58 protein-coding genes and 1 other annotated feature (1 of these 59 cut by a window edge) are annotated in these 56,362 nt (G+C 41.5%); of the genes, 9 read left to right on the top strand and 49 right to left on the bottom strand.

All coding sequences use genetic code 11. The features are described from left to right. The 5 genes from HMPREF2686_RS08690 to typA form a co-directional block, all read right to left on the bottom strand. Window positions 1-863, bottom strand: partial view of a cell division protein FtsQ/DivIB gene (locus tag HMPREF2686_RS08690; protein WP_070450322.1) — the 5' portion only. It extends 364 nt beyond the left edge of the window; only the first 863 of its 1,227 coding nucleotides appear in the window; its start codon is at window positions 861-863; its stop codon lies beyond the left edge, outside the window. Next, window positions 847-1,929, bottom strand: a complete 1,083-nt coding sequence (locus tag HMPREF2686_RS08685) for a UDP-N-acetylglucosamine--N-acetylmuramyl-(pentapeptide) pyrophosphoryl-undecaprenol N-acetylglucosamine transferase (RefSeq protein ID WP_070450319.1) — start codon at window positions 1,927-1,929, stop codon at window positions 847-849. Before HMPREF2686_RS08685 ends, HMPREF2686_RS08690 begins: the two co-directional genes overlap by 17 nt. A 1-nt stretch (window position 1,930) precedes the next feature. After that, window positions 1,931-3,280, bottom strand: coding sequence for a UDP-N-acetylmuramoyl-L-alanine--D-glutamate ligase (gene murD / locus HMPREF2686_RS08680; protein ID WP_070450316.1), 1,350 nt, complete (start codon window positions 3,278-3,280; stop codon window positions 1,931-1,933). A 90-nt stretch (window positions 3,281-3,370) separates the two neighbouring features. Beyond that, window positions 3,371-3,619: a DUF3165 family protein gene (locus HMPREF2686_RS08675; protein ID WP_049507003.1), complete on the bottom strand. Its 249-nt coding sequence runs from the start codon at window positions 3,617-3,619 to the stop codon at window positions 3,371-3,373. Between the two features lie 23 nt (window positions 3,620-3,642). Further along, entirely contained in the window at window positions 3,643-5,490 is a 1,848-nt protein-coding gene (gene typA, locus HMPREF2686_RS08670; RefSeq protein ID WP_049474409.1) for a translational GTPase TypA, read from the bottom strand. A gap of 178 nt (window positions 5,491-5,668) precedes the next feature. Between typA and HMPREF2686_RS08665 the strand changes: the two genes are divergently transcribed. After that, on the top strand, window positions 5,669-6,394 hold the full coding sequence (locus HMPREF2686_RS08665) for a 16S rRNA pseudouridine(516) synthase (RefSeq protein WP_049507005.1): 726 nt from the start codon (window positions 5,669-5,671) through the stop codon (window positions 6,392-6,394). Between the two features lie 43 nt (window positions 6,395-6,437). Here the strand turns inward: HMPREF2686_RS08665 and HMPREF2686_RS08660 are convergent, their stop codons facing one another. Next, entirely contained in the window at window positions 6,438-6,821 is a 384-nt protein-coding gene (locus HMPREF2686_RS08660; protein ID WP_049507007.1) for a rhodanese-like domain-containing protein, read from the bottom strand. Beyond that, entirely contained in the window at window positions 6,821-7,039 is a 219-nt protein-coding gene (locus HMPREF2686_RS08655) for a YqgQ family protein (protein WP_003017930.1), read from the bottom strand. The genes HMPREF2686_RS08660 and HMPREF2686_RS08655 overlap by 1 nt, the downstream gene beginning before the upstream one ends. 87 nt (window positions 7,040-7,126) lie before the next feature. Between HMPREF2686_RS08655 and HMPREF2686_RS08650 the strand changes: the two genes are divergently transcribed. After that, window positions 7,127-7,786, top strand: a complete 660-nt coding sequence (locus HMPREF2686_RS08650) for a prepilin peptidase (protein WP_070450311.1) — start codon at window positions 7,127-7,129, stop codon at window positions 7,784-7,786. A 7-nt stretch (window positions 7,787-7,793) separates the two neighbouring features. Here the strand turns inward: HMPREF2686_RS08650 and trpB are convergent, their stop codons facing one another. From trpB to asnA, 14 genes are all read right to left on the bottom strand, one after another. Next, entirely contained in the window at window positions 7,794-8,981 is a 1,188-nt protein-coding gene (gene trpB / locus HMPREF2686_RS08645; protein ID WP_061604234.1) for a tryptophan synthase subunit beta, read from the bottom strand. A 121-nt stretch (window positions 8,982-9,102) separates the two neighbouring features. Further along, window positions 9,103-9,343: a binding site (T-box leader), on the bottom strand. A gap of 62 nt (window positions 9,344-9,405) precedes the next feature. Next, window positions 9,406-9,933 (bottom strand): VanZ family protein, encoded by a 528-nt coding sequence (locus HMPREF2686_RS08640; RefSeq protein ID WP_070450308.1) that lies wholly within the window; start codon window positions 9,931-9,933, stop codon window positions 9,406-9,408. After that, entirely contained in the window at window positions 9,920-11,008 is a 1,089-nt protein-coding gene (gene rlmN / locus HMPREF2686_RS08635) for a dual-specificity RNA methyltransferase RlmN (protein WP_049483934.1), read from the bottom strand. Before rlmN ends, HMPREF2686_RS08640 begins: the two co-directional genes overlap by 14 nt. A gap of 6 nt (window positions 11,009-11,014) precedes the next feature. After that, entirely contained in the window at window positions 11,015-11,590 is a 576-nt protein-coding gene (locus HMPREF2686_RS08630) for a YutD family protein (protein ID WP_049474406.1), read from the bottom strand. A gap of 147 nt (window positions 11,591-11,737) precedes the next feature. After that, window positions 11,738-13,450, bottom strand: a complete 1,713-nt coding sequence (locus tag HMPREF2686_RS08625) for a cache domain-containing sensor histidine kinase (protein ID WP_049507015.1) — start codon at window positions 13,448-13,450, stop codon at window positions 11,738-11,740. Continuing rightward, the gene (locus HMPREF2686_RS08620) at window positions 13,447-14,181 is read right to left on the bottom strand and encodes a response regulator transcription factor (protein ID WP_070450305.1); all 735 of its coding nucleotides are present in this window, start codon (window positions 14,179-14,181) and stop codon (window positions 13,447-13,449) included. Before HMPREF2686_RS08620 ends, HMPREF2686_RS08625 begins: the two co-directional genes overlap by 4 nt. 58 nt (window positions 14,182-14,239) lie before the next feature. Beyond that, window positions 14,240-15,361 (bottom strand): peptide-methionine (R)-S-oxide reductase MsrB, encoded by a 1,122-nt coding sequence (msrB, locus tag HMPREF2686_RS08615; protein WP_049507017.1) that lies wholly within the window; start codon window positions 15,359-15,361, stop codon window positions 14,240-14,242. Between the two features lie 12 nt (window positions 15,362-15,373). Next, entirely contained in the window at window positions 15,374-15,934 is a 561-nt protein-coding gene (locus HMPREF2686_RS08610) for a redoxin family protein (RefSeq protein ID WP_049507019.1), read from the bottom strand. Between the two features lie 337 nt (window positions 15,935-16,271). Further along, window positions 16,272-16,592, bottom strand: coding sequence for a hypothetical protein (locus HMPREF2686_RS08605; RefSeq protein ID WP_049507021.1), 321 nt, complete (start codon window positions 16,590-16,592; stop codon window positions 16,272-16,274). 26 nt (window positions 16,593-16,618) lie between these two features. Beyond that, a complete protein-coding gene (gene ccdA2 / locus HMPREF2686_RS08600) occupies window positions 16,619-17,329 on the bottom strand; it encodes a thiol-disulfide oxidoreductase-associated membrane protein CcdA2 (protein ID WP_049507024.1) in 711 nt (236 codons plus the stop codon). A gap of 162 nt (window positions 17,330-17,491) precedes the next feature. Further along, on the bottom strand, window positions 17,492-18,574 hold the full coding sequence (locus tag HMPREF2686_RS08595) for a SepM family pheromone-processing serine protease (RefSeq protein WP_070450302.1): 1,083 nt from the start codon (window positions 18,572-18,574) through the stop codon (window positions 17,492-17,494). Beyond that, complete coding sequence (coaD, locus tag HMPREF2686_RS08590) at window positions 18,558-19,046, bottom strand: pantetheine-phosphate adenylyltransferase (RefSeq protein ID WP_031575884.1); 489 nt, start codon at window positions 19,044-19,046, stop codon at window positions 18,558-18,560. Before coaD ends, HMPREF2686_RS08595 begins: the two co-directional genes overlap by 17 nt. After that, a complete protein-coding gene (gene rsmD / locus HMPREF2686_RS08585; protein WP_031575882.1) occupies window positions 19,036-19,575 on the bottom strand; it encodes a 16S rRNA (guanine(966)-N(2))-methyltransferase RsmD in 540 nt (179 codons plus the stop codon). Before rsmD ends, coaD begins: the two co-directional genes overlap by 11 nt. A 247-nt stretch (window positions 19,576-19,822) precedes the next feature. Then, entirely contained in the window at window positions 19,823-20,815 is a 993-nt protein-coding gene (gene asnA, locus HMPREF2686_RS08580; protein ID WP_003005888.1) for an aspartate--ammonia ligase, read from the bottom strand. A 160-nt stretch (window positions 20,816-20,975) separates the two neighbouring features. Here asnA and HMPREF2686_RS08575 point away from each other — a divergent pair, with 160 nt between their 5' ends. From HMPREF2686_RS08575 to HMPREF2686_RS08560, 4 genes are read left to right on the top strand one after another with little or no spacing between them, the layout of a single operon-like run. After that, window positions 20,976-21,653 carry a helix-turn-helix domain-containing protein gene (locus tag HMPREF2686_RS08575; protein WP_024054965.1) on the top strand — a complete coding sequence of 226 codons (678 nt, stop codon included), beginning with the start codon at window positions 20,976-20,978 and terminating at the stop codon, window positions 21,651-21,653. A 2-nt stretch (window positions 21,654-21,655) separates the two neighbouring features. Continuing rightward, window positions 21,656-23,068: a Y-family DNA polymerase gene (locus HMPREF2686_RS08570; RefSeq protein WP_070450298.1), complete on the top strand. Its 1,413-nt coding sequence runs from the start codon at window positions 21,656-21,658 to the stop codon at window positions 23,066-23,068. Next, the gene (locus HMPREF2686_RS08565; protein ID WP_049483436.1) at window positions 23,065-23,436 is read left to right on the top strand and encodes a hypothetical protein; all 372 of its coding nucleotides are present in this window, start codon (window positions 23,065-23,067) and stop codon (window positions 23,434-23,436) included. Before HMPREF2686_RS08570 ends, HMPREF2686_RS08565 begins: the two co-directional genes overlap by 4 nt. Then, window positions 23,417-23,743, top strand: coding sequence for a DUF5960 family protein (locus HMPREF2686_RS08560; protein ID WP_003005875.1), 327 nt, complete (start codon window positions 23,417-23,419; stop codon window positions 23,741-23,743). The genes HMPREF2686_RS08565 and HMPREF2686_RS08560 overlap by 20 nt, the downstream gene beginning before the upstream one ends. A gap of 52 nt (window positions 23,744-23,795) precedes the next feature. Here the strand turns inward: HMPREF2686_RS08560 and HMPREF2686_RS08555 are convergent, their stop codons facing one another. The 16 genes from HMPREF2686_RS08555 to HMPREF2686_RS08480 all read right to left on the bottom strand — a co-directional run bounded on the left by HMPREF2686_RS08555 (window position 23,796) and on the right by HMPREF2686_RS08480 (window position 41,105). Next, window positions 23,796-24,512 carry a YebC/PmpR family DNA-binding transcriptional regulator gene (locus HMPREF2686_RS08555; protein WP_003005873.1) on the bottom strand — a complete coding sequence of 239 codons (717 nt, stop codon included), beginning with the start codon at window positions 24,510-24,512 and terminating at the stop codon, window positions 23,796-23,798. Window positions 24,513-24,611: 99 nt separating this feature from the next. Continuing rightward, a complete protein-coding gene (locus HMPREF2686_RS08550) occupies window positions 24,612-27,581 on the bottom strand; it encodes a type I restriction endonuclease subunit R (protein ID WP_070450295.1) in 2,970 nt (989 codons plus the stop codon). A 34-nt stretch (window positions 27,582-27,615) separates the two neighbouring features. Then, complete coding sequence (locus HMPREF2686_RS08545) at window positions 27,616-30,366, bottom strand: SIR2 family protein (RefSeq protein ID WP_070450575.1); 2,751 nt, start codon at window positions 30,364-30,366, stop codon at window positions 27,616-27,618. Between the two features lie 52 nt (window positions 30,367-30,418). Beyond that, window positions 30,419-31,672, bottom strand: coding sequence for a restriction endonuclease subunit S (locus HMPREF2686_RS08540; protein ID WP_070450292.1), 1,254 nt, complete (start codon window positions 31,670-31,672; stop codon window positions 30,419-30,421). Continuing rightward, window positions 31,665-33,773: a type I restriction-modification system subunit M gene (locus HMPREF2686_RS08535; RefSeq protein WP_070450289.1), complete on the bottom strand. Its 2,109-nt coding sequence runs from the start codon at window positions 33,771-33,773 to the stop codon at window positions 31,665-31,667. The genes HMPREF2686_RS08540 and HMPREF2686_RS08535 overlap by 8 nt, the downstream gene beginning before the upstream one ends. Before the next feature lie 120 nt (window positions 33,774-33,893). Beyond that, on the bottom strand, window positions 33,894-34,148 hold the full coding sequence (locus tag HMPREF2686_RS08530; RefSeq protein ID WP_070450287.1) for a Txe/YoeB family addiction module toxin: 255 nt from the start codon (window positions 34,146-34,148) through the stop codon (window positions 33,894-33,896). 3 nt (window positions 34,149-34,151) lie between these two features. Then, window positions 34,152-34,406: a type II toxin-antitoxin system Phd/YefM family antitoxin gene (locus HMPREF2686_RS08525; protein WP_003014291.1), complete on the bottom strand. Its 255-nt coding sequence runs from the start codon at window positions 34,404-34,406 to the stop codon at window positions 34,152-34,154. Between the two features lie 252 nt (window positions 34,407-34,658). Then, window positions 34,659-35,753, bottom strand: coding sequence for a nucleotidyltransferase (locus tag HMPREF2686_RS08520; protein ID WP_070450284.1), 1,095 nt, complete (start codon window positions 35,751-35,753; stop codon window positions 34,659-34,661). A 6-nt stretch (window positions 35,754-35,759) separates the two neighbouring features. Further along, the gene (locus HMPREF2686_RS08515) at window positions 35,760-36,500 is read right to left on the bottom strand and encodes a class I SAM-dependent DNA methyltransferase (RefSeq protein ID WP_315940701.1); all 741 of its coding nucleotides are present in this window, start codon (window positions 36,498-36,500) and stop codon (window positions 35,760-35,762) included. 322 nt (window positions 36,501-36,822) lie between these two features. Then, window positions 36,823-37,176 carry a ribosome silencing factor gene (gene rsfS, locus HMPREF2686_RS08510; RefSeq protein ID WP_003005865.1) on the bottom strand — a complete coding sequence of 118 codons (354 nt, stop codon included), beginning with the start codon at window positions 37,174-37,176 and terminating at the stop codon, window positions 36,823-36,825. A 14-nt stretch (window positions 37,177-37,190) separates the two neighbouring features. Continuing rightward, on the bottom strand, window positions 37,191-37,691 hold the full coding sequence (locus HMPREF2686_RS08505; RefSeq protein WP_070450278.1) for a cysteine hydrolase family protein: 501 nt from the start codon (window positions 37,689-37,691) through the stop codon (window positions 37,191-37,193). Next, entirely contained in the window at window positions 37,692-38,288 is a 597-nt protein-coding gene (gene yqeK, locus HMPREF2686_RS08500) for a bis(5'-nucleosyl)-tetraphosphatase (symmetrical) YqeK (RefSeq protein WP_070450275.1), read from the bottom strand. It lies immediately after the preceding gene. Next, entirely contained in the window at window positions 38,285-38,917 is a 633-nt protein-coding gene (locus HMPREF2686_RS08495) for a nicotinate-nucleotide adenylyltransferase (protein WP_070450271.1), read from the bottom strand. The genes yqeK and HMPREF2686_RS08495 overlap by 4 nt, the downstream gene beginning before the upstream one ends. Before the next feature lie 21 nt (window positions 38,918-38,938). Next, window positions 38,939-39,250, bottom strand: a complete 312-nt coding sequence (yhbY, locus tag HMPREF2686_RS08490) for a ribosome assembly RNA-binding protein YhbY (protein ID WP_003005853.1) — start codon at window positions 39,248-39,250, stop codon at window positions 38,939-38,941. A 218-nt stretch (window positions 39,251-39,468) separates the two neighbouring features. Beyond that, the gene (gene yqeH / locus HMPREF2686_RS08485) at window positions 39,469-40,575 is read right to left on the bottom strand and encodes a ribosome biogenesis GTPase YqeH (RefSeq protein ID WP_049506415.1); all 1,107 of its coding nucleotides are present in this window, start codon (window positions 40,573-40,575) and stop codon (window positions 39,469-39,471) included. 2 nt (window positions 40,576-40,577) lie between these two features. Continuing rightward, window positions 40,578-41,105, bottom strand: a complete 528-nt coding sequence (locus HMPREF2686_RS08480; protein ID WP_118095844.1) for a YqeG family HAD IIIA-type phosphatase — start codon at window positions 41,103-41,105, stop codon at window positions 40,578-40,580. Window positions 41,106-41,287: 182 nt separating this feature from the next. On the opposite strand from HMPREF2686_RS08480, the gene HMPREF2686_RS08475 reads away from it, so the two are divergent. Next, window positions 41,288-41,902: a TVP38/TMEM64 family protein gene (locus HMPREF2686_RS08475; RefSeq protein WP_023917388.1), complete on the top strand. Its 615-nt coding sequence runs from the start codon at window positions 41,288-41,290 to the stop codon at window positions 41,900-41,902. 68 nt (window positions 41,903-41,970) lie between these two features. Here the strand turns inward: HMPREF2686_RS08475 and HMPREF2686_RS08470 are convergent, their stop codons facing one another. The 12 genes from HMPREF2686_RS08470 to rlmD form a co-directional block, all read right to left on the bottom strand. After that, window positions 41,971-43,545, bottom strand: coding sequence for a hypothetical protein (locus HMPREF2686_RS08470; RefSeq protein ID WP_070450269.1), 1,575 nt, complete (start codon window positions 43,543-43,545; stop codon window positions 41,971-41,973). Between the two features lie 77 nt (window positions 43,546-43,622). Continuing rightward, entirely contained in the window at window positions 43,623-44,843 is a 1,221-nt protein-coding gene (locus tag HMPREF2686_RS08465; RefSeq protein ID WP_070450266.1) for a DNA cytosine methyltransferase, read from the bottom strand. Between the two features lie 120 nt (window positions 44,844-44,963). After that, a complete protein-coding gene (locus tag HMPREF2686_RS08460; protein ID WP_070450263.1) occupies window positions 44,964-46,403 on the bottom strand; it encodes a deoxyguanosinetriphosphate triphosphohydrolase family protein in 1,440 nt (479 codons plus the stop codon). Window positions 46,404-46,421: 18 nt separating this feature from the next. Further along, complete coding sequence (locus HMPREF2686_RS08455; RefSeq protein ID WP_070450260.1) at window positions 46,422-49,070, bottom strand: valine--tRNA ligase; 2,649 nt, start codon at window positions 49,068-49,070, stop codon at window positions 46,422-46,424. 27 nt (window positions 49,071-49,097) lie between these two features. After that, window positions 49,098-49,667, bottom strand: a complete 570-nt coding sequence (locus HMPREF2686_RS08450; RefSeq protein ID WP_070450257.1) for a GNAT family N-acetyltransferase — start codon at window positions 49,665-49,667, stop codon at window positions 49,098-49,100. Continuing rightward, window positions 49,654-50,232: a flavin reductase family protein gene (locus tag HMPREF2686_RS08445; protein ID WP_070450254.1), complete on the bottom strand. Its 579-nt coding sequence runs from the start codon at window positions 50,230-50,232 to the stop codon at window positions 49,654-49,656. The genes HMPREF2686_RS08450 and HMPREF2686_RS08445 overlap by 14 nt, the downstream gene beginning before the upstream one ends. Window positions 50,233-50,604: 372 nt before the next feature. Then, window positions 50,605-50,952, bottom strand: a complete 348-nt coding sequence (locus HMPREF2686_RS08440; RefSeq protein ID WP_003011968.1) for a helix-hairpin-helix domain-containing protein — start codon at window positions 50,950-50,952, stop codon at window positions 50,605-50,607. Between the two features lie 180 nt (window positions 50,953-51,132). Then, entirely contained in the window at window positions 51,133-51,387 is a 255-nt protein-coding gene (locus HMPREF2686_RS08435) for a DUF1912 family protein (RefSeq protein ID WP_013903179.1), read from the bottom strand. Between the two features lie 2 nt (window positions 51,388-51,389). After that, entirely contained in the window at window positions 51,390-52,736 is a 1,347-nt protein-coding gene (locus HMPREF2686_RS08430) for a DUF438 domain-containing protein (protein ID WP_070450252.1), read from the bottom strand. Continuing rightward, entirely contained in the window at window positions 52,733-52,969 is a 237-nt protein-coding gene (locus HMPREF2686_RS08425; RefSeq protein WP_003014300.1) for a DUF1858 domain-containing protein, read from the bottom strand. Before HMPREF2686_RS08425 ends, HMPREF2686_RS08430 begins: the two co-directional genes overlap by 4 nt. A gap of 13 nt (window positions 52,970-52,982) precedes the next feature. After that, window positions 52,983-53,426 carry a cytidine deaminase family protein gene (locus HMPREF2686_RS08420; RefSeq protein ID WP_021152718.1) on the bottom strand — a complete coding sequence of 148 codons (444 nt, stop codon included), beginning with the start codon at window positions 53,424-53,426 and terminating at the stop codon, window positions 52,983-52,985. 7 nt (window positions 53,427-53,433) lie between these two features. Continuing rightward, window positions 53,434-54,786, bottom strand: coding sequence for a 23S rRNA (uracil(1939)-C(5))-methyltransferase RlmD (gene rlmD / locus HMPREF2686_RS08415; protein WP_070450249.1), 1,353 nt, complete (start codon window positions 54,784-54,786; stop codon window positions 53,434-53,436). Window positions 54,787-54,823: 37 nt separating this feature from the next. Here rlmD and recX point away from each other — a divergent pair, with 37 nt between their 5' ends. Next, window positions 54,824-55,606 (top strand): recombination regulator RecX, encoded by a 783-nt coding sequence (recX, locus tag HMPREF2686_RS08410; protein ID WP_070450246.1) that lies wholly within the window; start codon window positions 54,824-54,826, stop codon window positions 55,604-55,606. A 95-nt stretch (window positions 55,607-55,701) separates the two neighbouring features. Next, a complete protein-coding gene (locus HMPREF2686_RS08405) occupies window positions 55,702-56,235 on the top strand; it encodes a nucleoside tri-diphosphate phosphatase (protein WP_003005798.1) in 534 nt (177 codons plus the stop codon). Window positions 56,236-56,362: the final 127 nt, after the last annotated feature.

The following is a 56,362-nucleotide window of genomic DNA, read 5'->3' as shown; positions in this document are numbered from 1 at the left end:
TTCATTTCTTGGACAAATTGTCTAACCAATTCTCGATCTGAGAATTTTAAGCTAATATAGGAGGACGGCAATTCCGAAGCTGGAGTTACTGTCTCAACGACTTCTCCATTTTCCAATACTGGATAGTGGTCTTCTCCGGTCACATAATAGGCAACCACTTTGTGTTCCACGATATTGACTTTAAAGGTCACCGGGAATTGATAATGCATGTGAACCTCTTTGATCCATGGACTAGCCGTTTTCATATTTTGTTCATAGACCGATTTATGAAGGAAGGTCGTCAGAGTATAATCTTCTTCTTTGATGCGACTTTTTTCATACAAAAGTTGCTGATCAACCGCTTTATTCCCTGAAAATTCAATCACTTTCTGTGTGGACAAGGGGCTTAAAAAGTAGATTGAGAGAAGGGCGACAATAGAGCTGATTCCGATAACCGGAAGGGCACGATAGATATGGCATTTTGCCACTGTCGGTTCCTTCTTTGGTTTTTTCGTCTTTAAGCCTTTAAAAAATGAAGGCTTTTTCTCTTGCTTCTCTGAAGGATCTAGCTCCTCTATAGCTGGATCATCCTTTTCTCCTTCTGAACTTTCTCCATCTGCTTCTGGATCCTCTTCGACCTCAGATTCATTTTCCTCTTCAGACTCTTCTATTTCTTCTTCAGATTCTTCCTCTGAGACGGAAGCTGTTTCTTTTTCTGAAAGGTCTTCGTCTGCTTTTGCTTCTTCGCTTTCAGTTTCCTCTGTTTCAGCTTCTTCCGCTTTTTCAAGCGCTTTTTTTTCTAAATATTCTTTGTTTCTTTTTTGCCAGGCTGACAATTCTGTAATTTTGTCATCCGTTGGCGTTTTTTTATTGTCGTCCGTCATCTTTTCCCTTACTGATATCTTTTTGAAGCAGGCCATAAAAATCGTCTAGTGAAAGGAGTTCTGTCGATTTTTCCATTGCTTGGTGGTAGACTTGGCTTTGCTTCAACATTTCTTGAATGGTTTCATTAAAGGTTTCGAGCGTCAATTGATCTTCCTGCAATTGCTCTGCATAACCTTTATCCACAAAATATTGGGCATTTTCAATCTGATCGCCACGGCTGGCTTCTTTTCCTAGCGGTACAATCAAATGGAGTTTGTTCATAGCTAAGAGCTCAAATAAGGTATTGGCTCCACCTCTAGTCACCACTAAATCAGCCTTCTGGAGCATGGGTAAATACTGATCGGTTACATAATCCACTCGATACAAGCCACCCTCAGCCTGATTCAATGTTGAATCACCCGTCAAATTGATGATATTGTAGTGCTGCAAGAGCTCTGCTTGATGCTCTGTCACAAATTCATTAAAGACACGCGCACCGGCTGATCCTCCGACAAAGAGAAGGGTCGGCAAGTCTTTTTGAAATCCTTGTGTTTTTTCTTCTAATTCTTCAGAAGTTGTCGGAATATGATCTGTGACCTTGGTTACCGCACCGATATGCGCACTCTTTGTTAAACCATGAGCTTGCTCAAAAGTCGTGTACATCTTGGTAGCGAATTTATAAGCAATTTTATTGGCCAATCCCATCGAGAGATCCGACTCATGGATATAGACAGGGACACGCGTGAGTCTAGCTGCGATCACCGGCGGCACAGAGACAAATCCCCCTTTTGAGAAGAGAACTTGTGGGCGCACACGAAGCAGGATTGCAATGGACTGGAGCGTTCCCCAAGCCACCTTGAACACATCCATCATATTTTGGAAAGAGAAATAACGGCGCAATTTCCCCGTTGCAATTGAATGGAAGCGTACGTCTAGGCCAGACTTTTTGATCTCTTGGTATTCGATTCCTTTTTTGTCCCCAATATAATGAACTTCCCATCCATCTTCGATAAATTTTGGAATCAAGAGGAGATTAAGGGTCACATGTCCCACGGTTCCCCCACCAGTAAACATTATTTTTTTCATCTTATTTCAACCCTTTTACTGTAGCAAGGAATTCATCCCCACGCACTTCAAAATTCGGATACATATCCCAGCTGGCATTAGCAGGACTTAGTAGCACAACATCTCCGGGGCTAGCCAAGTCGAAGGCTTTCTTTGTAGCATCCGCTACATCTGCCGCATCAACATAAGAGACGCCAGCTTTATCTGCTGCGCGTTTCACTCGAGGAGCTGATTCCCCTAGAATCACCATTTCCTTTAAACCAGTAATGTGAGGCACCAATTCATCAAATTCATTGCCACGATCGAGCCCCCCTGCAATCAAGATCACCTTGCTGTTATCAAAACCAGAAAGAGCTTTTTGTGTTGCTAGAATATTAGTCGATTTGCTATCATTGTAGAATTTGACACCTTGAATCTCATCCACATATTGAAGACGGTGTTTGACACCTCCAAAGGCTGACAAGGTTTCTTTAATGACCTCATTCTCCACACCACGGACTTTTGCAACTGCAATCGTTGCCAAGGCATTTTCTACATTGTGACTACCTGGAACGCCCAGTTCATCTGCACGCATAACAACTTCTCCCTTAAACTTGAGAAGTCCATCTTCCAAATAAGCCCCATCCACTTTTTCGACCGTTGAAAACGGAAGGACACTTGCCTTGGTTTTTGTCGCCAGTTCCTTGGCCAGGTCTTGGTTGAAGTTCAAGACAATGACATCTTTTTCTGTCATATTCTTTTGAAGATTCCATTTGGCAGCTACATAATTTTCAAAAGAACCATGATAGTCGATATGGGTCGGCATGAGGTTGGTAATCACTGCAATCTCTGGATGGAAGGCTTCAATTCCCATCAATTGGAAAGAAGACAATTCCATGACCAGAACATCCTTTTCTGTTGCTGTTTGTGCAACTTGACTAGCTGGAAAACCGATATTCCCAGACAATAAACCACCTTGGCCGGCAGCCGTCAAGACTTCCCCGATCATGGTTGTCGTCGTCGTTTTTCCGTTTGATCCTGTAATCCCAATAATTGGCGCATCCGAAATCAGATAGGCCAATTCCACTTCAGTGAGGACGGGAATGCCCTTTTCAAGCGCTTTTTCGACCATCGGATTCGTATAAGGGATTCCTGGATTTTTGACCATGACGGCAAAGTCTTCATCCAACAGTTCCAGAGGGTGACCTCCTGTCACAACTTTAATCCCTTCTTCCAGTAAACTTTGTGCTGCTGGATTTTCTTCAAAAGGTTTGCCATCATTGACGGTCACAATCGCTCCTAAGCGATCCAACAAACGGGCAGCTGACTCGCCTGACTTAGCCAAACCTAATACAAGAACCTTTTTATTTTCAAATTGTTTCACAAATTTCATGATTTCTTCGCTCCATTTTTATCACTCTCTATTTTACCTTTTTTTAGCAAAATTAAAAAGCCCAAAGGGCTTTAAAAATCACGTCACCGTTTATTTTTTCTGTTTGGTCGTCATTTTGGAAATATCTACCAAAGCCAGGTAGCCAACAAAGGCTAGAAAGGCACCGACAAAAAACTCGGACGGTAGTTGGAATATCTGAAAAATGGCGAGACAAGCAAGGACGATAAAAGAGACGATCAAGACCACCATTGTGACACTGTTTAAGGTACCACGAATACTTTTTGGGGTCATAAAAAGGTAAAAAAGGAGAATCAAAATCCCTAAGATAAAATAGACCATTTTGTTTCTCCTTTCTTTCCGTATTATTCAGCAGCTGCTGATTTTTTCTTTTTATTTGCTTTTTCGCGTTCTGCTTTGTTCAAGATTTGTTTCCGCAAACGGATAGATTCAGGTGTTACTTCCATGTACTCGTCGTCGTTCAAGAACTCAAGAGATTCTTCCAAGGTCAAGATACGAGGAGTCTTGATAACCGCTGTTTGGTCCTTAGTAGCGGAACGAACGTTGGTCATTTGTTTTGCTTTCGTAATGTTTACGGTCAAGTCGTTCTCACGAGAGTTTTCACCAATGATCATTCCTTCGTAAACTTCTGTACCTGGATTGACAAAGATCGTACCACGTTCTTCGATAGACATGATAGAGTAAGTGGTTGCTTTTCCGTTATCGATGGAAACAAGAGCACCACGGTGACGTCCACCGATTTCTCCTGGAATCACTGGCAAGTATTGGTCAAAGGTGTGGTTCATGATTCCGTAACCACGTGTCATTGACAAGAACTCTGTTGAGTATCCAATCAAACCACGCGCAGGAACAAGGAAGACCAAACGAGTTTGACCGTTACCTGTTGCAACCATATCCAACATTTCACCCTTACGCTCAGAAAGGCTTTGAATAACAGAACCTTGGTATTCTTCTGGTGTGTCGATTTGTACGCGCTCAAATGGTTCACATTGGACACCATCAATTTCCTTGATAATAACTTCTGGACGAGACACTTGCAATTCGTATCCTTCACGACGCATGGTTTCGATCAAGATAGACAAGTGCAATTCCCCACGTCCTGAAACTGTCCATTTATCAGGTGAATCAGTTGGGTCAACACGAAGAGAGACGTCTGTTTGCAATTCCGCTTGCAAACGTTCTTCGACTTTACGTGAGGTCACCCATTTCCCTTCGCGACCAGCAAATGGTGAGTTGTTGACCAAGAAGGTCATTTGAAGGGTTGGTTCATCGATGTGAAGGATTGGAAGAGCTTCAACTGCGTCTGTCGGTGTGATCGTTTCTCCAACGAAGATATCTTCCATACCAGAGATCGCGATCAAATCACCTGCTTTAGCTTCTTGAATTTCACGACGTTCCAAGCCAAAGAAACCAAAGAGTTTGGTAACACGGAAGTTCTTAGTCGTTCCATCCAATTTAGAAAGAGTTACTTGGTCCCCAACTTTTACAGTACCACGGAAGACACGTCCGATACCGATACGTCCAACGAAGTCGTTATAATCAAGCAGGGATACTTGGAATTGAAGAGGCTCATCTGAGTTATCAACTGGAGCTGGGATGTGATCAATGATAGTATCAAAGATCGGTGCCATTGTGTGCTCTTGATCAGCTGGATCGTCTGAAAGTGAAGATGTTCCGTTAATCGCTGATGCATAAACAACTGGGAATTCCAATTGGTCATCATCCGCACCCAATTCGATGAAGAGTTCAAGAACTTCGTCTACAACTTCTTCTGGACGAGCAGATGGTTTATCGATTTTGTTAACTACAACGATCGGAACAAGATCTTGTTCCAAGGCTTTTTTCAATACGAAACGAGTCTGAGGCATGGTTCCTTCGTAGGCATCAACGACCAATACAACCCCATCGACCATTTTCATGATCCGTTCCACTTCTCCACCGAAGTCCGCGTGTCCTGGTGTGTCCATGATATTGATTCGAGTTCCGTTATAAGCAACGGCTGTATTTTTAGCAAGGATCGTGATCCCACGTTCTTTTTCAAGATCGTTTGAGTCCATTGCACGTTCTTGCAATTCTTTGCGTTCATCCAAGGTGTGCGATTGTTTCAACAATTCGTCTACCAAGGTTGTTTTACCATGGTCAACGTGGGCAATGATCGCAACGTTACGAATATCTTCTCTTAATTTTGTCATGATTTCCTCTATAAAATTTTAAATAATATTTCTAACTGAACAATTATACCACAGTCCTATCTAAAAAACACAGTTCAGCTAGTTGTAAATGTTTTCATCTTCGTTTCTTTTCTCCGACTCGATTTCCTTTTCTTTTCATGATACACTGATGATAAGAATTTCAGAAAAAGAGGCTCCCATGAGATTAGATCAATTGATGGCAGACCATCAGTATGCTCGCAAAGACATCAAACAACTTCTGGCCCGAAGGCAAATCTTGGTCGATCACCTACCAGCTCAAAAGCTATCCCAAAACATCGACCCTGGACTCCAACAGATTCAAATAGGGGAACGAATCATTCAAGAACCGCGTCACCACTACTACATGCTCCATAAGCCAATCGGGGCCGTGACCGCTAAAAGAGACGCCCACCATCCAACGGTGATCGATCTAGTGGACCCTCAGCAAGAGTACCCCGACCTCTATCCTCTTGGTCGCCTCGATCGCGATACCAGTGGTTTGCTCCTCCTCACAGATAATGGTCCCTTAGGCTTTCAACTGCTCCATCCTCAATACCATGTGGAGAAGGTCTATGAGGTAGAAGTCAATGGTCCGCTTTATGCAGCCCACATCGAGCAATTTCAGAATGGGATTTCATTCACAGACGGCCCTATCTGTAAGCCTGCCTCCTTGACCATTCTAGAAAGTACCCCCAGCTACAGCAAGGCCCAGGTCCGAATCTCAGAAGGAAAATACCACCAAGTGAAAAAGATGTTTTTAGCCATTGGGGTCAAAGTAATATCCTTAAAACGCTTGTCTTTTGGTCCCTTCACCTTGGATCCTCAGTTAGCCCCTGGAGAAAGCCGACCTTTGAATGAGGTGGAGCTCACACGGGTCAAAGACTACCTTGAAAAAACGAGATAAAAGAGCTCTAACCACACACTTTGTGCAGTTAGAGCTCTTTTTATTAAGCGTCTTTTTTCACTTTCCCATTCCAAGAATCAAGACCATAAGACAAGACATAAATGTCTGTATAACCTTTTTTCTTAAGATAGAGAGCCGCATTGGTTACACGCGAACTACGGCTATTTTCATAGAGCAAAATTGGTTTATCTTTACGCAAGGCTGCAAGACTCAACTTCAACTGAGTAGAAGGAATGTTGCGTGCTCCTAAAATATGCTTGGCATGAAACTCAGCTGGCTCTCGCAAGTCAATCAACTGACCTTTACGAATCAGCTCTTCAAAAGTGGCATTATCCACAAATTTAGCAGCTTTACGGATGCGGAAATAATTAAACGCCATCCATCCAAATGCTCCTAAAATAGCCAACCAAACAATGATATTTCCCATCACTCTACCTCACTCTTTTTCAAAAATTCTAATTCTTGCTTGTGTTCTCTTCTTAAAACGGTATCGGCTTCTAAATAATCGAGCCGCTCCATTAGGCCTGCATCATAAAGACGTTGAAGCTCAATTTTCATCAATTCGATGTCATAGAGGCGCTTCCCCACGTAAATGATGATTCCAAAACGTTTTAAAAATTGTTGAACATCATACAGGTTTTTCATGTTCATTATTGTATCAAATTTAGAAAGGCTTTACAAGATTTTCAAGCAAATGATGACATTTTTCGATTTCTTTACGAATAAATAAGTATGATCAACTTTTATTTTTTTACCATCGGTACTTGCATCGCCTCTTTTTTGGGGCTAGTTGTCGATCGTTTCCCAAACCAATCCATTCTCGCTCCTCGTAGTCATTGTGATCAATGTCAGCACGTCCTTGGAGTTTGGGATCTCATCCCCATTATCTCGCAACTACTCCATCGTTTTCGCTGCCGCTATTGTCATCAGACCTATCCATTTTGGTACTGCCTTTTTGAGATCTGGAGTGGCCTACTCTTTTTAGCCTGCGCCAATGGTTTCCTTTCTCTGCCTCAGCTTCTAACACTACTGGGGGCTGCCGTTTTAGCCATTTATGACCTTCGCTTTATGGAATACCCCTTGGTCATCTGGTGCTGTCTCCATGCCCTGGTCCTCTTTTTATCCGGTAGTAATCTCCTCATGCTGGTCTTTTTACTCCTTGCGATAGGAGCTCACTTTTTCTTTATCGGAATGGGAGCAGGAGATTTTCTCTTACTCGCCACCTTCTCGCTAAGCTTTTCCTCCACCAAGATTCTCTTTCTCATCCAGATCGCATCCTTTCTAGGCATTCTCGTCTTTGCTCTCAAAAAAGAAAGAGACCGGATTCCCTTTGTTCCCTGTCTCTTTCTCAGTTATCACGCTTTACTGCTTTATACGATATTTTGCAGATAAGTTCTTCTTACTTTGCAACCTTCGCTTCTAGATAATCGGCGATGGCAGCCACATCCTTATCCCCACGTCCGGAAACATTGATGATGATGATCTTGTCTTTATCTAATTGTGGAGCACGTTTGACCGCTTCTGCAATCGCGTGTGAGCTTTCAATGGCTGGGAGGATTCCTTCTGTCTTACTGAGGAGAAGAAGAGCTTCTACTGCTTCATCATCTGTTGCAGCCACATATTCGACACGACCAGAATCTTTAAAGAAAGCATGCTCTGGACCAACCCCTGGGTAGTCCAAACCAGCAGAGATCGAGTACACTGGCGCTACTTTTCCATCTTCGCCAAAGACTGCATAGGTCTTCATCCCATCAACCACACCGATAGTCCCTTTGGTCATGGTCGCTGCGTGTTGATCGGTGTCCAAGCCATGTCCAGCTGCTTCTACCCCAATCAAGCCGACTTCCTCTTCTGCGACATATTCAGAAAAGGCACCGATGGCATTGGAGCCACCACCGACACAGGCAATCACATAGTCCGGCAAACGACCTTCTTTTTCCAAGATTTGACGTTTAGATTCTTCACTGATCACTTTTTGGAATTCATGCACAATAGTTGGGTATGGGTGAGGGCCAACAGCAGAACCCAAAACGTAAAAGGCATCTAGATCCGCCATCCATGCTCCAAAGGCAGCATCAACGGCGTCTTTCAAGGTCTTAGTCCCGGTTTCAACCGCATGAACGGTTGCCCCCATCATTTCCATGCGGAAGACATTCAAGCGTTGGCGTTCCACATCTTCTGCCCCCATGTAGACATCACAGGCCATACCGAACTTAGCTGCCGCAGCTGCTGTAGCTACACCGTGTTGACCGGCTCCTGTTTCAGCAATCACGCGCGTTTTGCCCATGCGTTTAGCCAAGAGGATTTGCCCCAAAACGTTATTCAATTTATGCGAACCTAGGTGATTCAAGTCTTCGCGCTTCAAATAAATTTTTGCCCCACCTAAATGCTCTGTCAAACTTTCCGCAAAGTAGAGCGGTGTTTCCCGACCAGAATAATCTTTCAAATAATGTTTGTATTCTGCGATAAATTCTGGATCATTTTTATACTGTTCAAAGGTTTCCTCTAATTGATTGAGCAAGTTTTGAATCGGTTCAGGTACGAAAGATCCACCAAATTGTCCGAAATAGCCTTTTGTTTCTGTCATGATTGTGTCCTCTTTTCTATATCTTCAATCCTGTTTATGATCTTTTTCTCTCGCGGGTCCTTTGAGCTGCAGTCTCACTGGGTTCCTTTGAGATACAAAAAACCTCACACAGAAAAATCTGTGTGAGGACGATTCGATACCGCGGTGCCACCTCAATTGTAGGAGGCTATTTTTTCTCCTACATCTCTGACCTGTCTAACAACAGGGTGCACGATAAGGTGTGCTCACCGAATTTTTATTGTTTCAAATTCATCATCATAAACGCATCAGCCCATTTCAAGATTCACCACTGCTTGTTCGCAATCACCACAAGCTCCCTGGAAGTGAGAAAAATCTCTACTTTTCTGATGTCTTGAAGTTATTATAGCTCCCGCTTCTGACTTTGTCAACAAAAATTTTAAAAAGCGGCTGAAATGTTCGGATTTTACATTTTCCCATTTTTTGCTAGCAATCGTGCTCTGCAATACTCAAAGCCTAAATAAGCTAGATAAGCCCCTAAGGTATTGGTCCACAAATCATCTAGCTCAAAGACACGATTGGCATCAAACAAGAGATCTAACAGAACTTGGCTACATTCAATCCACAAGCTCATCCCAAAGCCGAAGCACAAGACCCGTTTGCGGCTCCTCAACCAGGGCCATAGCCAGAGGAGTTGAAAGACTAGCGGGCTTAACAAAAAGATATTGGCTACGTTTTGGAGAATGACCTTAATGAGTTGGATGACACTGGTGATCTGACCAAGATTCATCACCGAATTAAGAGGAACCAGCAGGACGACGATGCGACCGAAATGTTGAATACCCGGTGTTTCCATACCCGGCTCTGGCTGTTGGGGCAAAAAACACATCAGACACAAAAGGATAAAATAGAAGAAGCTGCCACTCCGTAACAGCCTTCTTCCTCTTTTTGTTAGTTCTGTATGATCGATCAGCCCTTGTTTAAGGTTGCGCATGTTCAACAATCGCTTTCTCCCGATCCCGTTTCATGGTATTTGAACGCAATTGGCCACAGGCTGCATCAATATCTGTACCGTGCTCTTGACGCACTACACAGTTAACACCTTGTTTTTTCAAGGTATCATAGAAGGCTATGACCCGTTCTTTTGGACTCCGGCTATATTGGTCATGCTCACTGACAGGATTATAAGGAATCAAGTTGACATAAGACAATTTCTTGATATTCTTGAGCAATTCTGCCAACTCTAAGGCTTGCTCGACTCCATCATTGACTTCATTCAACATGATGTACTCAAAGGTCACCCGACGGTTCGTAGTCTCAATATAGTATTCAATCGCCGCAAACAATTTTTCAATTGGAAAGGCCCGGTTGATCTTCATGATGCTAGAGCGCAAGTCATTGTTTGGAGCATGAAGGGACACTGCCAAATTGACCTGCACACCTTCATTTGCAAAGTCACGAATTTTATGAGCCAAACCAGAAGTTGACACTGTAATATGGCGAGCACCAATCGCTAATCCCTTGTCATCGTTGACCGTCCGGATAAATTTCAAGACATTGTTATAGTTGTCAAATGGTTCTCCGATCCCCATGACAACGATATGGCTGACCCGTTCATCTTGGCCACGTTCGTCAAAGTATTTTTGGACCAACATGATTTGAGACACGATTTCACCATTGTTCAAATCGCGTTGTTTTTTGATCAAACCAGAAGCACAGAAGGTACAACCGATATTACATCCTACTTGAGTCGTTACACAGACAGATAATCCATAGTGCTGACGCATCAAGACGGTTTCAATCAACATGCCGTCTGGCAATTCAAAGAGGTACTTGACCGTCCCGTCTGCTGACTCTTGCACGATCCGTTGCTTAAGTGGGTTGACGACAAATTGATCATTTAACTTCGCAATCAAGTCCTTAGAAAGATTGGTCATTTCTTCGAAGGACTGGACGCGTTTGCGATAGAGCCATTCCCAGATTTGTGCTGCACGGAATTTCTTTTCCCCGTTTTCTTCCGCCCAATCAATCATATCTTGGCGTGTTAAACTATAAATGGATGGTTTCATTCTTTCTTACTCCTCTTTTTGTCGAATCACAAAATGACGTTTGTTGTCTGTCTTCGTTGTTTTTTTGGTCTCAGCAGACGGTCTTGTTTTTTTCGAGTTATTGGCTGACTGTCCCTTGTCGCGTTCTCGTTTTTGGAAACGATCTTTTTGTTTGCGATTGCGCGAACGCTTCTTCGGCTCTCTTTCTTCTGATTGAGCTTTTTTGACCGGTGATTTCTTATCAAAAGAAGCACGATGGGGCTCCTTATTTTCAAGGACAAAATAAGCACAACCATAGCTACAATATTCTAACAAATAATCGTCTAAGCGACTTAATTTATCCATCGTTGCAACATCGCGCTCTTCCTTATAAAAGCCACGCAAGCGCAACTGCTCATTGCTCCAATCACCAACAATGTAATCAAACTTGGTTAAAATCTCAGAAAATCGCTGACCAAAAACAGTCGCATCAAAAGCTTCCTTCTCATTTTTTAACAACTCAAAGGAGAGGTTTTCTGAAAGGATCTGGTCTCCTACCTGACGAAACACAGGTCCAGGAAATTTATTGTAATTATATAATTCAGGGTCAATCTCTTTTCGCATAGTGTTCCTTCATCAAAATCTATTTACTGTAACACTTTATTCTATCATAAATTTGATGACTTGCGTCAGATTTGACCAGAAAAGAGTTGAAATTCAACATTGAAAGTTTCCAAAAGGAAAAAGAGACAAAGAAGGCAATCTTTGTCTCTATACATGTTCATCAGATGATGAAAGGGGTAAAAATAGAGTGATTTTGGTATAGCTATTGGCCTTAGAATCAATCTCCATATGATAGGCTTCGCCAAATTGAAGATGCAATCGTTGGTCCACATTTTTCAAGCCAACACCTCCTAAACGAAGAAGGGTTTGGGCTGTTGATTCTGATCGATCAAAGCCTCGTCCATTGTCAAAAATCGATACGCAGGCATAGTCTCCACTGACTTCAGTCGTCACTCGAATGAGACCTGGCCGATCGATCTCTTTAATGCCATGGTAAATCGCATTTTCCACTAAGGGTTGAAGCACTAATTTGGGGAGCTGATAGTCGCCCAACCGTTCATCTTCTATAATTTCATAATTGAGCTTTTCACCATAACGTTGTTTTTGAATGAAAAGATACTGGCGGACATGGTCAATTTCATCTCTCAGTAGGATTTGTTCCTGGCCTTGGTTGAGAGCCAGTCGAAAATATTGAGCCAGAGACTTGGTAATGTCGACCACGCGCCGACTATCATTAAACTCCGCCATCCAGACAATCGTATCCAAGGTATTATAGAGGAAATGCGGATTAATCTGAGCCGAAAGTGCCCGCAACTCGTAACGCCGTGCGTTCTGCTCCTCTTCCTTAACCTGTTGCATGAGGTTATCGATTTGGTCCAACATGGCATTAAAAGTTTGAGCGAGGTCCACCAATTCTGGAGATCCTTTGGCTGCAGCTCTCACGTGAGCATCTCCTGCTCCAATCCTCAAAATGATAGCCTGAAGGTCTCGTAAGGGTTTGATCCACAAACGCAGAACAAAGCCGATCCCTATTAAACACATAATCAAAGCTAGTAATCCTAGACCAATGAAAGAGTATAGGAGCTGCGACTGAAGCATCTGAAGTCCTTCAAGTGAAGCCACTCCAATCAAGGTCCAATCACTATCTGGAATCGGAACCTGATAGATAAAATTTTGCCCACCTTTAGCATAGCCATCTTTCACAGCAATATAGGGCTGCATGGCCTGCATTTCTTGGCTGGAGGAATAGACCGCCTTTTTAGGATGGTAGACAAACTCATGCTTTTGATTAATGATAAAACTAAAGCCTTGTTTCCCTAGTTGAAGGTGATCCAAGTAAGCCTGAAGGCTATCGTAGCCAATATCCAAGCGTACTACTCCGAGATTTTGACCAGTCTGATCGACCACTTCTTGGGTAATAGAAACCACCCATTTTTCTTTTTCCGAGGTCAAGGATTCCTTTCGAGCTGGCGTCAAGACCGGCATGGCTCTTTCCTTAATCGCCTCTTGATACCAACTTTCATTCATCATATCTGAAGAAGTCTGCATGCTGATTTTGGAATCTGTCGCTACCAGACGTCCGTCCTTAGTCACCAGGACTGCTGAGACCAGGTCCGGATCCGTTTCAATCATCGTTCGCATCAGGTGTTGAACCGTTTCTTGATTCGCACTCTTGTCTTGTGCAAATTGGCGAACAGCCTGTTCCTTGCTAAGCACCGTCGTCGTCTGCTTTAATTTTTTTAGATAGGAGGTAATAAACTGACTGCTTTGATCGATACTATTTCTTGTCGTCCGCTCCGTTAGCTGGCGGATCGTCCCTGAACTCGTTTGATAGTAAAGGCTACCGATGAGACCAAAAAGTAGTAGAATGAAGAGAAAAAAGTAGAGGACCAGCTGGATCAGCAAGGGATATCGTTTCATTCATGCTCTCCTTTTTTGTACTGCCTTGGTGTCACCCCAACAACCTGCTTAAAGCGTTGAGAAAAATAGTTCATATCTTCAAAACCAACCTGATCGGCGATCTCATAAATCTTTAGATCTGTCGTGAGAAGCAAGAGTTGAGCCTTCTTCATTCGCTCCTGGATGAGGTAGTCTTGGAAGGGGAGTCCCAATTTTTTCTTGATCAATACACTTAGATAAGAGGGACTGAAACCAAGTTGATAGGCCAAATCTTTCAGGTTTAACTGGGAATCTGCTAAACGAGCATGAATGGCTTCTTCCAAGTCTGTCGAATAACTATGACTGACCAAATCTTCGACTTGCGCCTTTTTTCGCTCTTGATCGAGTTTTCCCTTCACCTTTGCTAACATCTCTTCAATATCATCTTTTGAAAAAGGCTTCAGCAAATAATCATCTGCACCTAACTTGATGGCTTTTCTCGCAAACTCAAAGTCATCATAACCTGTCAAAAAAATGATATGACAAGACGGAGACTGCTCTTTGACGAGATGGGCCAGATCCAAGCCATTCATTTGTGGCATATTGATATCGGTTAGAAGGATATCAGCTGGTTGATCTTGAAACTTCTCCCAGGCCTCACGGCCATTTTCTGCCTGGTTGATGACGGCCATTCCAAACTGTTCATAGTCGACTAAAGAAGTCAATCCCTGCCGGATAAGCTCTTCATCTTCCACAATCATGATCGCATACATGTCTTTCACCTACTTGTCTTTGCTATACTTATTATAGCAAATTATGGACTGAATTGTCTCAGACATAGTCCAATAAATAACCGTAGCCCTTTTCTTTCATTTCTGCTTTGGGAATGAAGGTAATAGACAAACTATTGATGCAATAGCGAAGGCCACCTTTTTCCTTGGGACCATCGGTAAAAACATGGCCTAGATGGGAATTTCCCACACGGCTCCGAACTTCTGTCCGAGTCATATTGAAACTCTTATCCTCCTTATAGATGGCCACATCAGGACTAATAGGCCGACTGAAACTTGGCCAACCACAACCAGAATCAAATTTATCCTTAGAGGAAAAGAGCGGCTCACCGGTCACGACATCTACATAAATACCGGCATCAAACTGATCCCAGTAACGATTGGAGAAGGCCCGTTCGGTATCATTTTTTTGTGTCACCGCATACTCTTCAGGAGATAACTTCTTTTTGATCTCCTCATCGCTTGGCTTGGAGTAGCGACTGGCATCAATAACAGGATAAGAAGCCTGATTGACATCGATATGGCAGTACCCATTCGGATGTTTCTTTAGATAATCCTGGTGGTAGTCCTCAGCCTTGATGAAATTAGTCAGCGGCTCTTTTTCCACTGCTAACGGTTTGTCGTATTTTTTTGCTTCTTCTTCAAAGACTTGGTTAATGGTTGGAAGGTCTTCTTGGGAGACATAATAGACACCTGTTCGGTATTGAGTCCCTTGATCATTTCCTTGTCGATTCTTCGACGTTGGGTCGATAATCCGGAAATAATGCAGGAGCAATTCTTTCAGAGATACCTTCTTGACATTGTATGTGATATGAACCGTTTCGGCATGACCTGTTTGAGGGACCAATTCATACTTGGTCGTTTCTCCCTTTCCATTGGCGTAGCCTGATACGGCATCAATCACACCTGGAACACGGGAGAAATATTCCTCTACACCCCAGAAGCAACCACCAGCTAGATAGATTTCTCGTTGGTCTTCTGGGTTGACTTTTTCTTCCTTCTTTTTGTTTGCTACTGGTGTCTGACTCATGGACGCTTTTTTGATCTGCTCAGTCGTCGCATCTGATGTATCCAAGGCCATGGATCCTTTGATAAGGAAAAAGATTCCAAAACAAAATAGCCCCACTAAAAGAATGGAAATGAGTTTCCATTTTGTTTCCATTTTATGTCCTCCTTACTTCATTTCTTTTAGAGTCTGGACGATGTCTTCCTTGCTCATATAACCGATATGGGTCTTAGCGAGAGTTCCATCGCTCGCAATAAAGAGAGCAGATGGATAAGAGCGAATCCCATACTCTTTGAGCAAGTCGCCCTTACTGTCCATCAAGACTGGGAAATCCTTGTAATCCAAAGACTGGTACCAGTTTTTGAAATCTGCTTCCGATTTTTCACCATTAAAGGTTGGAGCTACAACGGATAAGACCACATAATCCTTACCCTCCTCTGCCTTTGCTAAATCATTTGTGTCGCCTAATGTTGAAAGACAGATTGAGCACCAGGAAGCCCAAAATTTGAGGTAAACTTTCTTCCCTTTGTAATCGGATAATCGGTAGGTCTTGCCATCCACTCCTTGCAGGCTAACATCCTTCACTTTCTTGCCAGATGGTTGCCTATCCCCAGCCTTAGCTGTTTGTTGACTCATGTCTTTGGTGGAAGTGGCCATTCCTTGGTTAGAGCAAGCCCCCAAAAATCCAGTACACAAGAATCCTGCAGCTACTAAAGCTAATTTTTTCATCTTTATCACCTCTTCAAAATCGGAAGAAAATCATTCTCAGATGACTTAGAATGCAGACAAACTGTTTTTTAACATAAAACAAACCTAAGTAGTGCTATAAACATAAAATGAAAAAGCATATTAGGTACATTGAAATACACACTGAAACTTTCCGCCGTGAGAAAAGTGTTAGAAACATTAGTGTTTCTAACACCCGGGAGTTTTGGAACTTCAGGTCCAAAACTAAGTCATGGAACTTCTTCGAAGTTCGCTGACGTCCGTACTCACTTAAGGAAAGTTTCTAAGATGACGTTGTCTTCAATCTGAGTCATCCTCAGATGACCTCTCCCTTCTTTCATTAGTTGTCTGATTTCATATCAGATGATCCACTCTTTTCATCTTTCATTTCTGAATCGCTGGATTTCATCTCATCTTTTTTCATATCATCCTTCATTTCAGAACTGCTGTCAGACATCATAGATGAATCTTTCATGTCTTCTTTTTTCATTTTATCATCGGACATGGACGAATCCTTCATGTCATCCTTCTTCATATCGTCCTTCTTCATCATACTACTATCGTCCGTTTTTTTCATATCTGAATCCGATTTTTGTCCAGAACAAGCTGCTAAAGTGACAAGGCTAAGCGTAGCAATGGTAAGTGTAAGAATTTTTTTCATGATTTTTCTCCTTTAATCATTCAAGATTAGTGAAACAGGGATGCGAGGCTATTAAGATTTCCTAGCATCAGCAAGATGCCCATCAAGATGATGAGGGCACCACCAATTTTTTTCAAGGTTCCCATATGGGGCTTGAGTTTAGCAAAATGTTGTAGAACCCAGCTAGAAGCCAGAGCCAAGACTAAGAAGGGGAGCGCCAAACCTAATGTATAGACCAGCATCAGGAGAGCACCTTGTAAAGCACCATCTCCTCCGGAAGCAGCAATGGCTAGAACCGAACTCAAAACTGGTCCGACACAAGGGGTCCAACCAAAACTGAAGGTGACCCCTATCAGAAAAGCATTGAAGAATTCATTGCGCTCCCGATTCTTTTTGAGTTGGATGGTCTTTTGCTTTTGGAGTTGTCTCAGATTGATCACTTCCATTTGGTGAATCCCTAATAAGATCACAATCCCTCCTAGCAGATAGCGAAACCATGGAGCATAAAGCACCTGGCCAAGGGCCCCTGCACCGTATCCTAGAATCAGGAAAACAGTTGATAGGCCTGCAATAAAACAAAGAGTCTTCACCAAGCCGTACCAAGAAATATCTCTTCCAAAAATCCGAACAGTTTTCACACGTTCAGAATCCAATAGAATCCCTACATAGACTGGCATCAGTGGCAAAATACATGGGGAGAAAAAGGATAGAACTCCCGCTAAGAATACTGAAATGGAAAACAAATTGGTTTGAATCATTTCACTACCTCCCTTTCTTTCTGATACCAGTATAAAGAAAAAATCCCTCTAAAAATAGAGAGATTGATAAGCAAAAACTTGAATTTGATTAGAAGGTGAATCTTCCTATCTGCCAACTCTACCTCGTACTTTCAAGTACGAGACTGATCTAACAAGATACTTCTAATTCTTCTTCAAATAATTAATAGCGTCTTGAAGGGTTTTGACGGGGACAATTTTCATCTTCGAATGAATTTGTTTCGCTGCTTCTTTCGCTGTTTCATAGTTTGATTTGGCCTTGGGATTGGCTTTCTTTTCTTCTTTGGAAACTGGATTATTAGGGGCAAAGAAAATTTCTGCTCCTTCTTTATCGGCTGCGACGACTTTCTTGTCAATCCCACCGATATCGCCAACCGTTCCATCTTGGTTAATGGTTCCTGTCCCTGCAATATGGCGTCCCTGACGAAGATCTGGATCAGCCACTTGGGTGTAGATAGCTAGGCTAAACATCATACCGGCACTTGGTCCACCAATTCCTTGGGTCGCAAACTGGACAGGAACATCGCCTTTGGCTTCAGTCCGGTCGATCAGGCTAATCCCGATTCCGTTTTTCCCGTTGGACAATTTGATGATCTTTCCGTCTGCGGTCTTGGTTTGTCCATCCTCAATATAGGTCACCGAAACGGGGTCGCCAATTTTTTGAGAACCAACATAATCAATCAATTCTTTGGAACTCTTAAAGGTCTTCCCATTCACACCGGTGACGGTATCCGCAATGTTCAAGATTCCCTTAAAGGTCGAATCATCTGCCACCTGCATGACATAAACACCTAGAAAGTCCATCTGGGTTTCTTTTCCAGCTGTCTTTAACCCTTGGTAGATGGCCATATTTTGCGAGGTTTCCATATAGAATTGGTTAATCCGCGTAAATTCTTGGCTCGAACTACCGCCTGTCATATCCTTGGCAGAGTAGATATCTGTAAAAGGTGTCGCCCAAGCATAGATCAAATCAGCCGGAGTCGCTTCTTTCACTGCTACGGTTACAAAGTCATAAGACCCTGACTTGGTATCCGCTTTTCCATCGACTGTCATGACCGATCGAATATCTTCTGCCGTTCCTGGCATCTCAATATAATAGGGAAGGCGAATCACAAAAGCAGCTAGCAAGAGGAGCAAGAAAAGAACGCCTGCAATCGGCCATCGGTATTCTTTCAATCGTCCTTTTTTCTTTTTTGTAGGCAAGCTTGGTTTATTCGCTTGTGTCATCTTTGATTTCCTCCATTACACTCTTTGGTACATAAGGTGAGATATCCTGCTGAAAAGCCAGCAACTCTCGAATACGGGTTGAACTAATGGCCTGGTAAGGAGGCTGGGCATAGAGATAAACCGTCTCCAATTCAGGCGCCAACTGGTGATTAAAATAATCCATATTGGCTTCGTATACCAGATCCTGTGCATTGCGCAAGCCCCGGATCAAGGTGACCACGCCAAGATTGCGCGCCACTGTCACAGCCAACTCTTGAGTCGACGTCACAATTTCAACATTTTCCAAATGAGCCAAGGCCCCTTTCACCATGCGCACACGCTGCTCAATGGAAAAGAGTCCGACTTTTTCCGAATTATAAAAAATTCCGACATAGACACGGTCAAACAAGCGACTAGCTCGCTCGATCAATTGCACATGCCCAATGGTAATCGGATCAAACGATCCTGTAAACAATCCACTTCTATCTGACATATACTGTTACCTTACTAATTCCATAGATTTTTTCTTTCCAGATTCCCACTTGTCCGATTTCCTCAGGAAGTTCTACGTGTTTATCGGTTTCGCACACAATCATGATCTCCTCTGACAAGAGTTGACGCTCGCACAAGGTTTCGATATCGCGAACAATCTCTTCCTTAGCATAAGGAGGATCCAAGAAAACTAAGTCAAAGGTGCCCGTTAAAAGCCCTAAGGCCTGCTTAGCCTCCATTTTTAGCAGTTGAAACCGTTCCTTTTCCTTCGTCATGGCAATATTGGCTGCTACAATTTCCTGCGCTCTGCGGTCTCTTTCCACTAAAACGGCCTCTGACATGCCTCGAGAAACGGCTTCGATAGAGAGCCCACCGCTTCCAGCATAGAGATCCAGCACTCTTCCACCATCAAAGTAAGGACCAATCATATTGAACATGGCCCCTCTGACCTTATCAGAAGTAGGCCTGGTTGTTTTTCCTTCAAGTGTTTTGAGGGGACGTCCCCCATAGGTTCCAGATACTATTTTCATAGGGACCATTATACCAAAAAAAATCAGAAAATTGCGATTTGATATGGTCAAGCGACAATTAAATGAGGCTGGGACAAAAGTCCTAGCCTCTCAGTTATCTTTGAATTGTCGAGCAAGACGCAGTGGTTGAGTGGGCTCTACTACGCCGATTTCATCAGCTTTTACAGCCCTACTCAACTGTGCGGAGGGGGGGCGACGAAATCGAATTCTAACGAATTACCGATTTCTGTCCCACTCTCTTTCTTCCTTATAGGATATTTTCATATTCATCGCGGACAGATTGAGGCCAGACACTGGTTTGGACTTCACCGATATGTTTCTTACGAAGTAAGAACATAGCCAAACGAGATTGTCCAATCCCTCCACCAATCGTGAGTGGGAAGAGACCATTTAACAAAGCCTTGTGCCACTCTAATTGGAGACGATCCTCGTCCCCTGTGATCGCAACTTGGCGGCGAAGCGTATCTTCATCGACACGGATTCCCATTGAAGACAACTCAAAGGCTGAACCTAGAACGTCATTCCAGACGAGGATATCACCATTCAAGCCCTTGTAGCCATTTTCAGACTCTGTTGTCCAGTCATCGTAGTCAGGTGCACGGCCATCGTGTGGTTTGCCATCTGCAAGCTCTCCACCAATCCCGATCAAGAAAACGGCTCCGAATTCTTTGGCAATGGCATTTTCACGCTCTTTTGGAGTTAAATCTGGATAGCGTTCCACCAATTCTTCTGTGTGAACGAAGGTAATTTGTTTTGGAAGAACTGACTCAATATCATAGCGCGCTTCTACTGCTAGTTCTGTCAAACGAATGGCCTTGTAGATTTTTTCAACCGTTTCTTTAAGGTAGGCGATGTTGCGTTGACCATTGGGGATGACTTTTTCCCAGTCCCATTGGTCTACATAAACAGAGTGGATAGCGTCTAGCGAATCTTCATCTGGACGAAGAGCCTTCATATGGACAAAGAGACCTTCTCCTTCGCCAAAACCAAAACGTGCCAAGGTATGGCGTTTCCATTTTGCGAGTGAGTGCACGACTTCATAAGTCTCATCAGGAATTTGAAGGACCTTGACAGATACTGGATGTTCAATCCCAGAAAGGTTATCCTGCATCCCGTCTCCGACCTTGCTCAAAATTGGCCCTTGGACTTCAATGATGTCCAATTTATCTTTTAAATACTGCGTAAACGTCGTTTTAACAAACGAAATTTCTTTTTGTTGGTGGATAAAACTTTTTTTCATATAATTCCTCGTTGTTAGAAGTTGTAAAACTGATTATACTCCTTTTTCATTCAAAATCCAAGTCTTTTCATTCGTTTTCAACTGAATTTTTCTCTTGCAAAAAGGATTCATTTTTGATAAACTATATGTAACTTTTAAAACGTTACATAGGAGAAGTGACATGTTTGATGCAAAAAAACTAAAAGAAAGACGCCTGGAAAAAGGCTTAACCCAAGCAGATGTCTACGAGGAGCTCAAGATTTCTCGCAAGACTTACTCCAGTTGGGAGAATGGCTTAGCGGAGCCACACGAAAAAAATCTCAGGAGGTTGGCCAAGCGCCTCTCCGTTAAAGAGGACTACTTTATTAACAAAGAGTCTGCACTCTACACCTACCCTTTATTAACCCCACCTCATCAAAAGAAAGTCGACCAGTTGGCCAGCCAGTTATTGGAACAGCAGCAAAAAGTTGTTTCCTTGACTGCTTATAAGGTTCTTTCGATTGAGTTGGCAGCCGGTTTAGGACACACTTTTTATGACAACGAAACGGACTATGAAACTGTCTATTTTGACCAAGAGATCCAGCATGACTTTGCTTCTTGGGTATCTGGAGATTCGATGGAACCTCTCTATCCCAATGGCTCTGTTGCCCTCATGAAGCAGACTGGCTTTGACTATGATGGTGCTGTCTACGCCCTCATCTGGAATGGAAAAACCTACATCAAGAAAGTCTATCGGGAAGCGGAAGGTTTGCGCTTAGAATCCATCAACCCTGATTACGACGATTTATTTGCTCCCTATGAAGACGAGCCCAAAATCGTCGGCATTGTGGTCGGTCATTTTCTTCCACTCGAGGTTTAAATATGCTATTTGATTATTCACGTGAGCCTCATTCTGATATTGCTTTTGTGGATATGAAAAGTTTTTATGCCAGTTGTGAATGTGTCCGTCTGGGGCTCAATCCCTTGACGACTTCTCTTTGCGTCATGAGTCGGAGCGACAATTCAGCTGGCCTGATTTTGGCGAGCTCTCCCGTTTTCAAACAAGTCTTCGGCAAGAAAAATGTTAGCCGTAGCTACGACCTACCTTTTGACCTCAAAACCAGAAAATTTAATAGCTACGCCGCCAAAAAACAAGGATTGCCCACAGATCCAGCCTTTATTGCATCCATTGAATCCTGGGCCAAGAGGACCCTGATTGTCCCCCCACGGATGAATGCCTATATTCAAGTCAATATGGAGATTCAAAAAGTCTTTCAAGAATTTGCGGCACCAGATGATATTTTCCCTTACTCGATTGACGAAGGCTTTATCGATCTGACCTCTTCCTTAAATTATTTTATTCCAGATCCCTCCCTCTCTCGAAAGGAAAAACTGGATCTCCTTTCTGCCAGAATCCAAAAAAGGATCTGGCAGGAAACTGGAATCTACTCTACCATCGGCCTCAGCAACGCCAATCCCCTTCTTGCCAAGCTAGCCTTGGACAATGAAGCCAAGCATTGCCGAAATATGCGCTCCAATTGGTCTTATGAAGATGTAGAAAGTAAGGTCTGGAAACTGCCCCAGCTTACTGATTTTTGGGGCATTGGACGTCGGACTGAAAAGCGATTGCAAAAAATCGGGATCACGTCGATTGCTGAACTGGCCCAGGCTCACCCAGATCTCTTAAAGAAAGAATTCGGAATCATGGGCCTTCAACTGTGGTTTCATTCTCATGGCATTGATGAAAGCAATGTCCACAAGCCTTATCGTCCGAAATCACGAGGCATTGGCAACTCTCAAATCTTGCCCTATGACTACCATCTACAAACCGACATTGAACTGGTATTTCGGGAGATGGCTGAACAGGTGGCTATTCGCTTGCGACGGAAAAAAAAGAAGACCCAGCTGGTCTCCATTCATGCCTCCTACTCCAAAATCGAGGGGCTTCCGTCCATTCACTGCCAGCAAAAGATTGAGCCTACCCAATCCACCAAGGTTTTATCCGATACGGTTCTGCGGCTCTTTCGCTCCAAGTACGAAGGAGGAGCCATTCGGCAGATTGGTGTTTTTTATGGAGAACTTGTCGAGGAGTCTCTTCAACTCTTTTCTCTTTTTGATGATCCAGTAGCCTTGGAAAAAGATGAGAAACTCCAGCAGACCATTGACCGCATTCGGGACCAATTTGGCTTCACCTCTCTTCAGAAAGGCTCCTCATTACTAGAAAACTCACGCGCCATTGCACGCAGTAAACTAACAGGCGGACATTCTGCAGGAGGCTTAGATGGATTAACATGATCGACCGTTCTTATCTTCCTTATCAATCCGCCCGCGAATTTCAAGATCGTGGCATGGCTAAATGGGCCGGCTTCTTTTTATCCGAGCACACAACTGCCCTGCATACAAAAGAAATTGACCGCAGTCAGCTCACAATTCTTCCACTTGCTGAACAGATCCAGCTCCTGGAGCAGGCCTTTCAACAACAAACGACGATCTCGATCACGATTCTAGAGGGCAACCATTTTTCGACTCACACAGGTTCGATTCACACCTTATCTACTTCTGAGCTTCTTCTCAAAAGCGATGGCCACTACCACCGTCTCCTCGTAGACTCTATCATTTTTATTGAATCTGAGGAAACACCCTATGAAACCTATTCAGACTAAACACGAATTACAATTTGATTATTTTTCGGAGAATTACCACCAATTTGAGATGGACTTTTACAAGTGGGCCGCTACTTCTACGCCGCTCGTCTTTTTAGAAGACGATATTCTCCACTCTATGGCAGCAGGCCAGCGAAACTACTTTCGTCTTCACCACACCAAAAGTCGGGATCATCGAGACCATTATTTCTATTTTAAAGTTTCCACACTCTCCCAATCACCCCTGACCCGTATTTACGCTTATACAGGACATCACTTACAAAAGATAGATCCTCATCAGACAGAGAAAAAGGATAGCTTGATCTGAGAAGCTATCCTTTTTCTTAATTTATGGGATTCACTACAGTCCTTACGAGTGATTAGAATCCATCTACGTTTGTGTAGATTTTTTGTACGTCCTCGTCGTCTTCAAGAACGCTGTAAAGTTTTTCAAATGTTTCCAAATCTTCACCTGACAACTCAACTTCTGATTGAGGAATCATTTCCAATTCTGTTACTTGGAATTCTTCGACACCTGATTCACGCAAAGCAACGATCGCTTTGTGAAGATCAGTTGGTGCAGTGTAAACAGTGATTGTTCCTTCTTCTGCTTCTACATCGTCTACATCCACATCTGCTTCAAGCAAAAGCTCAAAGATCGCATCGGCATCATCACCAGCAAAGACGATGACACCTTTGTTGTCAAAGAGGTAAGATACAGAACCTGAAGCTCCCATGTTCCCACCGTTTTTACCAAAAGCAGCACGGACATTGGCAGCTGTACGGTTAACGTTTGACGTCAAAGTATCAACGATCAACATCGAACCATTTGGTCCAAATCCTTCGTAACGTCCTTCTGTAAAGGTTTCGTCAGTGTTTCCTTTTGCCTTATCGATCGCTTTATCAATTACGTGTTTTGGCACTTGCGCTTGTTTCGCACGGTCAATAACGAATCTCAAAGCAGTATTTAGTTCTGGATCTGGTTCACCCTTTTTAGCAGCTACATAGATCTCCACACCAAATTTAGCATACACTTTTGAGTTGGCACCATCTTTGGCAGTTTTCTTGGCAACAATATTGGCCCATTTACGTCCCATGAGGATTCTCCTTAAATTTTTTCAAATTATTTTCAATCTTTAACATTATATCACAAATCATCGAAGTTAGACTAGATTTTTCTATTTTTAGTGAGGATACTATTCGGCTTTCAAATGTCGATAAACATCATCGATGAAAATATTGGCAATCCGTTTTTTAAAGGCTTCATTGTTGAGAAGTGCTCCATACAAATCTTGACTTTGAGAATACCCTTCTGTTAATGCATTGTCTATTTCCTCTTCAAAAGCAAACTTAAAATCTTCACGAGAGTTCACATGTGCTGATTGTTTAAGCCTTGGATTCTTCTTCAATAACTCTCGAATAGAAACTGCACCGCTCATTCCAACTTCAGGTTCAATATTCAAATCAAACTGTTCATTTATTTCTTCCAAGATTTCAGATAAGCGCTTTTCTTGGTCTTCTGTCACTGATGTTAAACTTGGTTTAGGTAAGTTCACTTCATACTTTTGATCTAATTCAGAAACTCCCACAAATGAACCCGTCTTTTTATGTTTCATATAATCAACGACTATCTTATCGGCAATCGTAAAGTCATCACTACCAATCCGAACATCAATCATCTTCACTAAGCGTTGAAGATAATTGTATCTCTCGTGTAAAACTTCATTCTGATAAGCAGTTGCTTGAATCAAGAAGGTATACATGCGTAAGAAACCTCGAATCACCTTACGAATAGATAACTGTTCTTTATCAGTGTAGCGTCTGACTCTCTCATAGCCTTGATTCAGAAGAGCCACCATCTTTTGTTTATCTCGACTAGAGCGTTTCTCTTGATACAAATATTGATTGAACTCATGTACAATCTCTGTATCTAAAATGCCATATTCGTCTAATTTCCGATCCAAATCTAAGACATCCCGAGGCGAAACTGTTTCTGATAAAATCGTTGTTCGATAATAAGGAGCAAAAGAAGATTGAATGTCTTCATAAGTGTTTTTAAAATCAAGAATAAAGGTTTTCTTATTGTAACCTCTGAAAATTCGATTCAGACGGGACAATGTCTGAACAGCTGCAACACTCCGTAATTTCTTATCGACATACATGGCCACCAACTTGGGTTGATCAAATCCTGTTTGGTATTTGTTGGCCACAATCAAGACCTGATAGTCAGCTGTATTAAACTGATCTTTTAGGGCATCTTCTTTACAGTGATTCATCTGTGATTCAGAGTACTCCTTACCACGATAATTTACCTTACCTGAAAAAGCAATCAAGGTACCAATACTAGTAATACTATGTTCTTCAAAATATTTCTGAAAGGCTAGTTGGTACTTCACCGCAGCTTCACGTCCAGATGTCACAATCATTGCCTTCCCATGTCCACCTAACTCAGCCATAATATCATGGCTGATAAAATGATCCATAATGATCTCAACTTTTTGATTGATATTTTCATCAGACAATTCAATAAACTTAGCAATCTTACGTTTGGCAATTGTGGTTTTCAGTTCAGGATCTTCTTCTACAGCTTTATTTAACTTGCAGTATCTCTTATAAGTCGTATAGTTGTTCAGGACATCCAAGATAAAGCCTTCATTGATTGCTTGTTTCATACTGTAGACATCAAAAGGAGCTTTCGAGCCATCTGACTGTGTTGTACCAAACAACTGTAGGGTGGTTGCCTTAGGAGTAGCTGTAAAGGCAATGATTGAAACGTTATCTTGCTTACCTGTACGCGCAATCTCCTGCTCAATCGCATCCGCAACGGTTACTTCCTGAACCTCATCGATGGTTCTACCTTCTGTATCCGTTTCAGTCAATACCTGACTAACTGAACTCATATAAGAGCCCGTCGTCGAACTATGAGCTTCATCAATCAAAATAGCAAACTTCTTGTTGGCAGTATTGCCTACAGACATCCAATCCGACTGGTTAATCTGGGCGAACTTATGGATTGTTGTTGCAATGATCTTTGTGTTCCCTGCAATGGCATCAGCTAAATCACTTGATGTTTCACGATCACCCATCACTTTCACGACACCGTTCTTATGATTAATCTGTCTAACAGCGTCTTGTAACTGACGGTCTACTACAATACGGTCTGTGACAATTAAAACTGTATCAACGATATTTCTATTTTGATCATCATGAAGAGACACTAAACTGTGGGCAAGCCAAGCAATAGTATTTGTTTTCCCTGAACCAGCTGAGTGTTGAATCAAATAATTATTATCCGTATGGTTGGTCTTCATGTCTTCTAGAAGGCGACTAACGGCTCTACGTTGATGATATCTTGGGAAGATAAGAGTTTTCTTTTTAGAGTTAGTCTTATCGACTTCATAAAAGATGAAACTCTCAACCAGTTGGAGAATACTATCCTTGGTCAGGACATCTAACCATAAATACTCTGTATCCACTCCGTCTGGATTATGGGAGTTTCCACTTCCTGTTTCAATCCCTTCTCCTTTTCCCATATTAAAGGGTAGGAAGTAGGTTTCTTGACCTTTTAACTGGGTAGTCATGTAGACTTCCAAGGTATCTACGGCAAAGGAAGCCATAACTCCCTGCTCAAAACGAAAGAGGCGATTCTTGGGATTGCGACCCTTGAGTTGCTTGATAGCATCCTGGACCGATTGCCCATTTGGATTGAACTTAAGCTCAATGGCAAAAAGGGCCAAGCCATTAATAAAGATTACAAGATCGATGCGATCATCCTCTTCATAAACCACTTCTTCAATCACTGACAAGCGATTGGCTTGGTATTGCTGAAGGGCCTTTTCATTAAAACTAGTTGCAGGTTTGCGATAGAGAAGGCGCAACTGCTTGTTTTCAATAAAGACACCCTCTTTTAAGGCGAACAAAAAACCACCCTTGACGATTTCTGTATTGATGAGATTGATGATTGTTTCCTTAGTCAGTTTTTTAAGGATATAATCCATGGTCTCTTCCTGAGTCTCCATCAGAAAATCCCATAGGAGCTCCACATCCATGGCTAATCGAGGGTCGTACTGAGCCGCATCCCGCTGGATATAACCATTTTTTTCTTTCAAGTCTTTGATAATCCACTGCTGGAAATCATAGCGCTCCTTTAAGCCCAAATTTGCCATAGTTTCTCACTTTCTAATATTTCGTTTGTTCAGTTTATTTCTTAAACGTAATTTTTTCTTCATTGAGAGTTCTTATTATGTACTCATCAATCAATTTTTTATCTTCTTCATTTTTTGAAAAATGAGTTTTAATATTAATTGGAGTTCTGTGCTCTAATAAACGATGAATTACCTCATCACTCCTATCATCGTACCAAGTCCAGTCTACTTCAGGGTAGAGTCCTCGAATATTTTCTTTGATATCTTTTAAAATGTCAGACTTCGAAAAATATCCTTCTCTACTTAGATTGTATAAACTACCTACTGACTGTTTTCTTGGATCTGGTATTGTTATTATGCCGTCCTCATGACCCTCATTAATTCTTTTTATCAAGTGTTGGTAGATTTTATTTTGTAGCTTAGGAAAACCATACACTTTAGAAATCATCAGTTCAATTACTTTGTAATAAAAGATATTTTCTGAATCCTCATAAGCACTTAGAATTTCTAGAACATCATTTTTAGTATCTTCTTCAAGATTATTAAATAAATAACATAACAAATCAGAATACTCCATAATATTTTTAACATCATCATTTTGATATTTAATTTTTAAAATATCTATATTGAGCTTTTCAAGCATTATCTTCGCAGTTTCTTCTTCAGTTGAGCAGTATTTTAATAACTGAGAATATAATGGATACGCTGAATGATATAAAGAAAAATCATTTTCCAAAATTATATTTAAATGTTTATTAACAATCTCAACCATCTTAGATTTCAACATATCATTGTTAATTGCATCTATATTATCAAGGACAACTTTAATGAGTCCCTTAATTTCTTTATTTAAACTAAAATATAGTGTTTGAGAGTCTAAAACATTTATTATTCTTGATACATCTATATCATCAACCAGAGGTAAAAAATTTAGCAGATTTCTAAGTTCATGGAGATGAGAATCTACATGAGATTTAACCTTTTCTTGCAGATAAGTTATTCTGTTAAATAAAAACTCTTCTGCTTCTTCAGTAACTTTAATTTTACTAAATGAGTAATTGCTAAAATATAAATTTACTACTTTAAAATCTATACTAGGAAGAATCAATTGAACATCGTCCAAATCAAGCTCCCTAATCATTGATGCTGTCCCATCAGAAATGGACTTCACATGCTTTACAAATGAATTATCATAACTGAGTAACAACATTTCTAAGTATCTATTAATGATTGATTTAAACATTTTATAATGTTCAACACATAAACAGTTTAGTTTTATAAAGTTATAAAGATTTTTTACTTCAAATTCAGCATTATAGAGATGATTATTAAAAGACTGTCCACCCTTCAGATAGTTTTCGTGTTCTTCACGAATTTTATCGAATAATTCATTAATCGTTTCTAATTTTCTGTAAAAAAAATTGAGGTTTAGTATTGAATCTCTAAAAAATTCGATAATTTTTTTCTCATCACCTGTAACCGAGTTAATAATTCGTTCCGTTAGTTCATTTAGTTCCCCACTATATAATGGTTCAGCATAATTAGGTGCTTCTTCAAAAAGATTTATGGGGATGCGTTGAAAATTAAATTCACACACAAGGAAATTAAAATAGTCTTTCTGACGAAATGCTGTATTCGCTAGTTCCCTAAACTTTGCTTTTGCTAGAGAATACTGCTTTTCTTCATATAACTTGAACGCCTCCATTAAAAATCCATTTGCTTTGAATTCTCTAGTTTCTTCAAAGTCAATATCCAAAAAATGGTTGAAAAGAGATTTATTATAAACCATTTTTTGTAGTTCTACATGATTCTTAATTTCAAATCTTAAACTATCATTTCCAAACCAACTATAACTATCGCCCCTGTTTAAAGCCCTTCTCTTTAATGTAGAGTATGTTGAAAAATCTCTCGAATCGATGAAACTGAGTCTATCCAAGAAAGCAAGTTGTCCCCATAAACCATCAACATTGTCTAATGTTCTATTTTCATCGAATGATAAATCCTCTAAAAATTTCTTTGTATTTAAAAATTTTTTATTTTGTCCCTCTGATACTTCCTCTACATCATCCGAACATCTATCATTAGAAAAAACGATAACTCCTTGTTTTTTGTACAAATCTCTTTCAAAAGTCGATGGTTTTTCAGGAATATAAAGATAAGCGAATTTAGCATCCGACTGAAAAGCATTCTGAACCAGACGAAATATAGCTTTAAAAGTAGAATCTTTTAAAGAGTACCCCACAAATAATAATGTATGGTTCATGATTAATGTCTGTATTAAATTTGAAATCATTGGAAAGTTCGAAGAATAGTCTAAGTAGTCTTCTTCTTTCAATACAATATTATTTTTAGTAAGATCTCCATGCATTTTAATTAAATATCTTCTGGGACTTGTGTATGGAATATCTTTATCCTCAGCGACTACGTTGTACTTTAGCAAGCCACTTCCAAATTGATCTTCCAGTAGGGAATCATAGTTTGTCGTAATTATATGTTCTGGAGCTATCTTTTCTATTAATTTGTGTAACTCATTTGGTTTACTTATCCCTTTACTAGAGAAAACTTCTTCTATCTTTTCTGTATATCGATTTTTCCCAAACGTATCATAATAATACTGAGCAACTCTTTGATAATCATCTGAATTGCCATCTGGTAAATCTAATTCTTCCCTGAATGATTGAATCAACTCTCCCCAAGTCGGCAAATTTGAATTAGCTGATATTCCTGCACCAACAAATAAGATCAAAGAATTTTCCTTAATAGATTTCTTTATTTGAGATACATACAAACTATAATTTTCTTCCATTTTTTGCAACCGTCCTATCATTCACTTTTTCATCCAAATACAAGTTGTACGTCTACACCCTCTTCTTCCCTGTCACATAATCATAAATAAGAGTTTGTCGTTGTTTGTTAATATTATCAATTTGCTGATTCTTGATTTGAATTAACTTGTCAATTTGAACAGTTTTCTTATCTAGAAAATCAGCAATATTTTTTTGTACTAAAAAAGGTACATTTACAAATAGAAGTTCCCCCAACATCTGAATTGTTAATTGTGAAACCGCCGTTTGATTTTTCTCAATTATAGCTGAATTTATCCAATACGTTACAAATCTACAATCCACCTGACTTTTTGGAACACAAACCAATAAGCGAACAACAGGATAAAAATTAATATTTCTATACACTGCTTTTCCAACATCTCCCCTACCAGTCACAGTGACACAATTCTTTTTAAATCGATATTTATTAGTGTACCCCAACACACCTTCATTTTCGAGAGAGTTAGACAGAACGGGATAAGGATGACTTTCTGAGTATTCCTCAACTGTATTTCTTTCATCTATATCCCCTCCAGCATATATATCAAAATAATATTTTAAGCGACTCACTCCCCACCCTTGAGGCACCTGTCCGATCCAGTCGATACCTGAGTCTTTCATAGGGACTGTTTTATCCAGTCCTTTTGTGACGGTTTCATAAATCAAGCTGGCGCGGTAGTCTTTAAGTTTTTGAATTTGCTCCTCCAGCAATGCTTTAGCTTTATCTAACTGGGCGGTTTTCTTGTCTAGAACCTCTACAATTTTTTGCTGCTCCGATACAGGAGGTAAGATAACTTTTATTCTTTCTATAACTCCCATTCCTATATTTTGTTGAGTTCCAAAAGACCAATTAAATTCTACTTGGGATTTAAACAGAGTGGATAACAAATAAAAATAAATGTATTTTTGAATAGCTAATGTTTTATTACATCTAATTAAAGCTAACGGAGACCAAATATCAAAAATCTCATCCGTATTGACTATACCAACATTTCCCGTTGTTGCTCCGGATTTTACGATAAAAATGTCATCTTTTTTAGGTGAAATTTTTTTCTTAAAACGATCATGATCTTTTAATGAAATATATCCACGCTTAAAATTAAAATCTAAAACGCCATCTTTTACAGCTTCTGCAGATAAAAATGGGATTCCTGTTTCATATAATACTGGTGTTTCATGCGGTCCATCAGTAACAGGTGTCTCTACTATATGCTTTATCGGCCTTACTCTCCACTCTTCTGGTATCTGTCCGATCCAGTCGATACCACTCTCTTTCATCTTAGTCATGTTTGAGTTCCTCCAAGAGAGTCTGTAGTTCTGCTTCTAAGTCATAGAACTCTGCCAAGAGCTTCTCGGAACTTTCTGGTGCTTGGTAGTGATAGAAATAGCGGGTAAAAGGAATCTCAGCTCCATAGCCCTTTTCCTCATCAAACCAGTAGTGGGCGTCAGGTACATGTGGGTAGACCTCCCGCGCAAAGTAGTCTTCCACATTCTCTGTCAGCTTGACGATTTCGCTATCCTTGGTTGTCTTGTCGTAGACAATCCCATCAGCAATCTCATTTGGCTTGTCTTTCTTATTGGTTCGGATGACTTCTGCCGTCTTGTCCATTTCACTCATAGCTAGGGCTAGCGCATTGATATTAGCAGGCGTGACCTTGATATCCCCCAATAAGTCCTTAATGACTTGGACAAAGCCTTCAAAGTTTGGATAACTGTCATCTGTAATTCCCTTACCAAGAGCATCCAAGATAGCTTCTTGCTTGGCCTTCCCAGCTTCAAAGTCTTGTAATTTCTTCTCATTTTTGGCTGAGCGTGGTTCCATCTCCAGTAATTCTTGATACTGGTATTCGTCAAATAGTTTAGCTAGGAAAGGAGCACTTTTGGCCTTCTCAATGGTTTCTTCGTTTATCTTGCCACGACGTTGTAGAGGCTGCATGACAGTATATTCTCGGTAAAGAAATTCTTCCTTATCAAAAATCTTCACATGGTCATTTTCTGTAAAATCATCATACCATTGGAGGATCTGGCGGATATTATCTTGAGACAATTCACGACGTTTTTGTCCGAGAGATTTACGCAGAGGAACAAACTCCTCTGTCGCATCGATAAATTGGACTTTGTTTTGACGCTCAGGAGATTTGTTTTTATTGTATATCCAGATATAAATCCCAATCCCTGTATTGTAGAAAAACTGTCCTGGTAGGGCAATAATAGCTTCTAGTAAATCATTCTCAAGAATGTAACGACGGATTTGACTTTCTCCAGATGAAGTACCACCAGAAAAGAGAGGAGAACCATTTGAAATAATAGCTGCTCGTCCGTTTTCTTCTAGTTTAGCTAAACCATGAAGATGGAAAAGCAGTTGGGCATCGCCAGTTCCCGGGGTCGCAACAAAACGTCCTTGTCGACCTTCTGTACTCTCAAAGAGGTTATGGTCTCTTTTAACTGCGTCTTCTACGCCATCATCTGCATCTTTCCCGCCCCAGGATTGACCAAAGGGAGGATTGGCAATGACAAAACTCATCTTCGTATCCGGGAATGGATCTGGATCTTTTAGGGTATCCGCCTTCACAAAATAATCTGAATCTTCTTGACGAATCAACATATCCGCTTGACCAATCCCGAAAGTCTCAGGTAAAACTTCCTGACCAAAAAGACGGACAGTCGCTCCTGTATCTAGTTGACGGATATAACTTTTGGCTGTAGCTAACATACCACCTGTCCCCGCTGCCATATCTAAGATTTTCAACTCTTTTTTATCAACAAATAATTCTTCATTGGCTTCGATTAAGAGCAGATTGACCATTAGAGCAATGACTTCACGAGGTGTATAGTGAGATCCAGCTTCCTCATTTTCAGAAAAACGACGGATAATATCCTCAAACATATAGCCCATCACCATAGAGTCCACAGAACTTGGCGATAGGTCAATCTGAGAGAACTTTTTGATGACAGTAAAAAGACGCCCAGACTTTGCAAGCGTGTGGACCTGTTCTTTAAACTTCAGATTTTCAATAATATCCTTTACACGACAAGAGTAACCATCTAGATAGGCAATAAAATTTTCTTCGATCGCATTGGGATCATTTTGGAGGTTTTCAAGCGTAAAAGGACTGGTATTATAGTATTTATAGCCAGACTTGTTCTCAAGAACTTTCTCTGGTGTATTGGGATTTGACTGATAAAGGGCCACTACTTCGTCTTTCGTTGGTAATAAGGCAGCTTCTAGACGAGTTAAGACAAACATCGGAATGATGACGTCTCGATACTTATCTGCACGATAAGCCCCACGTAATGTGTTGGCAATCGACCAAACTGCATTAACCACATTTGAAATCTGAACATCGTTCGATTGAAATAATGGTAGTTTTTCTTTAAAATTAGACATTTGCTTCCCCTGTTTTTATATTAACATTCGCTTTTATTATACCATAAAAGCCCACTTATAAAGCGGGCTCAAATAATATTTTAAGTAAAACGATTATACAAGATCTTTAAGCACAAAGACTTAATAATGATCTTTAAAAGAGAGGAAAGCAACACCAGACTCATCTATCATATAAATCAGACGATTCTCTGCATCAATCCGTCTTGACCATGCTCCTTGAAAGTCATATTTCAAGGGTTCAGGCTTACCAATCCCAGTAAATGGATCCCTTTGGATCTCTTTGATAAGGCTATTGATTCGCTTCAGTGTTTTTTTGTCCTGACTTTGCCAGTAACAATAATCCTTCCAGGCATCTTCTGTAAACTTGAGTAACATCTGTTACCCCTCAATCTCATGGAGTTGAACCTGACCAGCTCGGACTTCTGCCATGCCCCGCAAGACCTTATCTGACAATTCCTTGTTCTGAGCTAGTCTCAGGGTTTCTTGTAGGCTGTCCCACTCGCTCTTAGAGATGACCACAATATCTTCATCTGGATTCTTATTTACGACCGTCAAAGGCTCAAACTCATCATTCACCTTCTTCATATAATCCTTCAAATGATTGCGGAATGTTGAATAAACGACTGCTTCCATGACCATACCTCATTCTACCTCTTTTCTATTATTATACATGAAAAAGAAAAACTTGTCAGGAACTTGTACAAGTTTTCCCCTCTCCACTTAATTATTCGTAAAAAAGCTTCTAAATTTGGTAAAAAAAAATCTACTGTCTAAAAGGAATTTTTAGACAGTAGATAAACATTGTTTCCGTGCATCATAAACTTCTTACCTTATGTGACAAAAACACCTTTATTTTTGGGGAAAAGGAGATTTCCGTGAGACATTTTATTCTTCCACCCTCACTGGCACCCGACCCCAGATCTGATCTCGCAATTTGGGATGGCCTAGCTGATACACCTGATCCGCTTGTTGGGTCAAAGCATCCCAAGGTTCCTTACCGATTCGAGTCACGATTTCTACTGATTTTTTCAAGCCTTTGAGGTGGGCTTGTCCCTTTGCGGAAAATCCTAAGACATGAATGGCATCAGGAAGAGCTTGATCTATCGCCCCTACCAAGATGTAGGTCAAGATGCGGCGCACGCGCGCCTTGGTATAGCGCTTAGTTGCGACTTTCTCCACCAGGTCTTCCACAGAACTAGCACCTCGAACCGCATCCTTTATCCGATTGGCCAGTTCTTCATTAACCTGAAATATCTGTGTCAGATCTGTATGGGTTAGGATTTGATAACGGAGCAGTTGGTCATAATTCCCCCAAGATACCTGTGGAGCCGACTGAAAGAGTTGGCTATTAGGCATAAATTTAGCGACAAAGTCCTGATCTTCCTTGTGTAGGCGTAGACTAGTCGCAGAAGCATAGGCCGCCTCTTTTTCTTCTGAATGGTAGCCTGCACCTTGCCGTTGGATAGCCTTGAGCGCAATCCCCTTCCCAGCACAGGCCTTGGCATAAGCCAAGCCCAGGATATGATTGGGAGTATCTCCTGTGAACTCCACTCCAGCAAAGGTTTCCCACATTTTTTGGGTCTTTTGTGGATAGGATAAATCTTCTGGAAGACTTCGCAGGAAAGTTTCCATTTCCGCCTCTTTCTCCGCATAAACTGTAGCAATCGCTTGGTAATCTATGACTTCTTCTGTCCCAAAGGTCAATTGGTCGATTCCCAGACGGGACAAGATTTCTACCGCTCCCTTGGCAAAATGATCAGCCGACTGAACAGCCACGAGAAAGGGGAGCTCGACCACCAGATCCGCCCCACTTTCCAAAGCCATCTGCGCGCGAATCCACTTGTCTACAATGGCAGGCTCGCCACGTTGAACAAAATTCCCAGACATAGCGACGATTTTCACCCCTTCTGCCTGTTCCAGCAAGTACTTGTGACCATTGTGAAAGGGATTAAATTCTGCAATAATACCTGTAACTGTCATGCTGTCCTACTTCTGTGCTACAAAAAACCAACGTTTGCTGGTCTTTGTCGGCTCCTTATCTTCAAAGTCTGCGTACAATTTGAAAGATTTAAAGCCAGCCTGCTCCAATAAGATGTCATAGGTTAAAACTTCATAAGTGCGTTCCTCATGGACTTCATCGTGCCGACTAAAGCTGCCATCCTCTTCTTGGACAAAGAAGGTCAGCTCATGGACGATCGAGTGAGGTGCCGCATCCTCATAGGTATCCCAGAGCATGGCAAAGTCTTCTGCATTTTCGTGGTAAGAATAGCCTGGAAAAACCTCATCCGTCTGGTAGGTCGAATGGACATCAAAGATAAAGACCCCGTCCTCATTGAGGGCATTGTAGACTTCTTTGAAGACATCCCCTACTTCTACCTCGTCCTGCATATAACAGATAGAATCGGAATAGCAGGTTACAAAGTCATAAGTGCCTGCTTGTGACAGGTCCAGCATATTGCCCTCGATAAAATCAATTTTCTGCTTGGCTGAAGCAGCTCTTTTTTCAGCAATTTTCAGCATGTCCGCACTCAGGTCTAATCCTGTCACATCAAAACCAGCTTGGGAAAAGCGAACAGACTGAATCCCTGTCCCACAAGCCAATTCCAGTAATTTTTTCTTATTTTTTGTCTTTGGGAGATGGCGGAGGGAAAAATCCGTCCACAAATCATACAGACTGTCATCCATGACCGCATCGTAGACCGCCGCAAACGTTTCATAAGTCGCCATATTCATGATACCAAGTCCGTCCGTAATCCGATAGAAAATTAGGAGCACGACGATGGAGCTAAACTCCAAGGAGTGCTATCTATTTTCCGAGGAGTACAGGACGGGTTCAAATCCTTTCTAAGATACAAAGAGCGTTAAAAGCAAAGAGAAAATAGGAAACTTTCTGCCGTATCCTCAGATACAAAGGAAGTTACTCTTTTTCTCACAGCTTTTAGCTCGTGTTCAATTATCGAACTAACTAAACACGAGGCCCCATCCTTTCTTTCCATAGAATTTCAATTTAACCAACAAAACTCAGTTGCTACCAACTGAGTTTACCTGCTTATGCTAGGGCTGCTGAAAGATCGACAGCACTTGCTTCATGCCATAGCTTTTCTAGGTTATAGTGGGCACGCATTTCTTCTGAGAAGACATGGACCACCACACTACCTAAGTCAAGAAGGACCCAACCTCCAGCTGAATCACCTTCGACGTGGCTGGCATTGCCACCAGCTTCAACGACCTTCTCGCGAATATTTTCAGCGATAGCTTCCAACTGGCGGCTGTTCATAGAACTTGCGATGACAAAGTAGTCTGTCACGCTGGTCAAGCTTTGAACATCCAAAGCCACAATGTCTTCTGCACGCTTTTCATCGGCTGCTTTGACAACTAGTTCAAGTAGTTCTTTTTCTTTCATGTAATCCTCTTTCCTTAAAAAATTGATTTGTAATCTAAGACATCCGCAAAACGTTCTGCCCAAATATTTTCATAAAATTCATTAAGCGTTTCTGCCGGAATATCCTCTCCATCAAAGGTTGTGACAGCTCCTTCTGGAATGACCAGCTTATAACCGTATTCAAACCCCACTTTGACGGATGTATCGACACAATATTCTGTCTGCATACCACACAGGACCAGTTGTTCAATCCCTTGTTGATCCAAGTATTCTTTTAATCCTGTCTCTTTAAATATGCTATTGTATCGCTTCTGAAATACCTTCTCATCTGCCTGCCTCTTCAACAGGGGCGATAATTGCCAATCTTCCGAAGTTAAAGCCTCTGACGTTTCAATATGCTGTATATAGATGATTTCAATCTGCTGTTTTCTAGCCTGATCTTGTAAATAAGCAATCTTCTCTAACAGCTTTTCTGTCTCAAAACCTGTCTCCACGAGGATATTTTGTACATCAATAATGATAAAAGCTGTTTTCACTCACTGCTCCTCTTTCAAATACTTCACAAAGGCGTTATAGGTTTCAAGGGTTTGGGGATAAATGGGCAATCCTTGGTGGGCCAAGTGTTCGACTGTGCGAGCCGTCTCATAGGCCACCGCACGATCCAAGGAGACTTGGGCGATTTCACGAGCTTGCTCTACCCCTGGAAAGGCCCGGTTGTGTTCAATATAATCTGCCACATAGACAATCTTGTCTAAGGTTGACATCTGTCCACTCCCCACGGTGTGAATCTCAATACTGCGAAGAATGGCTGGATCTGTCAGTCCGAGGTCTTCTTGAATCTTGTAAATCCCGACCATCCCATGCCAGACATTGTTACCCCAGTTTTTTAATGCTGGATCCAGCTCATAGCGATCGATCAAGTCCAGAAATTCCTGATCTGATAATTTCTTGGCGTAGTCATGTAACAAACCTGCTAGTCCAGCCTGCTCTTCATCTGCTCCATAGCGTTTGGCCAAGTCACGCGCAGCCTTCTCAACCCCTAAACAGTGGGTTAGCCGCTTTTCTGGCAGGATTTGACGCATTTTTTCAAGCAAGACCTCACGAGAAAAGCCTAGATAGTTTTCATAGGTCATTGATACAATCCTTCTTTCTTGATGTAATCCAAGACTGGTTTTGGCAACATAAAATTCGGCGTCCGGCTTTTGGCCACAAAATCACGCACCATACTAGAGGAGATGTCCATGAGAGGAACATCCACCCAGATCACCGGATAAGAAGTCCCCGCCTTATAGCGTGGTCGCTGGACCCCGACAAATTGCACAATCTCCACCAATTCATCGATGCGGTGCCATTTTGGTAAATAATCCACCATATCTGCACCAATGATGAAGTAATAATCTGTGTCTGGATCCCGTTCATTGAGCAAGAGCATGGTGTCGTAGGTATAGGAAATCCCTTTCCGCTCGAGTTCGATCGTCTCGATCTCCAGACCTTCAATGCCTTCAATGGCTAATTCCAGCATCTTAAGGCGATGGTGCTCTGCAATCGTCCCCTTGGCATCGACATGCGGTGGCTCATACTCAGGCATCAAGAGCACCTTATCTAACCCTAATTGTTGGCGCACTTGATCCGCAACGACCAAATGGGCATTGTGGACCGGATTGAAATTTCCACCCAAAATACCAACTTGTTTGCGTTTCTTGTCTTTGATCTCTGGCTCTAACTCTACCTTGGTAAAGGGAGTCAATAGTTCAATTGCCATAGGTTTGCTCTCCTCGATGTCTTAAATTTCTTTTACCTTCGCTGAAATTTTACGATTTTCTTTTTTGCTCGATTGTTTGAACAAGATGAGAATCCGACCAATCTTTTGGACCGTTTCCACACCGATTTCTTCTTCCAAGATTTCTGCTACTTCATGGATATTCTCATCCGTATTTTGAAGAAGAGTTACCTTGATCAGTTCGCGCGCATCTAGCGCTTGGCGCACACTAGTTTTGATTTGGTCATTGAGCCCATTTTTCCCAATTTGGATAATGGGTTTGAGGCTGTGGGCTTGGCTATTGAGGAAAGCCCGTTGTTTAGATGTTAATGTCATGTTTTTTCATTGTTTCTTTTTTGATACTTTTCTGATGTGGTGGCGGTCGTCAGCGACCTCCTAGCGGAGTTCCATGACTTAAATTTGAGCCTAAAGTCTCAAATTTTCCGCGCCTAAGTAGTAAAATATCTACTTAGGCTTTCACCACAGCGAAAAGTATCCTTTCTAGGCTCGTTGCACTCGCCCAGTCTATAAAGAAACTATTTCCTTTCAAATTTTTAAATAATAGCTTTGCGGGTAACGACGGCGACGCCTTCTGGTGCCCAGACGGCTACTTTGGCTTCGCCATTGACGCGGATCCATCCGAGTCCTGAGATGACCAGGTCTGTCTTGTCCTTGATGGTAAACTCATGGGAAATCAAAGGCGGGAATTCTTCTTTTTCCTTGCTATTAGGAGGAGTTAGTAAGCCACCGACATGCTTGTTATAAAAGGCAGTCGCTCCTTCGAGCTTGGTTCTGTGAAGCTTGAGTTCGTTGTCAAAGAAGGCAGTGAAACCTTGCTTTTCTCCCTTGATAAAGTCAAAACGTCCCAAGCCACCTAAGAAAAGGGTTTGCTCTGGATTAAGCTGATAAGTCTTGGGTTTGATTTCCTTTTTAGGGCTGACATACTTAAGATTTTTTGCTGTCAAGTAATGAGCCATCTGGTGGCGATGGATAATCCCTGGTGTATCATAGATGTAGGATCCATCGTCCAGTGGGATTTCGATCTTGTCCAGTGTCGTCCCTGGGAAGCGAGAGGTCGTGATGATATCCTTGTCTCCAGTGATTTCTTGGATGATTGCATTGATGAGGGTCGATTTCCCAACGTTGGTCACACCCACCACATAGACATCACGTCCCTTGCGGTACTGCTCAATCTTTTCCATCAAGTCCTTGATAGCACTCTTGTTTTGGGCAGAGGTGAGGACCACATCGACAGGACGCATGCCTTCTTCGTGGGCTCGCTCCATCAACCAATGGGTCACCTTGCTATCCTTGACAGACTTAGGCAAGATGTCTTTTTTGTTTCCGACCAAGAGGACATCATTTCCTGCTACAAAGCGTGGTAGGCCAGGGATAACTGACCCATTAAAGTCAAAAATATCCACTACATTGACCACGAGAGCATCACTATCGCCTACCTCGTGTAGCAATTTTAGAAAATCATCATCTGTCAGATGCACATCTGTGATTTCATTATAGTGACGGAGACGGAAACAGCGTTGGCAATAGACTTCGCCTGTTTCCAAGCCCTTTTCAAGAGCTGATTGGGGAGTATAGCCTAGCCCCTCTTTGTTTTCTGTCTGAATGGGCGCTCCACAGCCAATACAGAATAATTCTTCCATTCTTAAATTCCTTTTTTGTATACAATCGGACCATATTTTTCGGCCATTTGCTTCATGACACGGCGTTCACGCGCCCGGTTGATCTGGGTCTTGATCGAGTCATGCTCAACCAAAGGCTTGACCAAAATCGAACGAATGCCTGCACGATGGGCAGCTCGGATATCCGTCATCAGTTGATCCCCGACCATGACCACTTCATTTTTCTCATAGTGGAAACGTTTGAGGGCACGATCAATCCCAAAGGTAAAGGGCTTAAGCGACCAAGCTTCATAGTCAATATCAAATTTCTCAACAGCGCGCTTGACCCGTTTGGGACTATTATTAGACACCACGATAACCCGAATCCCTCCATCACGAAGGTCATGCAACCACTGGCGCATCTCAGGAGTTCCATCCGGATTATTCCAAGCAATCAAGGTATTATCCAAATCCACAAGGACCGCCTTAATACCTTGTTTTTTTAAGTCTGTAACGGTGAGATCATAGGCTGCTTCCACCGCAAAATCTGGTTTGTAATTTTCGATTGACACGTTTTTCTCCATTTTTTATACTCCTTTCATTGTAGCATAAAAAGGCCCATTTTGCACCCGCTTCACGACTAAAACAGCGACAGGCTCCAATCAGGTCGCTTTCACTACTCAAAAAATAGACAAAATCCTTACAAAGTTCCAAAAACATGGTATAGTAGAAGAAAAAGAACTCGGAATTTTTTATGAAACAAACAAGCTTAAAAGAGGTCTCTCCTCTTCTCCAGCGCATCATTAATTGGTCGTCTATCATTGGTGCTCTTGGGACCTTGGCCTTTTGTATCTGGGCCTACTTTTCTGGTATCCTTCAATCCAAAGAAACCTTGTCAGCTTTTATTTTGCAAGCCGGAATCTTTGGACCACCTCTCTTTATCTTTCTTCAGATCCTTCAAACAGTGGTCCCTATTATTCCTGGCGCCCTGACATCTGTCGCTGGTGTCTTTATCTATGGCCACATCATTGGGACCATCTACAATTACATCGGCATCGTGATTGGCTGTGCCATTATTTTCCACCTAGCCAGAATGTACGGGCCTAAGTTCGTCCAATCCATGGTCAGTCAGAAGACATATGACAAGTACATTGGCTGGCTCAATGAAGGCAAGCGGTTCGATCGCTTCTTTATCTTCATGATGATCTGGCCGGTTAGTCCCGCTGACTTCATCTGTATGCTGGCAGGTCTGACGAAGATGACCTTCAAACGCTACATGACCATCATCATCCTCTGCAAACCTATCACCCTCGTCATCTACACTTACGGTCTCACCTATATCATCGATTATTTCTGGAAAATGGTCTAAAGCATAACACCACCTCCTAAAGACTAGGAGGTGGTGTTTTTGTAGTTCTATGAATAGTCTGTTATTCTCTATTTCGCAACCCAACCAATCGCATCTGCAGGAGGATTATCCACATCGATCCAGATGAAGTCAATACCAATTTCACCGTTTTTGAATTTGGAAAGACGGATACCATTGATTTCTAGTTGGGACAGTTTCTTACCCGTTAAGATCTCTCTATCTTTTAGCTGAAAGACCCCACGAAGAATCCAATTGCCAAGAATTTCTTGCTTATCAGTTGATTGAATGGCCTTTCCAGCTTCTTGGTTGATATAGGCCGTAATCACATCACCTGATGATAAAAATCGTAGCTTAAAGGTCCGTTCTTCTTTTGGGAGCACAAGTTTACTTGTACCTGGCTCAAACCTTCCAATATCTTTACCAAAAAAGTCTGGACGCTCCTCATGAAAATGTTTGGAGTCTGGAAGAGGAATATACACTTCACTGACTGGACGATACACCAGCTGTTCAATTTCTTTGATTAGTTTTTCATTCCCCGTCTCGTGTACAAAGCGAATCAAGTCCTCGCGAATAGATTTCATCTGGGCTTTTTCTTCCTTGGTAGACCATTTTTTCAAGAGGATTTCTTCTAAAGAATAGGTCACAAAAGCTAGTTTTTCTGGAGCGAGACTGTCTTTAAATTTGTCCTGAATCTTTAAAATCCGTGGCAAGCGATCCTTCTTAGCCAACTTTGAACCACCATTAAAAGCATTAAAGCCAGAATTTTCTTCTACATTTCCATGCTTATCTGTTATCACCCACGACACCGTCTCAAGAATCTCCGAATCACTTTTTTCTGAGGTCAATAAGTGAAGGTGTTCAAATAGATAAAAGGGATCTTCAACATAATTCACATCCCAAGTATCAACCACAATCTCCTTATTTCTAAAAGTCATATGGAGCTGACTATCTGCGGCCGTATATTTGTAATCATGATGGCCATCTGTAAAACGGAAATTAGTCGGATTGTTCTTGGTTGTTGATCCTAAAATTTTGAGATGGTCCAAATCAACGGGCAAATAAGTCGTCTCTCCTACATGGATCTGAGGTTTGTGACCCTTCGAGGTCGGCATCAAGACATGATAGACGGCTTCTACATGACCAGCATCAGAATGAAATCCTTTTATGAGTGCTTTAGATGATTCAATCCGTTGATTTCGCAAGGTCGCAATCTCACGGGCTAGTTTTTCATAACGGGCATCATTTTCTTTATCAGCTGTTTCCTTGTCCGGTGAAATAGCAGCATGAAACCGAATTTCGCTCAATAACTCATTCCAAGACTGTGAATCTTTCTTGAACTGAGCAATCTTTTGATCCCCTGAGTCCAAACCAAAGGATTTAATCCCAACCAAATATTTATGTTGCTCATCAACGACCAGCGAAGCATCATAAGAGGTGTTGGCAATATCTTCACCAACAGCATGAAAAGCTTTTTGGAAAACAGTCTCTTGGAATTTTGAATTGACTATCGGAGCAACATAGCTTTCTCGATCCTCAGAATCTTCGGCTTCTGCCTTTTGAGAAAAAGCTTCACTCAGACTAGCAAAATTGGTTATGAGCGTCTTATATTTCTCTTTTTGTTCTTGTTTTAAGTGTTCCCACATCTATTCATCCTCACTTCTTATTTAAGTATATCAAAAGAAGACTAGATTTTCACTAGTCCTCTTACTTATATAATTCGTTAAATAATGCTGTAAAACTCCAAATTGCCACGTTTTTTTACCAATCTGAAATAATCTTCATCTGATAAAATAGCAAGACCATCCTCATAGGACGCAATCTTCTTCTCTGCCTCCTCATAAGTGGAGACAAAATCTTTCACATAAGACTGGCCTTCAAACTGTCCATTCATCTTGGTATAGATAATCGCGAATTTTCCTGAACGATCCAATTGTGACAGCCCATTACTCTCATTAAGGGCAAAAGCAATCCGCTCTGCAATGCGTTTAATCACAGGGACGACCACACTATTTCCAGCTTGTTTATAGAGTTGGCCATTGGAAACACCCTCAGGCAATTTAAAAGTCTTTGGATACCCTTGTACATTGAAGGTTTCCTTCGGTGTTAACTTACGAATCTCCCCACTGTCAGTCAAAATAAGAGGGACATTGTGCCCGCCTGTTCCCATATTAGCCGTTAAGGTTGGAACAACGCCATTTTTATTCTCACGAACGTATTGACGACGCCACTGGTAGACCGTATCTTGACTGGTCACGTTGGCCTTAAGGTCAGCGTAGAAATTTTGCTTGCCTTCTCGATAATAGTAGGCTTCATCTGGCTTGGCACCAAAATCAATAACATCAGCCAAAGTCGTTGTCAGCTTGATTTCCTCTGGGAATTCAAACAAATCGTAGGCTTCTTTTGTATCAAAACCAACAATGTAGATCCGTTCACGGTTTTGTGGGATATTTCCATAGTCTTTCCCGTTGAGAACCTTCCACTTGATGAAGTAGTTGTTCTCGGTCAAGGCTTCACGAATAACCTTGAAGGTATTCCCGTGGTCATGACCGACCATGTTCTTGACGTTTTCGATGAAGATAGCGCGAGGTTTACGCCCTTCAATCATACGAAGCAACTCAAAGAAAAGATCGCCACGATCATCATCAAAGCCCTTGCGGTAGCCCGCAATACTAAAAGCTTGACAAGGAAATCCTCCCATAATCACATCCACGCGCTCAGCTGGAATTTCTTCCGGCTGCACCGCATGAATATCACGACTATCCAAATGCGTATTTGGATAATTTAAACGATAAGTCTGACGCGCATACTTATCAAATTCATTGGCATACACCACTCTGAACTCGTTGGTCTGTTCAAATCCCAACTCAATTCCCCCAACACCTGAGAAGAAAGCTGCAATGTTGTACTTCTCAGGTCGGTTCGAACTTACAGAATTTGTCATGTAGTAACCTGCTTTCTAAGGTAGTAATTCTGATACTCAATCATAAAATCACATACAATTTACTAATCAAGAACAATAAATATGTTTATGAAAATAAGTAAACTGAGTTGCTATTTGTATCTATTTTCTTTTCTTTATGTAAGGGAAAAAGGAGTCTTTTAATCCAGAGAATATACTACTATGTTCTTGTTTAGAACCCTTAAATATTTCTCTATCATATTTTACATTAAAGGGGTCTTCGCCAAAATGTTTTATATAGACTTCTACTGCATATGTGTCCATCATTCCAGATATATAGTCTAAAACTTTTCTAGTTTTTTCTTTTTTACTAGTATGATTATCCCATCTATATTCGACTGGCATTAACATTCCATCTTTGTTATACTCCTCATTCATAAATAATTCAAAAAGTTTCGTTAAAACCTTTGTTCCAACTGTTTCATAAAGCATGATATTATCTGAACCAGTGACACAATCAAATATAGTTTTTTTCAGTGCTTCTGCCAAAGATTTATAATTTTTAAACCCGAGTTCCTCCTTGTTCTTTGTTCCAGTTTTTCTTTGAAAGTCTTCCTCTACTGTGATAACATTGATATCTTCGATAAGTTTATTCACTATGGTTGAAATTAATTCTCTTCGAAAATAAAAATCATAGTCCTCAGTTTGACAAATCTCTGAAGTTCTTTTTTTTGCGAATTGTTTTGCGTCTTCAATCCAATTATAGAACTTTTCTTTTACTTCATCTTCAAGAGTATCATTATTCTCTAATCTAAAATAAAATTCATCAATTGTAAAATAATTGCTAGCTAATGCATCTTCTAAATCATGAGCACAGTATGCAATTTCGTCTGCAAGATCAACTATTTGGACATCAATTGTTCTAAACGGTAAGTTAGCATTTTTTAAAACTTTTTCAAACTTATTAGATAATTCATCGTAATCATCTTTATATAAAAATTTTTTCTTATCCTTATCATATGCAACAAAGTACTTGATGATTGCTGCTAAAGTACGATAAGTCAAATTAAGACCATTATATTGAGGAGATTTCTTCTCAATTTTTCTTAGAACACGAATGCCTTGTGCATTTCCCTCGAATCCAACATCCGGAGCAAGCTTATTCAAAACTCTTTCCCCATGATGACCAAAAGGAGGATTCCCAACATCGTGAATCAAGGAACCCGTTTCAACCACTACGCTCATTTTTGAGAAATTTTTCTCTATATTTTTCTCATATTGAATATATTCTTTTGTGTTGGTGTTCGCAGATTTAGTTTTAATTTCTTTCTTAACTTTTACCTTGAGTTCATCAACAATTCCACGAGCTATCTGTGCAACTTCAAAACTATGGGTTAGTCGATTTCTATGAAAAGCTTTACTATTTACTTCGAATAATTGCATCTTCCCTTGTTGACGTCTAAATGAAGTTGAGTAGATAACTCTTGCATAATCTCTTTTAAATTCATCACGATCTCGATTTGAAACTTCAATATGCTCTCGAACTTCTAAATCTGTAACTTTTTCCCAATGATCCTCTAGGAATGTAATTAATTCTGTCATAATATCACCTTTGATTTTCTACACCAACTTCTTCATCTCATCAATACGTGCGACGGTCGCGTCGTATTTGGCTTGGTAGTCGGCTTGTTTGTCGCGTTCTTTTTGGACGACTTCTGGTTTGGCATTGGCTACAAAGCGTTCGTTAGAGAGCTTCTTACCAACCATGTCGAGTTCTTTTTGCCATTTGGCTAATTCTTTTTCAAGACGAGCCAATTCTTCTTCGACATTGAGAAGATCAGCGAGTGGCAAGTAGATTTCTGCACCTGTGATGATGCTTGACATAACCAAATCAGGCACTGCTACATCTGCTGCAATTTCCAGGTGTTCTGGGTTTGTGAAGCGTTTGATGTAGTTGACATTGTCATTGAAGAAGGCATCAAGCTTGCTGTCGCTTGTCTTGATCAAGATAGTGATTGGCTTACTTGGCGCTACGTTCACTTCTGCACGTGAGTTACGAACGGAGCGAATCACATCTTTAAGAGCTTCTACACCAGCTGCTGCTTCTTCATTTTCAAACTCTGGACGAACCACTGGGTATTCCGCAGTCACGATCGTTCCTTCAGAGATTTGGCCGTAGATTTCCTCAGTCACGAATGGCATGATTGGGTGAAGGAGACGCAAGATTTGATCCAAGGTGTAAAGAAGAACTGAACGAGTGATGACTTTTTCGTCCTCATTGTCGCTATAAAGCACTTCTTTAGTCAACTCAACATACCAGTCCGCAAACTCATCCCAGATGAAGTTGTAGAGGATGTGACCAGCCACACCGAATTCAAACTTATCAAAGTTTTCAGTGACTTTTCCGATCGTTTCGTTGAGGTTGTGGAGAATCCAGCGGTCTGTCACGTTACCTGCTTGACCAGCAGCCACTTTAGCTACATTTTCACGCGCCACATCCAGGGTCAAACCTTCATTGTTCATGAGGATGTAGCGAGAGATATTCCAGATCTTGTTAATGAAGTTCCATGACGCATCCATTTTCTCGTAAGAGAAACGCACGTCTTGCCCTGGAGCAGAACCATTTGAAAGGAACCAACGAAGGGCATCGGCACCATATTTCTCAATAACATCCATTGGGTCAATCCCGTTACCGAGAGATTTAGACATCTTGCGTCCTTGCTCGTCACGAATGAGACCGTGGATAAGGACATTTTGGAATGGCTGACGACCAGTGAATTCCAATGATTGGAAGATCATACGAGACACCCAGAAGAAGATGATATCGTAACCTGTTACCAAGGTTGAAGTTGGGAAGTAACGTTTGAAGTCTTCTGAGTCTACATCAGGCCAGCCCATAGTTGAGAATGGCCAAAGGGCTGAACTAAACCAAGTATCCAAGACATCTTCGTCTTGTTTCCATCCGTCACCTTCTGGCGCTTCTTCGCCAACGTACATTTCACCCTCAGCATTGTACCAAGCAGGGATTTGGTGACCCCACCAGAGCTGACGAGAAATTACCCAGTCATGGACATTTTCCATCCATTGAAGGAAGGTATCGTTGAAACGAGGTGGGTAGAATTCTACCTTATCGTCTGTGTCTTGGTTGGCAATGGCATTTTTAGCCAATTGATCCATCTTCACAAACCATTGTGTAGACAAGCGTGGCTCAACCATCACCCCTGTACGCTCTGAGTGACCAACTGAGTGGGTCATCTTCTCAATCTTAACAAGGGCACCAATTTCTTCCAATTTCTTAACAACAGCCTTACGAGCTTCAAAGCGGTCCATACCGTTGAATTCACCAGCCAACTCATTCATGGTACCATCATCGTTCATAACGTTCACTTGCGGAAGATTATGTCGTTGACCAACCAAGAAGTCATTAGGGTCATGAGCAGGTGTGATCTTCACCACACCAGTACCAAACTCAGGGTCTGCGTGTTCGTCCCCAACGATTGGGATTGGCTTGTTCAAGATTGGCAAGATAACATTTTGACCAATCAAATCTTTATAACGGTCATCATTTGGGTTAACCGCTACAGCAGTATCCCCAAACATCGTTTCAGGACGAGTTGTTGCTACTTCAAGGGCACGTGAACCGTCTTCCAACATGTAGTTCATGTGGTAGAAGGCACCTTCGACATCCTTGTGAATCACCTCGATATCAGAAAGGGCTGTACGGGCTTTTGGATCCCAGTTGATGATAAATTCACCACGGTAGATCCAGCCCTTCTTGTAGAGCTCTACAAAGACTTTACGAACCGCTTTTGAAAGACCTTCATCAAGAGTGAAACGCTCACGAGAGTAGTCTACAGAGAGCCCCATCTTGCCCCATTGTTGCTTGATAGTAGTGGCATACTCGTCTTTCCATTCCCAAACCTTATCGAGGAATTTCTCACGACCGAGGTCATAACGAGAGATGCCGTCTTCAGCCAAACGTGCTTCAACCTTGGCTTGAGTAGCAATCCCTGCGTGGTCCATACCTGGAAGCCAAAGTGTATCGAAACCTTGCATCCGTTTTTGACGGATGATGATATCTTGAAGAGTTGTATCCCAAGCATGACCAAGGTGAAGTTTACCAGTTACGTTTGGTGGTGGAATAACGATTGAGTAAGGCTTCGCCTTTTTATCGCCAGAAGGCTTGAAAACATCTTCGTCAAGCCATTTTTGGTAACGACCAGCCTCAACCTCGGCTGGATTGTATTTAGGTGAAAGTTCTTTAGACATGTGTGTGTCCTTTCTAGTTATTTCTTTTTAATGTTGATTTTGAGCTTCCCACTCACTCTTTAGCAAGCCGTATCTCAAATCATCACAGCGATTGCCTTGGGCATCTTTACGGTCTCTTATGCGTGCTTCAAGGGTGAAACCAAGCTTCTCAGCAACTCGTTGACTTTGGACATTGTAGCTAAAGCAAGACAATTCTACCTTATGAAGCCCTAGTTCTTTAAAAGCCAGGTCAATCAAGGTACGCGCTGCTTCGGGTACATAACCCCGGCCCCAATAGTCTGGGTGCAAGGTATAGCCAATCTCCAGCACATCGTCTTCGTGGCGATGGTTGAAGTCAACAGAGCCAATGATTCTATCGGTTCCTTTGACCACAATGCCGTAACCAGCTGGAAGATTTTCTTTTTGATTGCGATCGGGAATGATATGCTCTAGATAATAGATCTCGTCTTCCAAGGTCTTGACGGGTGGAAAGCCTGCTGGGTAAGAGACTTCTGGAAGACTGGCGTAGGCATGGATGTCCTCAGCATCCGCCACTGTTCGGACTCGTAAGACCAGACGCTCCGTTTCGATTCGTTCTGGCAGCTCAGCTCTTGTCATTCTTCTTCCTCGCTTTCTTCATAAAGCTTCCCATGGGGTCGACTCGGTCGTCCAGATAACGATAAACGCGCTGATGGCCGTCCCCCATAAAGTAAGTCGGTGCAAAACGGTCATTTTTAAAATGCCCCTTATCATCTAAGAGCTCTGGATCAGCCAGTCGCTCAAGAATCTTTGCAAAGATATGGCAAATGCCATCTTCCTCGATAATCCGATCTACCTGGCAATCCAATACGACTGGACAGGCCTCCAAAATCGGAGCCTGGGTCAGTTCAGAAATCTCATAGTCCAACCCTAAGTGATCCAACTTCTCCCGATGGCTGATAAAGCCAGCCTGCTCCATCTCCAGCATAAAGTTTTCATCAGGGATGTTCACAGTGAACTGTTGATAATGCTTAATCTGGTCTGCCGCATTTTCCTCAGCACCAACCCCTATGACGAGCCAATCTCCCAGACTATAAGAGGAACTGCAGGTTGTGATATTGTGCTCAAAGTTCTGGTCCTGATACCCCAAGATGAAGATCGGAAAACCATAGTAGAGTTTACTGGTGTTAAAAGATTGTTTCATGACAAGCTCCTTTGGCTAGGGGTGTAAAAGAAAAATAGTCCCTGTCATTAATCTGACAGGGACGAATGTGTTGATCCGCGGTACCACCCAAATTCGGGCAAAGCCCGCATCTTTAATCTTCTTGTTTCACTTTTATGACGTCGTTAGCTCGTCTTGGCGTACTTCAGTACAGCCTGCAACTCGCCGCCTAGTCCTAAAAGGAAACAAAAAGATTTATATTTCATTTTTTAATTTCATCCATTAGCAACCAGTTTTGACACATTTGTGGACTTCTCAGCACCGCCACTTTCTGTAAAATGTGGGATTCAAAACACCTCTAATAGGTTCATTTTAGCAAGTTTTCCTTGAAATAGCAAGAAATCACAAAAGCAATTATTTAAATTTAACGCCTAGTTCTTTCAATTTCTTGATCGTAGCTGGACCGATTCCTTTAAGGGCCAACAACTCTTTTTCTGTCCAGTTTGCGAAGTCCGCAACAGAGCGAATACCTTCATCATAGAATGTTTGCGCACGATCAAGTGCCACACCTTCCAAACTTGCAGCAAATTCTTCCACTGAAGAAGCCGCTTGTTTCACTTCTTTCGCCACTGCTTTTGTAGCTTTCTCAACCTTTTTAGGTGCTTCTTTCACAGCTGCAGTTACAGTTGCGACAGCTTTTTTCAAAAGATGTCTATTTTGATGTTTGTATTGTTTCGCACGGTTTACGTTCTTCTTTGCCATTTTTCCTCCTAAATTCAGTGATCAATTCCTAAGGCAACAAGGTTTCATCACCATAATTCCATTCAATAATCCGTTGATGTCATTTCAACTTTTTTATTGTATCACAATCCCTTAAAAAATCAAGTCATTGCTCAATTTTCAGGTAAATCTAGCCAGTAAAACGCCTTCAATAAGGCCATTTTAATATTTTCTTTCACCAAAGAGGCCATCTGGTAAATCATGAAATCCTTTTCCAGCATGGAAATTTTCAAACTTCCCTTGCAAAAACTGATAAGCATCTAAACGGCTTTCATAGCGAATCATGGCAATTTTAGCTCGCTCATCCTGGTCTTCATCAAAAACCTTCTTACTCTCTTCGAGAGCCATTTCATTGATCATGACCTGGGTCTTGATCCACTCCTCAAACTCCTTCATAAACTCTGTTTCGTAACTCATCTTTACTCCATTCCTCTATAAAAATCCGTATCGATCTCTCGATAAAGTTGAATGTCCTGAACATATTCCAAGACACCTTGGAAGTCTCCAGCTTCATCACGCACGGCTGCATAGGTGACATGGACAAATTTCCCACGCAATTCTGATTTGAACCACATTTCATACTTGTCTTTTTTCCCTTCACGAAGCCCCTGCATGATGGCTTTGACCTTCTCCAAATATTTCGGTGGGTGACACAGCTCCACATTGCGTCCTACCTGCGATGGCGTCCTCTTAAAAATCATTTCCTCAAAAGGCGCAGCATCATTGTAATATTGGAAAATATCATCCTTATTGACAAAGGTGATCTCCATTGGTAACTGGTTCAAGATTAAATTCGCTTGCTCCACCGATAAAAATCCATGACCAAAAGCTTGTGGCTGCTTGCGATCGAAGCTCTCTTCTTTTTTATTAGGCGTGAAGGTAATGGTCAATTGTCCCTCAGGAGTCTCAATGACCTGACGGTGCTCTTCTCCATTTGAAGAAGGAAGCGGTTCAGTTGAACCTTCTGACTCTTCAGACGCTTCCTCCTTGAAGTCCAGGCGTTTCGGCACCCATTTCTCACTTGGGAGAATAATGGCATAACCATAAGCATCACTTTCTTCTGCAATGGAGAGCCAGTCATCCTGGGTAAAGGCCTCCAGCAAAATCATCAAGAGGATCGACTCTTCCTTGAAGATCATGCCCTCAAATTCTTGCGCAAAGGCTTCAAAGAGCTCTTTGACTTGTAAGATACTAGAATCCGGTAATTTCTTGGCCACATCCAAAACTTTCGCAAAGAGTTCCCGAATCTGGTCATCTACTCCCCACATCACTTTTGGTGGGGAATCATGCCCATATTTTTCCATAATCGGAAACATCAACTCTTCCTTACGACGGTAATGCCGGTCAAATTGACCCACCAAACCCAGCTGACGTAACAAGCCCTTATGAATCTCCTGAATCATCTCAGGATCCTCAGTCGTCTCATAATTGTCTAACAAGCGGCGGACCCGCATCATAGCTGCACGAAGGGCTAAGTTCTCCTGTTTAAAGATTTGAACAGGATGACCAGGGTGGTCGGCATCTGCTACTTCGACCCCTTGAACCGCATTCTTAAAGAGATTGGCATGGACATCACAAAGCTCCATAACATCTTCAAAAGTAACCCCTGCATCTGAATTCATCAGTTCATGCTCCATAAGAGAGATCTCAATCGCAGACACCCCTGCAAAAGTCGCATCAAACCGTTCCTGAACCGATTCAGGGGAAGCTCCATGATGAAGCTCTAATAAGATATCTCTTAAGACGTGAATTCGTTCATCACTCATTGGTCTAGCCCCACTACTTCATAGCCATTAGCCTCTAGTGTTCGCACAATCTTCTCCATAGGAGTGCCTTCTAATTTTGATCCCTGTTTCAAGGAAACCTTGCGCCCAACTGTATTGCGCATGATCGGATTGGCTAAGGGTTTAAAGCCCAACTCCACCAACAAATCCAATACTTCCGGATGTTGATCAATGACTTGAGCAACTGGAATCGATACATCAATAACATTGTCCATTTATTTATTTCCTCTACTCATTCCCTTTATTCTCTCTCTGACGAGCCCGTTCTTCGCCCCACCAAAGAGGCATCAGCTCTCCTAAAGTAATGGTCTTACGACTTTCATAATCCACCATAAACTCTAGATGACGATTCTCTGCATCTAGCTCAAGGAGAAATTCACGACAGGCCCCACAAGGCATCCCTGAGCCTTCTCCATAAGGAGGCTTGTCTCGAAAAGCAATAATGCGCTTGACCTTGGTTTGTCCTGATTGTTGATACATGTTGAAGAGAGCTGCTCGTTCGGCACATAAATGAAAGACGCCACAGGTTCCTTCCATACAAAAGCCCGTAAAAATCTGACCATCTGCAGCCTCAACAGCAGCAACCACATGTCGAGCATAGACAAAATCTGAAACCTCTTGAGGCGCATAGAGAGCTTTCGCCTCAAGATAAAGTTTTTCCCAAATATCCATTCTTCTTTCACTTCTTCACTAATTTCACAACTGCTTCTGTCCGTGCAGTATGGGGGAACATGTCCACTGATTGAATGTATTCAACCTGATAAACCTTTGTCAAAGCCACTAGATCCCGTGCCAAAGTAGAGACATTACAAGAGACATAGACCATCTTTTCAGGTGCATAGTGCAACAAGGTCTCGATTAATTTTGTACCCAAGCCCGTACGAGGTGGATCCACGATCACAGCATTAGCCCGATAGCCTTCTTGGTACCAGCGAGGAATGATCTCTTCTGCTGTACCAGCCTCATAGTGGGTATTCTCAAATCCCATCCGTTTAGCATTGTATTTGGCATCTTCAATCGCTTCAGGAATAATATCCATCCCCCGAACACTTTTCACTCTATTAGCAAAAGCAAACCCAATCGTTCCAACCCCACAGTAGGCATCAATCAGGTTATCCTCTGGAGAAACATCTAGAGCCTTGACAGCCTCACTATACAATACTTCAGTTTGTTCCGGATTCAACTGGTAAAAGGCTCGAGGAGACAGGGAGAATTCATAATCCAAAACACCTTCCAAAATGGCATCTTCTCCCCAAATAATCTGCGTTTGTTCCCCATAAATTTCACTGGATCGAGACGTATTTTTGTTAACAGCAACTGTGACAATCTCTGGGTGTTTCGTGACCAAGTCTTGCACCAAATTGTTTACATTAATCTGACGACTAGTAACCACAATGATCTGAACCTGCCCAGACTTCCGAGCCCGTCGAACCATCATGGTTCTGACACCCAGTTCTTTACGCTCATCAGCAATCGGAATCTGATAATAGGTCAATAAATCCGTTAGATCGTTGGCGATAGCTTGAATATCCGGGTCTTGAACCAAACAATCCTTTAATTCCACCAAATAATGTGAATTTTGGGCATAGAGGCCCGCCTTCACCTGGCCCTTGAATTTCCTAGTTTGAAATTGCAATTTTGCCCGATAGTAAAGCGGCTCCTGCATTCCAATTGTCGGCCGAATATCATACTGTTCAAATCCTTCAGGTGAGAACTTCTTCAAGGCCTGTTGTAATAAATCTGTCTTAAACTCCAGCTGCTTATCATACTTCAAATGCATGATTTGACAGCCACCACAGGTCTCATAGATATCACACATGGGCGTCACACGAAACTTAGACGCCTTGTTCACAGATAGGAGTTTGGCTTCCGCAAAATTTTTCTTAACACTTGTAATTTGACAGAAGATATCTTCTCCCTTCAAAGCGCCTGGCACAAAGACAAGTGTTTTTTTATAAAAGCCAATCCCTTCTCCGTTAATTCCCATTCGTTTAATTTTCAAAGGAATTTTTTGTTTTACTTTAACGTTCATATCCCTATCTTAACACATTTTTCGGTATAATAAAAACATGAAAATTACAAAACTAGAAAAGAAAAAAAGACTCTACCTCCTGGAATTAGACAATGATCAAAAACTTTATATTACAGAAGACACCATCGTCAAATATTTTCTTTCTAAAGATAAAGAAATCAGTGAAGAGGAACTAAAAGAAATCCAAGAGTTTGCTCAATACTCCTATGGTAAAAACCTGGCCCTTTACCATCTTTCTTTTAAAGCTCGAACAACAAAAGAAGTCCGAGACTACCTGACAAAATATGAGATTGATAGTGGCATTATTGATAAAGTGGTCCAACAGCTAAAAGAAGACAAGTGGTTAGATGATCGTCAATATGCAAGAAACCTGATAGAGGCCAACCTTCTCAGTGGCGATAAGGGCCCTCTCTTATTACAACAAAAAATTCAACAAAAAGGGATCCCAAAATCTATCCTTCAAGAAATTCTTGCAGTCTATGATTTTTCAGAAGTGATCGACCGTACCGCAATAAAACTCCTAAAAAAATACCAAGGAAAATATCCGTTAAAAGCCATTGAAACGAAAATCATCCAGGCACTCATTTCAAAAGGTTTTGCTTACAATCAAGCAAAGATAGCATTCCAAAATCTCGAGCTCGAAACAGATGAAGAAACAACCAATGAGCTCATTCTAAAAGAGTTAGAAAAACAATACCGTAAATACAGTAAAAAATATGAAGGCTATGAACTCAAACAACGCTTGACTCAGGCACTAGCCAGAAAAGGCTACGATTATAGTGATATAACGTCAGCCATTAGAGAATACTTAGATTCATAAACCAAATTGAAAATTAAATAGAAAAATAAGAAAAAATTTGAAAAAATATGATACAATATAGAGGATATACTTAGATTGTAGAAAGTTGGTAAGTTATGAAACTACCTAAAGAAGGCGACTTTATTACAATTCAAAGTTATAAACATGATGGCAGTTTACACCGTACATGGCGTGACACCATGGTATTAAAGATAACCGAAAATGCAATTATTGGAGTAAATGATCATACACTTGTGACTGAAAGTGATGGTAGACGTTGGATCACACGTGAACCAGCGATCGTTTATTTCCATAAAAAATATTGGTTTAACATCATCGCCATGATCCGTGACAATGGTGTGTCTTACTACTGTAACCTAGCAAGTCCTTTTCACATTGACCAAGAAGCCTTAAAATATATCGACTATGATCTCGATGTCAAGGTCTTTACCAATGGTGAAAAAAAATTGTTAGATGTTGAAGAATACGAGCAGCATAAAGAAAAAATGCACTATTCAGATGACATCGACTTTATTTTAAAGGAAAATGTTAAGGTTCTAGTAGATTGGATAAACCAAAACAAAGGTCCTTTTTCTGAGGAATATATCAAAATTTGGTATAACCGTTATGTTGAACTGCGAAATAAATAAAGTTGAAAAGAGCGAAAGCTCTTTTTTCTTATAAATTAATAAAAAAATAACTACAAAAAAAGTCTAATGTCAACCATTAGACTTTTTCGATACACTATCGGGAAGACAGGATTCGAACCTGCGACAC

Origin of the sequence: Streptococcus sp. HMSC057G03 (genome assembly GCF_001808745.1) — a bacterium.
Lineage (GTDB): Bacteria > Bacillota > Bacilli > Lactobacillales > Streptococcaceae > Streptococcus > Streptococcus parasanguinis_Z.
This window is presented reverse-complemented; position numbering and strand designations above follow the sequence as displayed.

What these genes read in the sequence shown, in the direction of transcription:
- rsmD (WP_031575882.1), bottom strand. Translation starts at nt 19,575, where the DNA reads ATGAAAATAGTATCTGGAACCTATGGGGGACGTCCCCTCAAAACACTT.
- HMPREF2686_RS08575 (WP_024054965.1), top strand. Translation starts at nt 20,976, where the DNA reads ATGTTTGATGCAAAAAAACTAAAAGAAAGACGCCTGGAAAAAGGCTTA.
- HMPREF2686_RS08685 (WP_070450319.1), bottom strand. Translation starts at nt 1,929, where the DNA reads ATGAAAAAAATAATGTTTACTGGTGGGGGAACCGTGGGACATGTGACC.
- HMPREF2686_RS08525 (WP_003014291.1), bottom strand. Translation starts at nt 34,406, where the DNA reads ATGGAAGCAGTCGTTTATTCAACATTCCGCAATCATTTGAAGGATTAT.
- HMPREF2686_RS08535 (WP_070450289.1), bottom strand. Translation starts at nt 33,773, where the DNA reads ATGTCTAATTTTAAAGAAAAACTACCATTATTTCAATCGAACGATGTT.
- yqeK (WP_070450275.1), bottom strand. Translation starts at nt 38,288, where the DNA reads ATGACCTATGAAAACTATCTAGGCTTTTCTCGTGAGGTCTTGCTTGAA.
- HMPREF2686_RS08540 (WP_070450292.1), bottom strand. Translation starts at nt 31,672, where the DNA reads ATGACTAAGATGAAAGAGAGTGGTATCGACTGGATCGGACAGATACCA.
- msrB (WP_049507017.1), bottom strand. Translation starts at nt 15,361, where the DNA reads ATGGAAACAAAATGGAAACTCATTTCCATTCTTTTAGTGGGGCTATTT.
- ccdA2 (WP_049507024.1), bottom strand. Translation starts at nt 17,329, where the DNA reads ATGATTCAAACCAATTTGTTTTCCATTTCAGTATTCTTAGCGGGAGTT.
- HMPREF2686_RS08430 (WP_070450252.1), bottom strand. Translation starts at nt 52,736, where the DNA reads ATGAGTGATGAACGAATTCACGTCTTAAGAGATATCTTATTAGAGCTT.
- HMPREF2686_RS08440 (WP_003011968.1), bottom strand. Translation starts at nt 50,952, where the DNA reads ATGGCAAAGAAGAACGTAAACCGTGCGAAACAATACAAACATCAAAAT.
- trpB (WP_061604234.1), bottom strand. Translation starts at nt 8,981, where the DNA reads ATGACAGAAACAAAAGGCTATTTCGGACAATTTGGTGGATCTTTCGTA.
- HMPREF2686_RS08610 (WP_049507019.1), bottom strand. Translation starts at nt 15,934, where the DNA reads ATGAAAAAATTAGCTTTAGTAGCTGCAGGATTCTTGTGTACTGGATTT.
- HMPREF2686_RS08545 (WP_070450575.1), bottom strand. Translation starts at nt 30,366, where the DNA reads ATGGAAGAAAATTATAGTTTGTATGTATCTCAAATAAAGAAATCTATT.
- HMPREF2686_RS08495 (WP_070450271.1), bottom strand. Translation starts at nt 38,917, where the DNA reads ATGGCAATTGAACTATTGACTCCCTTTACCAAGGTAGAGTTAGAGCCA.
- yqeH (WP_049506415.1), bottom strand. Translation starts at nt 40,575, where the DNA reads ATGGAAGAATTATTCTGTATTGGCTGTGGAGCGCCCATTCAGACAGAA.
- HMPREF2686_RS08435 (WP_013903179.1), bottom strand. Translation starts at nt 51,387, where the DNA reads ATGAGTTACGAAACAGAGTTTATGAAGGAGTTTGAGGAGTGGATCAAG.
- HMPREF2686_RS08550 (WP_070450295.1), bottom strand. Translation starts at nt 27,581, where the DNA reads ATGGCAAATTTGGGCTTAAAGGAGCGCTATGATTTCCAGCAGTGGATT.
- HMPREF2686_RS08650 (WP_070450311.1), top strand. Translation starts at nt 7,127, where the DNA reads ATGATCAACTTTTATTTTTTTACCATCGGTACTTGCATCGCCTCTTTT.
- HMPREF2686_RS08605 (WP_049507021.1), bottom strand. Translation starts at nt 16,592, where the DNA reads ATGAAAAAAATTCTTACACTTACCATTGCTACGCTTAGCCTTGTCACT.
- HMPREF2686_RS08455 (WP_070450260.1), bottom strand. Translation starts at nt 49,070, where the DNA reads ATGTCTAAAGAACTTTCACCTAAATACAATCCAGCCGAGGTTGAGGCT.
- HMPREF2686_RS08620 (WP_070450305.1), bottom strand. Translation starts at nt 14,181, where the DNA reads ATGTATGCGATCATGATTGTGGAAGATGAAGAGCTTATCCGGCAGGGA.
- HMPREF2686_RS08660 (WP_049507007.1), bottom strand. Translation starts at nt 6,821, where the DNA reads ATGGGAAATATCATTGTTTGGTTGGCTATTTTAGGAGCATTTGGATGG.
- HMPREF2686_RS08665 (WP_049507005.1), top strand. Translation starts at nt 5,669, where the DNA reads ATGAGATTAGATCAATTGATGGCAGACCATCAGTATGCTCGCAAAGAC.
- recX (WP_070450246.1), top strand. Translation starts at nt 54,824, where the DNA reads ATGAAAATTACAAAACTAGAAAAGAAAAAAAGACTCTACCTCCTGGAA.
- HMPREF2686_RS08515 (WP_315940701.1), bottom strand. Translation starts at nt 36,500, where the DNA reads ATGGCGACTTATGAAACGTTTGCGGCGGTCTACGATGCGGTCATGGAT.
- HMPREF2686_RS08570 (WP_070450298.1), top strand. Translation starts at nt 21,656, where the DNA reads ATGCTATTTGATTATTCACGTGAGCCTCATTCTGATATTGCTTTTGTG.
- murD (WP_070450316.1), bottom strand. Translation starts at nt 3,280, where the DNA reads ATGAAATTTGTGAAACAATTTGAAAATAAAAAGGTTCTTGTATTAGGT.
- yhbY (WP_003005853.1), bottom strand. Translation starts at nt 39,250, where the DNA reads ATGACATTAACATCTAAACAACGGGCTTTCCTCAATAGCCAAGCCCAC.
- HMPREF2686_RS08460 (WP_070450263.1), bottom strand. Translation starts at nt 46,403, where the DNA reads ATGACAGAATTAATTACATTCCTAGAGGATCATTGGGAAAAAGTTACA.
- rlmD (WP_070450249.1), bottom strand. Translation starts at nt 54,786, where the DNA reads ATGAACGTTAAAGTAAAACAAAAAATTCCTTTGAAAATTAAACGAATG.
- HMPREF2686_RS08530 (WP_070450287.1), bottom strand. Translation starts at nt 34,148, where the DNA reads ATGTTACTCAAGTTTACAGAAGATGCCTGGAAGGATTATTGTTACTGG.
- HMPREF2686_RS08675 (WP_049507003.1), bottom strand. Translation starts at nt 3,619, where the DNA reads ATGGTCTATTTTATCTTAGGGATTTTGATTCTCCTTTTTTACCTTTTT.
- HMPREF2686_RS08405 (WP_003005798.1), top strand. Translation starts at nt 55,702, where the DNA reads ATGAAACTACCTAAAGAAGGCGACTTTATTACAATTCAAAGTTATAAA.
- HMPREF2686_RS08655 (WP_003017930.1), bottom strand. Translation starts at nt 7,039, where the DNA reads ATGAAAAACCTGTATGATGTTCAACAATTTTTAAAACGTTTTGGAATC.
- coaD (WP_031575884.1), bottom strand. Translation starts at nt 19,046, where the DNA reads ATGTCAGATAGAAGTGGATTGTTTACAGGATCGTTTGATCCGATTACC.
- HMPREF2686_RS08520 (WP_070450284.1), bottom strand. Translation starts at nt 35,753, where the DNA reads ATGACAGTTACAGGTATTATTGCAGAATTTAATCCCTTTCACAATGGT.
- HMPREF2686_RS08595 (WP_070450302.1), bottom strand. Translation starts at nt 18,574, where the DNA reads ATGACACAAGCGAATAAACCAAGCTTGCCTACAAAAAAGAAAAAAGGA.
- HMPREF2686_RS08420 (WP_021152718.1), bottom strand. Translation starts at nt 53,426, where the DNA reads ATGGATATTTGGGAAAAACTTTATCTTGAGGCGAAAGCTCTCTATGCG.
- HMPREF2686_RS08425 (WP_003014300.1), bottom strand. Translation starts at nt 52,969, where the DNA reads ATGGACAATGTTATTGATGTATCGATTCCAGTTGCTCAAGTCATTGAT.
- HMPREF2686_RS08640 (WP_070450308.1), bottom strand. Translation starts at nt 9,933, where the DNA reads ATGCGCAACCTTAAACAAGGGCTGATCGATCATACAGAACTAACAAAA.
- HMPREF2686_RS08445 (WP_070450254.1), bottom strand. Translation starts at nt 50,232, where the DNA reads ATGAAACAATCTTTTAACACCAGTAAACTCTACTATGGTTTTCCGATC.
- typA (WP_049474409.1), bottom strand. Translation starts at nt 5,490, where the DNA reads ATGACAAAATTAAGAGAAGATATTCGTAACGTTGCGATCATTGCCCAC.
- HMPREF2686_RS08630 (WP_049474406.1), bottom strand. Translation starts at nt 11,590, where the DNA reads ATGCGAAAAGAGATTGACCCTGAATTATATAATTACAATAAATTTCCT.
- HMPREF2686_RS08565 (WP_049483436.1), top strand. Translation starts at nt 23,065, where the DNA reads ATGATCGACCGTTCTTATCTTCCTTATCAATCCGCCCGCGAATTTCAA.
- HMPREF2686_RS08625 (WP_049507015.1), bottom strand. Translation starts at nt 13,450, where the DNA reads ATGAAACGATATCCCTTGCTGATCCAGCTGGTCCTCTACTTTTTTCTC.
- HMPREF2686_RS08560 (WP_003005875.1), top strand. Translation starts at nt 23,417, where the DNA reads ATGAAACCTATTCAGACTAAACACGAATTACAATTTGATTATTTTTCG.
- HMPREF2686_RS08450 (WP_070450257.1), bottom strand. Translation starts at nt 49,667, where the DNA reads ATGACAAGAGCTGAGCTGCCAGAACGAATCGAAACGGAGCGTCTGGTC.
- HMPREF2686_RS08470 (WP_070450269.1), bottom strand. Translation starts at nt 43,545, where the DNA reads ATGTGGGAACACTTAAAACAAGAACAAAAAGAGAAATATAAGACGCTC.
- HMPREF2686_RS08465 (WP_070450266.1), bottom strand. Translation starts at nt 44,843, where the DNA reads ATGACAAATTCTGTAAGTTCGAACCGACCTGAGAAGTACAACATTGCA.
- HMPREF2686_RS08475 (WP_023917388.1), top strand. Translation starts at nt 41,288, where the DNA reads ATGAAACAAACAAGCTTAAAAGAGGTCTCTCCTCTTCTCCAGCGCATC.
- HMPREF2686_RS08555 (WP_003005873.1), bottom strand. Translation starts at nt 24,512, where the DNA reads ATGGGACGTAAATGGGCCAATATTGTTGCCAAGAAAACTGCCAAAGAT.
- rsfS (WP_003005865.1), bottom strand. Translation starts at nt 37,176, where the DNA reads ATGAAAGAAAAAGAACTACTTGAACTAGTTGTCAAAGCAGCCGATGAA.
- rlmN (WP_049483934.1), bottom strand. Translation starts at nt 11,008, where the DNA reads ATGAAACCATCCATTTATAGTTTAACACGCCAAGATATGATTGATTGG.
- asnA (WP_003005888.1), bottom strand. Translation starts at nt 20,815, where the DNA reads ATGAAAAAAAGTTTTATCCACCAACAAAAAGAAATTTCGTTTGTTAAA.